39 protein-coding genes and 1 tRNA gene are annotated in these 44,383 nt (G+C 70.4%); 15 read left to right on the plus strand and 25 right to left on the minus strand.

Annotated features, from left to right (window positions below; translation table 11 throughout):
• Window positions 1-211 precede the first annotated feature (211 nt).
• From ABTX78_RS31820 to sp36, 6 genes are all read right to left on the minus strand, one after another.
• Window positions 212-1,096 carry a prohibitin family protein gene (locus ABTX78_RS31820; protein WP_352210251.1) on the minus strand — a complete coding sequence of 295 codons (885 nt, stop codon included), beginning with the start codon at window positions 1,094-1,096 and terminating at the stop codon, window positions 212-214.
• Window positions 1,097-1,286: 190 nt separating this feature from the next.
• Window positions 1,287-2,117: an MBL fold metallo-hydrolase gene (locus ABTX78_RS31825; RefSeq protein ID WP_352210252.1), complete on the minus strand. Its 831-nt coding sequence runs from the start codon at window positions 2,115-2,117 to the stop codon at window positions 1,287-1,289.
• Window positions 2,114-2,977: an NUDIX hydrolase gene (locus ABTX78_RS31830; RefSeq protein WP_352210253.1), complete on the minus strand. Its 864-nt coding sequence runs from the start codon at window positions 2,975-2,977 to the stop codon at window positions 2,114-2,116. The genes ABTX78_RS31825 and ABTX78_RS31830 overlap by 4 nt, the downstream gene beginning before the upstream one ends.
• A 396-nt stretch (window positions 2,978-3,373) precedes the next feature.
• Window positions 3,374-5,782 carry a PQQ-dependent sugar dehydrogenase gene (locus ABTX78_RS31835; RefSeq protein ID WP_352210254.1) on the minus strand — a complete coding sequence of 803 codons (2,409 nt, stop codon included), beginning with the start codon at window positions 5,780-5,782 and terminating at the stop codon, window positions 3,374-3,376.
• A 505-nt stretch (window positions 5,783-6,287) separates the two neighbouring features.
• Window positions 6,288-6,758 (minus strand): RidA family protein, encoded by a 471-nt coding sequence (locus ABTX78_RS31840; RefSeq protein WP_352210255.1) that lies wholly within the window; start codon window positions 6,756-6,758, stop codon window positions 6,288-6,290.
• On the minus strand, window positions 6,755-6,916 hold the full coding sequence (gene sp36 / locus ABTX78_RS31845; protein WP_005314434.1) for a Sp36 family protein: 162 nt from the start codon (window positions 6,914-6,916) through the stop codon (window positions 6,755-6,757). The genes ABTX78_RS31840 and sp36 overlap by 4 nt, the downstream gene beginning before the upstream one ends.
• A gap of 95 nt (window positions 6,917-7,011) precedes the next feature.
• Here sp36 and bagA point away from each other — a divergent pair, with 95 nt between their 5' ends.
• Window positions 7,012-7,974: an ATPase BagA gene (bagA, locus tag ABTX78_RS31850; protein WP_352210256.1), complete on the plus strand. Its 963-nt coding sequence runs from the start codon at window positions 7,012-7,014 to the stop codon at window positions 7,972-7,974.
• Window positions 7,971-9,338, plus strand: a complete 1,368-nt coding sequence (gene bagB, locus ABTX78_RS31855; RefSeq protein ID WP_352210257.1) for an ATPase BagB — start codon at window positions 7,971-7,973, stop codon at window positions 9,336-9,338. Before bagA ends, bagB begins: the two co-directional genes overlap by 4 nt.
• Before the next feature lie 146 nt (window positions 9,339-9,484).
• Here the strand turns inward: bagB and ABTX78_RS31860 are convergent, their stop codons facing one another.
• Window positions 9,485-9,829 (minus strand): WhiB family transcriptional regulator, encoded by a 345-nt coding sequence (locus tag ABTX78_RS31860; protein ID WP_327681873.1) that lies wholly within the window; start codon window positions 9,827-9,829, stop codon window positions 9,485-9,487.
• Between the two features lie 655 nt (window positions 9,830-10,484).
• Here ABTX78_RS31860 and ABTX78_RS31865 point away from each other — a divergent pair.
• Window positions 10,485-12,755, plus strand: a complete 2,271-nt coding sequence (locus tag ABTX78_RS31865; RefSeq protein ID WP_352210258.1) for a transglycosylase domain-containing protein — start codon at window positions 10,485-10,487, stop codon at window positions 12,753-12,755.
• Window positions 12,756-12,898: 143 nt separating this feature from the next.
• Here ABTX78_RS31865 and ABTX78_RS31870 read toward each other — a convergent pair whose 3' ends face one another.
• Window positions 12,899-13,363, minus strand: coding sequence for a GatB/YqeY domain-containing protein (locus ABTX78_RS31870; RefSeq protein WP_352210259.1), 465 nt, complete (start codon window positions 13,361-13,363; stop codon window positions 12,899-12,901).
• A gap of 498 nt (window positions 13,364-13,861) precedes the next feature.
• Here ABTX78_RS31870 and mptB point away from each other — a divergent pair, with 498 nt between their 5' ends.
• The 4 genes from mptB to ABTX78_RS31890 all read left to right on the plus strand — a co-directional run bounded on the left by mptB (window position 13,862) and on the right by ABTX78_RS31890 (window position 17,819).
• Window positions 13,862-15,397: a polyprenol phosphomannose-dependent alpha 1,6 mannosyltransferase MptB gene (mptB, locus tag ABTX78_RS31875; RefSeq protein ID WP_352210260.1), complete on the plus strand. Its 1,536-nt coding sequence runs from the start codon at window positions 13,862-13,864 to the stop codon at window positions 15,395-15,397.
• The gene (locus ABTX78_RS31880; protein ID WP_502994024.1) at window positions 15,394-16,671 is read left to right on the plus strand and encodes a glycosyltransferase 87 family protein; all 1,278 of its coding nucleotides are present in this window, start codon (window positions 15,394-15,396) and stop codon (window positions 16,669-16,671) included. Before mptB ends, ABTX78_RS31880 begins: the two co-directional genes overlap by 4 nt.
• The gene (locus ABTX78_RS31885; protein ID WP_352210261.1) at window positions 16,644-17,585 is read left to right on the plus strand and encodes a metallophosphoesterase; all 942 of its coding nucleotides are present in this window, start codon (window positions 16,644-16,646) and stop codon (window positions 17,583-17,585) included. Before ABTX78_RS31880 ends, ABTX78_RS31885 begins: the two co-directional genes overlap by 28 nt.
• 160 nt (window positions 17,586-17,745) lie before the next feature.
• Window positions 17,746-17,819 (plus strand) — tRNA-Pro (locus ABTX78_RS31890).
• A 128-nt stretch (window positions 17,820-17,947) separates the two neighbouring features.
• Here the strand turns inward: ABTX78_RS31890 and ABTX78_RS31895 are convergent.
• The gene (locus tag ABTX78_RS31895) at window positions 17,948-18,451 is read right to left on the minus strand and encodes a hypothetical protein (RefSeq protein ID WP_352210262.1); all 504 of its coding nucleotides are present in this window, start codon (window positions 18,449-18,451) and stop codon (window positions 17,948-17,950) included.
• A 202-nt stretch (window positions 18,452-18,653) separates the two neighbouring features.
• On the opposite strand from ABTX78_RS31895, the gene ABTX78_RS31900 reads away from it, so the two are divergent.
• Entirely contained in the window at window positions 18,654-20,960 is a 2,307-nt protein-coding gene (locus tag ABTX78_RS31900; protein ID WP_352210263.1) for an LAETG motif-containing sortase-dependent surface protein, read from the plus strand.
• Window positions 20,961-21,335: 375 nt separating this feature from the next.
• Here the strand turns inward: ABTX78_RS31900 and ABTX78_RS31905 are convergent, their stop codons facing one another.
• Together ABTX78_RS31905 and ABTX78_RS31910 are read right to left on the minus strand one after the other, a co-directional pair.
• The gene (locus ABTX78_RS31905) at window positions 21,336-21,767 is read right to left on the minus strand and encodes an SRPBCC family protein (RefSeq protein ID WP_352210264.1); all 432 of its coding nucleotides are present in this window, start codon (window positions 21,765-21,767) and stop codon (window positions 21,336-21,338) included.
• 126 nt (window positions 21,768-21,893) lie between these two features.
• A complete protein-coding gene (locus ABTX78_RS31910; RefSeq protein WP_352210265.1) occupies window positions 21,894-22,256 on the minus strand; it encodes an ArsR/SmtB family transcription factor in 363 nt (120 codons plus the stop codon).
• 145 nt (window positions 22,257-22,401) lie between these two features.
• Between ABTX78_RS31910 and ABTX78_RS31915 the strand changes: the two genes are divergently transcribed.
• Complete coding sequence (locus tag ABTX78_RS31915) at window positions 22,402-22,977, plus strand: TerD family protein (RefSeq protein ID WP_313945043.1); 576 nt, start codon at window positions 22,402-22,404, stop codon at window positions 22,975-22,977.
• A gap of 255 nt (window positions 22,978-23,232) precedes the next feature.
• Here the strand turns inward: ABTX78_RS31915 and ABTX78_RS31920 are convergent, their stop codons facing one another.
• Window positions 23,233-23,904 (minus strand): TetR/AcrR family transcriptional regulator, encoded by a 672-nt coding sequence (locus tag ABTX78_RS31920; RefSeq protein ID WP_352210303.1) that lies wholly within the window; start codon window positions 23,902-23,904, stop codon window positions 23,233-23,235.
• Between the two features lie 184 nt (window positions 23,905-24,088).
• Between ABTX78_RS31920 and ABTX78_RS31925 the strand changes: the two genes are divergently transcribed.
• Window positions 24,089-24,787, plus strand: coding sequence for a 4'-phosphopantetheinyl transferase family protein (locus ABTX78_RS31925; protein ID WP_352210266.1), 699 nt, complete (start codon window positions 24,089-24,091; stop codon window positions 24,785-24,787).
• A gap of 30 nt (window positions 24,788-24,817) precedes the next feature.
• Here the strand turns inward: ABTX78_RS31925 and ABTX78_RS31930 are convergent, their stop codons facing one another.
• A complete protein-coding gene (locus ABTX78_RS31930) occupies window positions 24,818-25,198 on the minus strand; it encodes a nuclear transport factor 2 family protein (protein WP_352210267.1) in 381 nt (126 codons plus the stop codon).
• A gap of 137 nt (window positions 25,199-25,335) precedes the next feature.
• Here ABTX78_RS31930 and ABTX78_RS31935 point away from each other — a divergent pair, with 137 nt between their 5' ends.
• Together ABTX78_RS31935 and ABTX78_RS31940 are read left to right on the plus strand one after the other, a co-directional pair.
• Window positions 25,336-27,162, plus strand: a complete 1,827-nt coding sequence (locus ABTX78_RS31935; protein WP_352210268.1) for a S9 family peptidase — start codon at window positions 25,336-25,338, stop codon at window positions 27,160-27,162.
• A 27-nt stretch (window positions 27,163-27,189) separates the two neighbouring features.
• Window positions 27,190-27,945, plus strand: a complete 756-nt coding sequence (locus tag ABTX78_RS31940; protein WP_352210269.1) for an SURF1 family protein — start codon at window positions 27,190-27,192, stop codon at window positions 27,943-27,945.
• A 499-nt stretch (window positions 27,946-28,444) separates the two neighbouring features.
• Here the strand turns inward: ABTX78_RS31940 and ABTX78_RS31945 are convergent, their stop codons facing one another.
• From ABTX78_RS31945 to ABTX78_RS31975, 7 genes are all read right to left on the minus strand, one after another.
• On the minus strand, window positions 28,445-29,479 hold the full coding sequence (locus tag ABTX78_RS31945) for a hypothetical protein (protein ID WP_352210270.1): 1,035 nt from the start codon (window positions 29,477-29,479) through the stop codon (window positions 28,445-28,447).
• A 71-nt stretch (window positions 29,480-29,550) separates the two neighbouring features.
• Window positions 29,551-30,213, minus strand: coding sequence for a SigE family RNA polymerase sigma factor (locus ABTX78_RS31950; RefSeq protein ID WP_352210271.1), 663 nt, complete (start codon window positions 30,211-30,213; stop codon window positions 29,551-29,553).
• A gap of 366 nt (window positions 30,214-30,579) precedes the next feature.
• Window positions 30,580-31,647, minus strand: coding sequence for an aspartate-semialdehyde dehydrogenase (locus ABTX78_RS31955; protein WP_352210272.1), 1,068 nt, complete (start codon window positions 31,645-31,647; stop codon window positions 30,580-30,582).
• A complete protein-coding gene (locus tag ABTX78_RS31960; RefSeq protein ID WP_352210273.1) occupies window positions 31,644-32,915 on the minus strand; it encodes an aspartate kinase in 1,272 nt (423 codons plus the stop codon). Before ABTX78_RS31960 ends, ABTX78_RS31955 begins: the two co-directional genes overlap by 4 nt.
• Before the next feature lie 257 nt (window positions 32,916-33,172).
• Entirely contained in the window at window positions 33,173-33,832 is a 660-nt protein-coding gene (locus ABTX78_RS31965; RefSeq protein WP_352210274.1) for a DUF5063 domain-containing protein, read from the minus strand.
• Complete coding sequence (gene recR, locus ABTX78_RS31970) at window positions 33,825-34,424, minus strand: recombination mediator RecR (RefSeq protein ID WP_352210275.1); 600 nt, start codon at window positions 34,422-34,424, stop codon at window positions 33,825-33,827. Before recR ends, ABTX78_RS31965 begins: the two co-directional genes overlap by 8 nt.
• Before the next feature lie 54 nt (window positions 34,425-34,478).
• On the minus strand, window positions 34,479-34,814 hold the full coding sequence (locus ABTX78_RS31975; RefSeq protein WP_313948929.1) for a YbaB/EbfC family nucleoid-associated protein: 336 nt from the start codon (window positions 34,812-34,814) through the stop codon (window positions 34,479-34,481).
• 287 nt (window positions 34,815-35,101) lie between these two features.
• On the opposite strand from ABTX78_RS31975, the gene ABTX78_RS31980 reads away from it, so the two are divergent.
• Entirely contained in the window at window positions 35,102-35,839 is a 738-nt protein-coding gene (locus ABTX78_RS31980; protein ID WP_352210276.1) for an SLATT domain-containing protein, read from the plus strand.
• A gap of 389 nt (window positions 35,840-36,228) precedes the next feature.
• Here the strand turns inward: ABTX78_RS31980 and ABTX78_RS31985 are convergent, their stop codons facing one another.
• The 4 genes from ABTX78_RS31985 to ABTX78_RS32000 all read right to left on the minus strand — a co-directional run bounded on the left by ABTX78_RS31985 (window position 36,229) and on the right by ABTX78_RS32000 (window position 41,132).
• The gene (locus tag ABTX78_RS31985) at window positions 36,229-37,158 is read right to left on the minus strand and encodes a class I SAM-dependent methyltransferase (protein WP_352210277.1); all 930 of its coding nucleotides are present in this window, start codon (window positions 37,156-37,158) and stop codon (window positions 36,229-36,231) included.
• Window positions 37,159-37,256: 98 nt separating this feature from the next.
• Window positions 37,257-37,907 (minus strand): putative DNA-mimic protein, encoded by a 651-nt coding sequence (locus ABTX78_RS31990; RefSeq protein ID WP_352210278.1) that lies wholly within the window; start codon window positions 37,905-37,907, stop codon window positions 37,257-37,259.
• A gap of 112 nt (window positions 37,908-38,019) precedes the next feature.
• Complete coding sequence (locus ABTX78_RS31995) at window positions 38,020-40,458, minus strand: dolichyl-phosphate beta-glucosyltransferase (RefSeq protein ID WP_352210279.1); 2,439 nt, start codon at window positions 40,456-40,458, stop codon at window positions 38,020-38,022.
• Window positions 40,455-41,132: a GntR family transcriptional regulator gene (locus ABTX78_RS32000; RefSeq protein WP_352210280.1), complete on the minus strand. Its 678-nt coding sequence runs from the start codon at window positions 41,130-41,132 to the stop codon at window positions 40,455-40,457. Before ABTX78_RS32000 ends, ABTX78_RS31995 begins: the two co-directional genes overlap by 4 nt.
• 146 nt (window positions 41,133-41,278) lie before the next feature.
• On the opposite strand from ABTX78_RS32000, the gene ABTX78_RS32005 reads away from it, so the two are divergent.
• Complete coding sequence (locus tag ABTX78_RS32005) at window positions 41,279-41,764, plus strand: hypothetical protein (RefSeq protein WP_502994025.1); 486 nt, start codon at window positions 41,279-41,281, stop codon at window positions 41,762-41,764.
• 20 nt (window positions 41,765-41,784) lie between these two features.
• On the opposite strand, the gene ABTX78_RS32010 is transcribed toward ABTX78_RS32005, so the two are convergent.
• A complete protein-coding gene (locus ABTX78_RS32010) occupies window positions 41,785-42,855 on the minus strand; it encodes a GlxA family transcriptional regulator (protein ID WP_352210282.1) in 1,071 nt (356 codons plus the stop codon).
• Between the two features lie 99 nt (window positions 42,856-42,954).
• Between ABTX78_RS32010 and ABTX78_RS32015 the strand changes: the two genes are divergently transcribed.
• Window positions 42,955-43,887 (plus strand): NADP-dependent oxidoreductase, encoded by a 933-nt coding sequence (locus ABTX78_RS32015; protein ID WP_352210283.1) that lies wholly within the window; start codon window positions 42,955-42,957, stop codon window positions 43,885-43,887.
• The last annotated feature ends 496 nt before the right edge of the window (window positions 43,888-44,383 follow it).

Genomic DNA, 44,383 nt, shown 5'->3' on the forward strand with positions numbered 1-44,383 from the left:
CCACAAGCGGAAAGATCCACGTTGTCGCAGCCACCCCGGGCCAGACGACAACACGCGGGGGCGGCCCTTCGCGTACGTCGGTCCCGCGCGATCCGGTGCACGGGCCCGCGCTATGCGCTTGGCCGGCTCCGGGCGCACGGGGCGGCGGCCCTGCGGGTGCCGTCGCCCGCCTTCGAACCGGGGCGGACCTGTACGTCCGCTCCCGGCCCCGTCAGTTCTTCGTACCGTCCACGATCAGCGGATTGCCCGTCCCGCCGCCGCACGGCACGGCGTACACCGGGTGCTTGGCCGCCGCGTCCTTGAACGCGTCGATGCACTGGTTCATCAGGACCTTGTCGCTGAGCGAGTTGTTGAGAATCTTGTTGGCCTGGGCGATGCCCTCGGCCTCGATCCTGCGGCGCTCGGCCTCCGCCTTCGCCGTACGGGCCGCCTCGGTGGCCCGCTCGGTGGCCTGTTGCTGCTGGATCTTGCGGTCGATCTGGTCCTGAAGCCGGTCGGAGGGCTTCACATTGCGCAGATTGACCGTGGTGACGTCGATGCCGCGCGGGGCCAGCCGCTCCTTGATCAGGTCGCCGATCTCGGTGTTGATCTGCTCGCGGGCGGAGGTGTAGCCCTCCTCGCTGGTGTGCCGGGCGAAGACGTTGCGGATGATCTCCCGGCTGTCCGGGAAGACCAGCCGCTGCTGGATGGAGTCCTCGCTGCCGGCCAGCCGGTACAGCTCGACGGCCTCGGCCGGGGTCACCGCCCACTTCACGGTGAGTTCCACGTACATCACGCCGCCCTGCGAGGACCGCACCTCGACGACGTCCTTGTCGGAGAGATTGAGGTCGACGGGACGGGTCGAGAAGGTGGTGACGTCGGTGAACGGCGAGGTGATGTTCAGCCCCGATGTCATCGGCGAACCGACCTTGCCGAAGGTGACCGGGACGCCCACCTCGTAGGCGCTGACGACGTGCACACAGCTCGCTGTGCCCGCGAACAGGCCGGCCAGGAGCGCCCCCAGCGCGCCGAGCCTGAGCCCGGTGCGGTCCTGGCTGCGGCCGACGAAGAACAGGACGGCGGCAGCGATGACGAGCAGCACGAAAAGCACGAACACGTCGGTTCCCCCCAGGAAACGAATGTCAGAAGTAGGCGGAGCGTAAGACACAGGTCAACGCCTCCGACGCCTGGGGGCACGTCGGCGGTTTCCGTTCAGGGGCGCGAGTGCCGCGGGCCGCCCGGATCAGGCCGGGGACGCGAGTGCGCAGGGCCACCGGATCAGGCCGGGGACGTGAGTACGCCAGCCGTCAGATCAGGCCGTGTTCGCGCAGGTACTCCAGCTGTGCGCGCACCGACAGCTCGGCCGCCGGCCACAGGGACCGGTCGACGTCCGCGTACACGTGCGCCACCACCTCGGCGGGGGTTCGGTGGCCGTTCTCGACCGCCGTCTCCACCTGGGCGAGCCGGTGGGCGCGGTGGGCCAGATAGAACTCGACGACCCCCTGGGCGTCGTCCAGGACCGGACCGTGGCCCGGCAGAACGGTGTGCACCCCGTCGTCGACGGTCAGGGACCGTAGCCGGCGCAGCGAGTCGAGATAGTCGCCGAGCCGTCCGTCGGGATGGGCCACCACCGTCGTGCCACGCCCGAGGACCGTGTCCCCGGTCAGCACGGCTCGGTCGGCCGGCAGATGGAAGCAGAGCGAGTCCGCGGTGTGCCCGGGAGCGGCGACGACCAGCATCTCCAGGCCGCCGACGCGGATGACGTTCCCCGGCGTCAGCCCCTCGTCGCCGAGCCGCAGGGCCGGGTCGAGCGCCCGGACCTTCGTGCCCGTCAGCTCGGCGAAGCGTCCGGCACCCTCGGCGTGGTCGGGATGGCCGTGGGTGAGGAGGGTCAGCGCGACGCGCTTGCCGGCCTTCTCCGCGGTGTCGACGACATGCCTCAGGTGGGTGTCGTCGAGCGGTCCGGGGTCGATGACGACCGCGAGCTCGGAGTCCGGCTCGGAGACGATCCAGGTGTTCGTGCCGTCGAGCGTCATCGCGGAGGCGTTGGGCGCGAGGACGTTGACGGCCCGTGCGGTGGCGGGTCCGGAGAGCACACCGCCGCGAGGCTGCCCGGGCAGCGCGGCCGCGTCGGTCATCGTGGGCCTCCGGGAGCGATGCGCTTGGTGAACTCGCCGTGGCCGGGCCAGCTCAGCACCAGCTCGCCGTCCACCAGCTCCGCCGTCGCGAGGACGGGCGCCATGTCCTGCTGCCGTGCCGCCGCGAGGGCGTCGGCGGCGCTGCCGCACCGCTCCAGGGCACGCAGGGTCGACACGGTCGGCGGCATCATCAGCAGCTCGCCTCGGTCGTAGCCCGCCGCCGCCTCGGCGGGCCGGATCCAGACCGTGCGGTCCGCCTCCGTCGACGCGTTCCGGGTCCGCTGCCCCTCGGGCAGGGCGGCCACGAAGAACCAGGTGTCGTAGCGGCGCGGCTCGAACTCCGGGGTGATCCAGCGCGCCCACGCGGCCAGGAGATCGGAGCGCAGCACCAGGCCGCGCCGGTCCAGGAAGTCCGCGAAGGACAGCTCACGGTCGACCAGCGCCTGCCGGTCCATCTCCCAGTCGTCGCCCGTGGTGTCGCTGACGACGGTGTCCGGGGTGCGGCCGGCGAGCAGCACGCCCGCCTCCTCGTACGTCTCCCTGACCGCGGCGCACACGACGGCCTGCGCGGAGGCCTCGTCGAGACCGAGCCGGCCGGCCCAGTCCCGCAGCGAGGGACCCGTCCAGCGGACCGGCCGTGAGTCGCGTGCGTCGACGCCGCCACCCGGATAGGCGTACGCGCCGCCGGCGAAGGCCATGGAGACGCGTCGGCGCAGCATGTGCACGGCAGGGCCGTCGTCCCCGTCCCGCAGCAGCATGACGGTCGCGGCCCGTTTCGGCGGCACGACGGTGAGCTCACCGCTCGCGAGCGCGCGAATGCGGTCCGGCCACTCCGGCGGGTACCACTGACCATTGGGCATGGGCGGATGCTATGCGTTCGCGCGCGGATGTTCGAGGGGCGGCCGGTCATCACCGGCCGCCCTCGCCCCCGCCCGCAGGTGTCCGGGTTGTCCAGGTCCCTGCGTTCGAGTTGCCGCGCAACTTCACGTCGCCGTGCTCGCGATCTTGATCGCCGCCTCGATCCGGGCCGCCGACGAGCCGGAGCTGCGTCCCGGCACGGTCGCCGACTCACCGCGTACAGCGTGACGGTGTACGGATGGGTGGAGCGCTGTCCGCGACATCCGCGGACACGACCGCATGGCTTCCGGCCGCGCCCGCGCCCAGGCCGGCGGCGACGGGTCCTGGCCCGCCGTCCCGCCACCGGCCCGGGTGAACCGGGCCAGGAACGGTCGCGTCATCGTGGAACGCGCCGCTGGTCAGCTCGAAGGCACCGGGCTGCGGCGCCCGCCCGAGTACACGATGTCGATCAGCAGAATCCGGTCGTTGTTGCTGGTGCCGTCCTTGTCGGTCGACGTGGTGAGCCAGATGTCGCCGTCGTGGTCGACCTCGACCGTGCGCAGCCGGTTGTAGGTGCTCTGGAAGTACGTCTTCTGCTCGATCAGATTCGACGAGGCATCGATCCGCAGGCGGTAGACGCGCTGTCCGACGGTCGTGGCGACGAAGACGTGGTCGTTGATGATCGTCAGCCCGCTGGGAGAGGCCTGGTTGGTCGGCCATGTCTTCTTGGGGGCGGTGAAGCCGGTGCAACTTCCGCTCGTGCCCTCACAGTCGGGCCAGCCGTAGTTACCGCCCCGCTGGATGAGGTTGACCTCGTCCATGTTGCTGTTGCCGAACTCGGCCTGCCACAGACGGCCCTTGGAGTCGAAGTCCAGGCCCTGCGGATTGCGGTGGCCCATCGACCAGACGGCGTTGCCGAAGGGGTTGTCCGACGGAATGCTGCCGTCCTGGTTGATGCGCAGGATCTTGCCGTTGAGCGAGTTCTTGTCCTGCGCCCGGCTGCTGCTCTGGGCATCGCCCATGGAGGCGTAGAGCTTGCCGTCCGGGCCGAAGCGCAGCCGGCCGCCGTTGTGGAAACGGCTCTCCTCCATGCCGCCGAGCAGCACGGTGTAACCGCTGAGCGCGTTGTTCTCCAGCTTCATGCGCGCGATGCGGTTGCCGTCGGTCGAGGTGTGCAGGAAGTACACGAAGTGGTCGGTCGCGAAGGTCGGGCTGACCTCGACGCCCATCAGGCCACCCTCACCGCCGGTGGTCTGCGAGTTGGGGACCTTGCCGAGCAGGGTCTTCTGGCCCGACTTGGTGAGCCGGTGGACGTTGAAGGTGTTGCGCTCGGTGAAGATGCCCGCGCCGTCCGGCAGGAACGCGAGTCCCCAGGCCACGTCCACGCCCGAGGCGAGGGTGGAGACGGCGCCCGGGTCGGGGACGCCACCGGGCTGGGTGCCGGCGGTGGAGACGGTGATCTCCGGACCGAACGCGGACTTGTTGCCCTTGAGGTCGAAGGCCCTGACCTTGAACCGGTACGCGGTGTTGGCGGCCAGACCGGCGACGGTGGTCGAGGTGGAGTCGGCGGTGCCGGCGAGCGCGCCGTCGCGGTGGATCTCGTACCCGGTGACCTTCACATTGTCCGTGGAGGCGTTCCATGCGAGGTCGACGCTGCTCGCGGTGCGGCCGGTGGAGCGCAGGTTGCCGGGGACGCTGGGCGCCTCGCCGTCCGGCGGGGCGGGCAGTGTCGCGATGGTGACGGCATTGCCGGCGACCGAGACGTTCGCGGCGGCGTCCCGGGCGAAGACTGTCCAGTCGTACGTGGTCTCCGGGTCGAGGCCGTCCACGGTGGCGGCCAGGGTGTTCCCGTCGACCTGCTTCATCAGCTGGCCGTGCTGGTAGATGTCGTAGCCCACGACGCCGACGTTGTCGGTGGAGGCGTTCCAGGCCAGCGAGACGGTGGAGGCCGTGGGCTCCTTGTCCTTGCGCAGATCGCCGGGCGAACTCGGCTTCTCGGTGTCGGCGGGGCCGCTCGCGGTGACGGTGAGCTTGTCCAGGTTGGGCCCGTCGTCGGCGGCGGTGGTGGCACGGACCGTGTTGCTGCCGGCCTTGAGGTTCGCGGTGGCGGTCGCCGTCTTCCAGGTGGTCCAGGCGCCCGTGCCGGGGAAGGCGAGGTTGTCCGCGACGGAGGTGCCGTTGACCGTGACGTCGAGGGGCCGGTCGGTCGCGGTGCCGTTGGCGTAACGGAAGTCGAGCCGGGCGGCCGACGCCTGCGCCGAGTCGACGGTGAACTCGACGTACGCGCCCGTCACGGCCTGGTAGTTGACGAAGCCGGTGCCGGAATGGCCGGCGTGATTGGACTCGACGGCGCCCTGGGAGATCGTCCCGGCCTCCGCCTCGTGGTCAGTGCCCGCGGGGCCGTCGGCCGGTGTGACGTCGATGTAGTCGAGGTTCGGGCCGCCCTCCGGTGCTGTGGCCGTCGCCCGGACGGTGTTGGCGCCCGCCTTCAGGGTCACCGTGGTGGTCACGGCGGACCAGGTGGTCCAGGCGCCGGTGGGCTGGAAGGCGAGGCTGGTGGGGGCGGCGCCGTTGACGGAGATGTCCAGCGGGCGGTTCCCGGTGGTGCCGTTGGCGAAACCGAGGGCCAGGGTGGCGCTCCCGGCGGTGGGGGCGTTCACCGTGAACTCCACGAAGCCGCCGGCGACGTTGGTGTAGTTGACGAAGCCGGTGCCGGAGTGACCGGCGTGGTTGGACTCGGCCAGGCCCTGCGAGATGGTCCCGGACTCGGCCTCGTACCGGACGGGGTCGGCCTCGACGCTCCCTGGCCGCGCCGCGGAGCCGGTCACGGGCTGGGCGGTGCTCGGGGCCGGCAGGGCCACGGTTAACGCTGCTGTGGCCGCGGCCACGAGGACGCCGATCGCGCTGCGCGATCGGCGGCGGGGGGTTGGTGCCACGGATCCTCCCACGTTCAGATCGTTAGGAAACGTTCCTAACCGTGAACAGGGCACACCCGTCGACGCGTTCACGTCAAGAGCGGTGCACGCGTTTACCCCACATGGGTCAGGCCCCGGCCCCCCGACGAACGGCGGGCGCGGGGCCATCTGCGCGCTGTCCGGCGGTTCAGTCCCGGAGGGGGCGCCGGTACGCGTGAAGCGTGCGGGAAGTGGAGGCGTACGGAAACGGGCGGCGTACGGAAACGGGAGGCGCGACGGACGTGGAGCCGGAGCGGGCGGCCTGCGGGAGCGTGAAGGGCCCGGGAGACCTCATCCGGGCCGCAGGCGGCCGGCTCCCGGACCTCGGTCCCCGGCCTCAGCTTCCCGTCCTCGGCTCCCGGACCGCGGCTCCCCGGCCTCAGCTCTGGAGAAGCTCCACCTGGAGCTCGACCTCGACCGGCGCGTCCAGCGGCAGCACCGCGACGCCCACCGCGCTGCGCGCGTGCACGCCCTTGTCGCCGAACACCTCGCCCAGCAGCTCGCTCGCGCCGTTCAGCACGGCGGGCTGGCCGGTGAAGTCCGCGGCGGAGGCCACGAAGCCGACCACCTTCACCACACGGGCGACCCGGTCCAGATCGCCGACGACGGACTTCACGGCCGCCAGGGCGTTCAGGGCGCAGATGCGCGCGAGCTGCTTGGCCTCCTCGGGGGTGACCTCACCGCCCACCTTGCCGGTGACCGGGAGCTTCCCGTCGACCATCGGCAGCTGGCCGGCGGTGTAGACGTACGCACCCGTGATCACGGCCGGCTGGTAGGCGGCCAGCGGCGGCACGACGTCCGGGAGCGTCAGGCCGAGCTCCGCCAGGCGCGCCTCGACGACGCCCGTCATGAACTCTTCTCCCGCTTCAGGTACGCCACGAGCTGCTCGGGGTTGTTCGGTCCGGGAACGACCTGGACGAGCTCCCACCCGTCCTCGCCCCAGGTGTCCAGAATCTGCTTGGTCGCGTGCACGAGAAGGGGCACGGTCGCGTATTCCCACTTGGTCATGGGCCGACTGTAGCCGCACCCGGCCCTCACCCCGTGACGCAGCCCGCACACCGCCTCGTGCGTAGCCCGGGGCCTTACTGGTTAGGCTCGAATACGTGAGCAGGCTCCAGGTCGTCAGCGGCAAGGGCGGTACCGGTAAGACGACGGTCGCCGCCGCCCTCGCGCTCGCCCTCGCGACGGAGGGAAAGCGGACCCTCCTCGTCGAGGTGGAGGGCAGGCAGGGCATCGCGCAACTTTTCGAGACGGAGGCGCTTCCGTACGAGGAACGGAAGATCGCCGTCGCATCCGGCGGTGGGGAGGTGTACGCCCTGGCCATCGACGCCGAGCGCGCCCTCCTCGACTACCTCCAGATGTTCTACAAACTCGGCAGCGCCGGACGCGCCCTCAAAAAGCTCGGCGCGATCGACTTCGCCACCACCATCGCCCCCGGGGTACGGGACGTCCTGCTGACCGGCAAGGCCTGCGAGGCCGTGCGCCGCAGGACGAAGCAGGGTGATTACACCTACGACTACGTGGTGATGGACGCCCCGCCCACCGGACGCATCACCCGCTTCCTCAACGTGAACGACGAGGTGGCGGGCCTCGCGAAGTTCGGCCCGATACACAATCAGGCCCAGGCCGTCATGCGGGTGCTGAAGTCCCCCGAGACGGCGGTCCACCTGGTGACCCTGCTCGAGGAGATGCCGGTCCAGGAGACCGCGGACGGCGTCGCCGAGCTGCGCGCCGCCGAGCTGCCCGTCGGCCGGGTGATCGTGAACATGGTGCGCCCGCACCTCCTCGACGAGGAAGCGGTCCGCCATGCGGCGGACGACCGGCGCGCGGAGATCGCCAGGACCCTCACGGCGGCCGGTGTGAGCGGCGGTACGACACTCGTCGCCCCCCTGCTGGAACAGGCGGCCGACCACGCGCAGCGCGTCGAGCTGGAGCGCGAGCAGCGGTCCCTGCTGGGCGGCCTGGGACTGCCCTCGTACGAACTCCCCCTGCTCAGCGAAGGGGTCGACCTCGCCGGGCTCTACCGACTGTCGAAGGAACTGCGGAAGCAAGGGATCGGCTCATGACCCTGGACGCGTCGGCGCCTCTCGAAGTCGACCCGCTCATCGACGATCCGGCCACCCGCATCATCGTGTGCTGCGGCTCGGGCGGTGTCGGCAAGACGACCACCGCCGCGGCCCTCGGCGTACGCGCGGCGGAGCGTGGCCGGCGGGTCGTCGTCCTCACCATCGACCCGGCGCGCAGGCTCGCCCAGTCCATGGGCATCGACTCCCTGGACAACGTGCCGCGCCGGGTGAAGGGCATCGACGACACCGCCGGCGGCGAACTGCACGCCATGATGCTCGACATGAAGCGGACCTTCGACGAGATCGTCGAGGCGCACGCGGACTCCGAGCGCGCCCGGGCGATCCTGGAGAACCCCTTCTACCAGTCCCTGTCGGCCGGTTTCGCCGGTACGCAGGAGTACATGGCGATGGAGAAGCTGGGCCAGCTGCGTGCCCGCGAGGACTGGGACCTCATCGTCGTCGACACCCCGCCCTCCCGTTCCGCGCTCGACTTCCTGGACGCGCCGAAGCGGCTCGGGTCGTTCCTGGACGGCAAGTTCATCAAGCTGCTGATGGCTCCGGCGAAGATGGGCGGCCGGGCGGGGATGAAGTTCCTCAATGTCGGCATGTCGATGATGACCGGGACGCTGGGCAAGCTGCTGGGGGGTCAGCTGCTGCGCGACGTGCAGACGTTCGTGGCCGCGATGGACACGATGTTCGGGGGTTTCCGCACCCGGGCCGATGCCACCTACCGGCTCCTTCAGGCACCCGGGACCGCCTTCCTCGTGGTGGCGGCACCCGAGCGGGACGCCCTGCGGGAGGCCGCGTACTTCGTGGAGCGGCTGGCCGCGGAGGAGATGCCGCTGGCGGGTCTGGTTCTCAACCGGGTCCACGAGAGCGGCGCCGCCCGGCTGTCGGCCGAGCGGGCGCTTGCCGCCGCAGAAAATCTTGACGAGGGTCGCATTGTGGATCAGACGTCCGGGAAGACTGGTGTTCGTGACGCCACGGGCGCCTCCCCCGAATCCCCGTCCGTGAACCACTCTCCCGAGAATCGCGACCCCGCGGAGCACACCGACCCGACGGAACACGCCGGCGCCCCGGACGGTGCCGACCCCGCAGAACAGTCCGGATCCGCGGACCCCACCGGCTCCACCGGTTCCGACCAGCACACCGCCGATCAGCTGACAGCCGGATTGCTGCGCCTGCACGCCGAACGGATGCAGGTCCTCGCGCGTGAACAGCGAACGCGCGACCGCTTCACAGCACTCCACCCCGAGGTGGCGGTGACGCAGGTCGCCGCCCTGCCCGGCGATGTCCACGACCTCGCAGGGCTGCGGGCCATCGGCGACCGGCTCGCGACCGGAGGTGCCGCCGGAGCTCGGTGAACGGCGGCGGGCGTCCCGCCGCCGCGGTGGCTGTCCCACCTCGGCTGTCTCCGTGGTGGCTGTCCCACCTCGGCACATCCAACAGCGGCTGTCTCACCGCGGTTGTCCCAATGCGGCTGTCCCGCCGCGCGCTTATCCCTCAGCGGTTATCCCGCCGCCGCGTACGTCTCGTACGTCTCGTCGTCGTCGAGGCCCACGGGCAGGATGCCCGCGCTGCGCTCGTACTCGGTGCGAGCGGTCTCGAGCAGTCTGCGCCAGGACGTGACCGTTGGTCGTCGGCGCAGTAGTGCACGCCGCTCCCGTTCGGTCATTCCGCCCCACACGCCGAACTCCACGCGGTTGTCGAGCGCATCGGCCAGGCACTCGGTCCGCACCGGACATCCGGTGCACACCGCCTTGGCCCTGTTCTGCGCTGCCCCTTGTACGAACAGTTCATCCGGATCGGTAGTGCGGCAGGCTGCCTGCGCACTCCAGTCGGTTACCCAGCCCATGCCGGCGCCGTCCTCTCCCGAATCGAGGCTCCCCCACGGCGGCAGCGGCATATTCACCGCTGCCAGTTGAGGACGTTACGGAAGGTGGGCACAGCGCAACACCCCCTTCGGGCCCAATCTTGAATGGCCCGAACGGACTATGCGTACGCGGCAGATCACCCAGGGGAGTGAGCTGGGGGCATACGTGATCATCCCGGGCAAACCGGGGTATTCCAGGGGAGTCACAACGGGCGCCGAATGACGCATGAGGTGGAATCGGACACGGACTATCAGATTCCGGTACTGCGGGATTCTGAGGAGGACTTGATGTGAGACCACACTGTTGTGACAGTTGAGAGCAGCTTAGGCCAAGGCCTGTCCGCGTGTCCGGTGAATGACAACGGAGGCAGCGGAGGTTGCTGTGCCGTCACGTTCCGGGCAGACGCTGCGTTCGCCGCGCGATCGTGGAGCCGGGCAGCGGTGATCCTGGCAGTGATGGAACCTGGCAGCGGTGGAACCCGGCAGTGATGGAGCCGAACCGATCATGCGGTCGACGAGGCCGCACCGGTGCGGCTCGTGCCGGTCCCCCGTAGCGGATGTCACGGTCTGGTACGCGTACGCCCCCGGAAGCCCCTGCTCCTACGGAACACCCGTACCAACGGATTAGGCTGCCCTCATGCCAAAGAAGCGCTCGGGCGGAGGTCTGACCGGGACCCAGCAGGCCGCCAAGTTCCTCGGTGTCAGTGTGCTCGCGGGAGCGGTGCTGGCGGGCATCGCCCTGCCCGCCGCCGGAGCGCTGGGACTTGCGGCCAAGGGAACGGTCAAGGGTTTCGACGAGATCCCCGCCAATCTGAAGACTCCCCCGCTCAGCCAGCGCACCACGATCCTGGACGCGAAGGGCGGCCAGATCGCCACGGTGTACTCGCGTGACCGCACGGTCGTGTCGCTCAAGGACATCTCGCCGTACATGCAGAAGGCGATCGTCGCCATCGAGGACTCGCGCTTCTACGAGCACGGCGCGATCGACCTCAAGGGTGTCCTGCGCGCGCTCAACCGCAACGCCCAGTCCGGCGGGGTCGCCCAGGGCGCTTCGACGCTGACCCAGCAGTACGTGAAGAACGTCTTCGTGGAGGAGGCCGGCGACGACCCCGACAAGGTCGCCCAGGCCACCCAGCAGACGATCGGCCGCAAGATCCAGGAACTGAAGTACGCGATCCAGGTCGAGGAAGAGCTCGGCAAGAAGAAGATCCTGGAGAACTATCTCAACATCACCTTCTTCGGCCAGCAGGCGTACGGCATCGAGGCCGCCTCGCAGCGCTACTTCTCCAAGCAGGCCAAGGACCTGCAGCTGGAGGAGGCGGCGATGCTCGCGGGCATCGTGCAGTCCCCCAGCCGCTACGACCCGGTCAACGACGCGGAAGAGGCGACCAAGCGCCGCAACACCGTGCTCCAGCGCATGGCCGAGGTGCACGACATCTCGCAGAGCGAGGCGGACCGGGCGAAGGCCATCCCGGTCAAGCTCAAGGTCAGCAAGCCGAAGAACGGCTGCATCACCGCCGTCAGCGGCGCCGGCTTCTTCTGTGACTACGTACGCGAGGTCTTCCTGTCCGACCCGGTCTTCGGCAAGACCAAGGAGGCCCGGGCCAAGGTCTGGAACCAGGGCGGCCTCACCATCCGGACGACTCTGGACCCGCGCGCCCAGCAGTCGACGCAGGAGTCGATCAAGGACCACGTCTACCAGACGGACGACGTCGCCACCGCCGTGACGATGGTCCAGCCCGGCACGGGCAAGATCCTCGCGATGGGCCAGTCGCGGCCGTACGGCTTCGACAAGCACGAGACGCAGATCAACTACTCGGTCGACCAGAAGATGGGCGGCTCGAACTTCGGCTTCCCGGTCGGTTCGACCTTCAAGCCGTTCGTGGCGGCCGCGGCCCTGGAGCAGGGCAAGCCGCCGACGCAGTCGTACCCGGCGCCGTTCAAGATGCCGTACCCCGACTCGATCCCCACGTGCACCGACAAGCCGTGGCGTAACCAGGGCTTCAACCTGGAGAACGAGAACGAGTCCGAGGTCGGCCCGTACGCGCTCAAGGAAGCGATGGCGAAGTCGGTCAACACCTACTTCGTGCAGATGATAGGAGACATCGGGCTCTGCCCCGTCGTGGAGATGACCGACAAGCTCGGTGTCGTCCAGGGCAACGGAGCGAAGCTGCCGGTGTCGCCGTCGCCGCTCACCCTGGGCTCGACCGGTATCTCCCCGCTGGTGATGGCGAGCGCGTACGCGACCTTCGCCAACCGTGGCACCTATTGCACGCCGACCGCGATCGAGTCGATCCGCACGGCCGACAACAAGAGCCTGGAGGTGCCCAAGAGCACCTGCGAGAAGGCGATGACCGAGCGGACGGCTGACACGATCAACGAGCTGCTGCGCGGTGTGATCGACTCCGGTACGGGCCAGGAAGCCGGCCTGCAGAGCCGCGACAACGCGGGCAAGACCGGTACGACGGACGAGCGGCGCAACGCCTGGTTCGTCGGCTACACGCCGAACCTCTCCGGAGCCGTCTGGGTCGGCAGCCCGAGCCAGCAGGTGAAGATGGAGAACATCCGCATCGGCGGCACCACGTACGGCAAGGTCTTCGGCGGTCAGGTCCCCGGACCGATCTGGCGGGACGCGATGACGGGTGCGCTGGACGGGCAGGAAGCACCGCCGTTCAACAGAGTGCCGATCCCGGACGCGCCGAAGGCGCCGGAGAAGCCCGGCAAGCCGGACGACAAGCCCGGCGACCAGCGCGGCCAGGGCAACGGCGGCGGCGGGGACGGCGGGAACGGCGGGCAGAATCCCTTCCCCGGTATCTCACTCCCGCCGGACCTGATCGGCGGCGGCAACAACCGCGGTCAGGGGAACGGCGGGAGCAACGGGAACGGCGGCGGAGGCAACTTCCCGTAGACGTCGCTCGCATCACTGCTCCATGGCTCCATGGCTCCATGGCTCCATGGCTCCATGGCTCCATGGCTCCATGGCTCCATGGCTCCATGGGAGAGGGGCCCGGCGCATGCGCCGGGCCCCTCTTCCATTTCACCTGCGATGCCTCAGCCCGCGAGCAGCTGCTTCACCACGGCGGCGACCCGGCCGCCCTCGGCGCGGCCCGCCACCTTCGGGTTCACGATCTTCATGACGGCACCCATCGCCCGCGGCCCCTCGGCACCGGCGGCCTTCGCCTCGTCGACGGCCTGCGTCACGATCTGCGCGAGCTCGTCGTCGCTCAGCTGCTTCGGCAGGTAGGCGTCGAGAAGAACGCCCTCGGCCTTCTCCCGCTCGGCCTGCTCGGCACGGCCACCCTGCGCGAAGGCGTCGGCGGCCTCGCGGCGCTTCTTCGCCTCCTTGGCGATCACCTTCTGCACCTCGTCGTCGGAGAGTTCACGGGCCGTCTTGCCCGAGACCTCCTCCTTGGTGATGGCGGAGAGGGTCAGCCGGAGAGTGGAGGAGCGCAGTTCGTCGCGCGCCCGGATCGCCGCGGTGAGGTCTTCCTGCAGCTTGGACTTGAGCGTGGTCATACGGACAAGTGTGGCAGGTGCCACGAAGTCCGCGCCCGCGCATTTCCCGGACCCTCGTCAGCAACACTCCGACAGCTTTTCGCCAAGTCCGCGTTCATACAGCAACTCCCCGCGCTGATCGGCGTGGTGGTCGGTGCGCTGGGTTCGTATGTGCCATCACGCGCGGGGCATCAGGCTCCCTTACGCCGCGAGCAGGACGCCCGCCGGGAGTAGCGGGCCACGGTTTCCGGGTTCGCTGTCGTACGGGTGTGGTGTCGTACGGGTTTGCCGCCGTACGGGTTGCCGGGCTTCAGGTTTGCCGCCGTACGGGGTTGTCGTCGTACGGGTTTGCCGTCGTCGTGACGGTCGCCCTACTGAGTTCACCCGGCCGATGTCTTGGCGGGCCGCCGTACCCGGACGCCGTACCCCCGTTCGCCGTCATACGGCCGACACACTGCGGCCGCTCCGCGGCGAGGACACCGTCGCTTCTCGGACACCGCCCGTTGGCACTCTGATCGAATGCCGCTCGTCCCCGCCCCCCTCGACACCCGCCGCTGCCAACTCCTCGGACTGGTCGGCTCGGCGGCGCTCGCCGCGGGGGGTGTGACCGCCGGCGCGCTGCCCGTACGCGACGTCCTCGCGCCGGAGTCGGGCCGCGCCGCGATCGGGCTCGTCGGGGCGTACTTCGGGCTCGTCCTGCTGGTCGCCGCCTGGGCGATGCTGGGGCGGGCGGTGCGCGGGCCCCAGCCGCCCGACCGCCGGACCCTGCTGCTCACTCTCGGCCTGTGGGCCGCACCGCTCCTGCTCACACCGCCGCTGTTCAGCCGTGACGTCTACAGCTACCTCGCCCAGGGCGCGATGGTCGACGCCCAGATAGACGTGTACACCCACGGGCCCTCCCGGCTCGGCGGTCCGCTGAACGACGAGGTGGCGCCGCTGTGGCAGCACACCCCGACTCCGTACGGGCCGCTGTTCCTCGCCTGCGCGACGGTGATCAACGACCTCTCGCACACCGAGGTGTCCGCCGGCGTGATCGGTATGCGCCTCGTGGCGCTGCTGGGGGTCGCGGGGATGGTCTTCTGTCTGCCGGTACTGGCCCGCCACTGCGGCGCCGACCCCGCCACAGCGATCTGGCTCGGCGCGCTCAACCCGCTCGTCCTCCTCCACCTCGTCGGCGGCGCGCACAACGACGCGATCATGCTCGGGCTGCTGGGCGCCGGCCTCGTGGCCGCCCTGGGCAGATGGCCCGTACTCGCGGTCGTCCTGGTCACGCTGGCCGCCCTGGTCAAAGCGCCCGCAGCGATGGGGCTGCTCGCCGTCGCGCTCCTGTGGGCGAGACAGCTCGGCAGCAGTGCGCCACCGGCTCGTGCGTCACGGATTCGTCTGCCATCGGTACGTCTACCGTCGGTGCGCCTGGAATCGGTACGTCTGCCGTCGGTTCTCACGCCCCCGGTCCGTGCGCCACGGCTCACCGCCACGCTCGCCGTGCTCGGGATCAGCGCCGCCACCACGGCCGCGACAACCGCCGTCACCGGCACCGGTTACGGATGGATCGGCGCGCTCGACACCCCGGTCTCCCCGCAGAACTGGTCGATCACCTCCTCGCTGGGGCGAGTGACCGGCGCCCTGCTGGAGAGCGCGGGCAGCGGACTCGCGCAATTCGCCACTCCTGCATGGCACTTGGCGGGTCTCGCCGCCACGGCTCTCGCGATACTGCTCGCCTGGCACCGCCACCATCTGCGCCGACCGGTCTACGCCCTCGGCCTCAGCCTGACCGCCGTGGCCGTGCTCGGACCGGCGATCCGGCCCTGGTACGTGCTGTGGGGGCTGTTCCTGATAGCCGCGGCCGGCCCCGGCCGGTCCGTACGCCGGGCGGTAGCCGCCGCGAGCGCGGTCCTCGCCCTGGCCGTACTGCCCAACGGGTTCGCACCCCAGGGCCCGCAGGTGGCGCTCGCGACCTTCGGCGGCGTGCTCGCGGTGCTGACGCTGTGGTGCGCCCACCGCGTCGCGCAGCGCACCGCCTCCCGTACCGACGCCCTGGGGAGCACCGCATGACACTCGTCCAGCAGAGAACCAGCGGCATCAAGTGGCCCACGAGCACCCGCGGCCGGGTGTTGCTGGTGGCCGGTCTGGCAACGGCCGTGGCGCTGTTCCTCGCCACCGTGCCGCTGCACCGCGACTGGTTCGACCTCGGCGTCTACTACGGCACGGTCGAACACTGGAGAGACAGCGGCAGTATCTACGACTACCTGGTGCCGGGGACGCACTACGGCTTCACCTATCCCCCGTTCGCCGCCGTGTGCATGCTCCCGATGACCCTGGTCGCCTGGCCCGGCGCGGTCGCGCTCAGCGTGCTCGGCAACATCGCGGCCGGGCTCGTCGTCCTGTACTGGTGCGCCGGCGCGCTCGTACGCCGCCAGGGCTGGAGCGGCTGGTACACCTTCGCCGTCGCGTTCTGCCTGTTCGCCCTGCTGGAACCGGTCCGCGACACCTTCAGCTTCGGCCAGGTCAATCTGCTGCTGCTGGCGCTCGTGCTCACGGATGCCTGGCTGCTCTCGACGGGCCGCGCCCGCTACGCGGGTCTCGGCATCGGGCTGGCCGCCGCGATCAAACTCACCCCCGCCGTCTTCATCGGCTACCTCCTCATCACCCGCCGCTGGCGCGCGGCCGCCACCGCGACCGGCGTCGCCGCCGCCGCCACGCTCCTCGCCCTGTGGATCGCACCCGACGCCTCGCGTGTGTACTGGACCGAGGCGATGTGGAACACCGACCGCGTCGGCTCGCTCGCGTACGTCTCCAACCAGTCCTGGCAGGGCGTTCTCGCCCGGCTCTCGGCACCGGACGACCCCAGCCGCGCGGTGTGGGCGATCGGTGTCGTGGTGATCCTCGCGGTCTGGGCCCGCCGGTCCACCCGCGCGGCCGCCGCCGGGAACGAACTCGCCGGTTTCGCCCTGACCGGCCTCACCGCCTGCCTGATCAGCCCGGTGACCTGGGTGCACCATCTGGTGTGGGTGTTCCCGGCCCTCGCCGTACTGGTCACCGCGGGCCTCGATCACGACCGGGACAACCCGCGGCGTCGCCGACTGCTGCGCCGGGCCGCCGTGATCTACGTGGTGCTGTGCAGCAGCGTCGTCTGGCTGTGGAGCTGGGACGCCACCGGCATAGACGGGTTCATCGGCAGCAACACGTACGTCTGGATATCGCTGGGCCTGCTGCTGACGCTGCCGGTGCGGGGAGTGACGGCCGAGGTACCCACCGCCCACCCGTCTCTGCGACCGGCAGGATCTGCCACCATGGGCAGATGCGCGCACGATACGGGATCCCCCTGAAAATCACGGCAGGAATCGCGGCGGTCGGTGCGGCCGGCATCGCCTACGCGGCGGGCTTCGAGGCCCGGTCCTTCCGTCTCCGACGACTCACGGTCCCCGTCCTGCCGAAGGGCATGCGGCCCCTGCGCGTCCTTCAGGTCTCCGACATCCACATGGTGAGCGGCCAGCACAAGAAGCGCGCCTGGCTCCAGTCGCTGGCGGGCCTCCGTCCGGACTTCGTCGTCAACACGGGCGACAACCTCTCGGACCCCCAGGGCGTCCCGGAGGTCCTGGACGCGCTCGGCCCGCTGATGGACTTCCCGGGCGTCTACGTCTTCGGCTCCAACGACTACTACGGCCCCACCCTCCGCAACCCGGTCCGCTACCTCTTCGAGAAGGCCCAGGGCCGGCACGGCCTCAACGGCAACCCGCCGGCGGTCGGCGTGGTGCACAACCCGTGGGAGGACCTGCGGGACGCGTTCGACACGGCGGGGTGGGTGGGTCTGAGCAACAGCCGCGGCCGCCTCAAGCTGGAGGGCTTCGAGCTGGCGTTCACCGGCCTGGACGACCCGCACATCAAGCGCGACCGCTACGAGAGGGTCGCGGGCGGCCCGGAGAAGGACGCGGACCTCTCCCTGGCGATCGTGCACGCCCCGTACCTGCGCACCCTGGACGCGTTCACGGCGGACGGCTACCCCCTGATCCTGGCGGGCCACACGCACGGCGGCCAGGTGTGCATCCCCTTCTACGGCGCTCTGGTCACGAACTGCGACCTGGACACGGACCGCGTGAAGGGCCTGTCCACCCACGAATCGTCGGGCAACACCTCTTTCCTCCACGTCTCGGCGGGCTGCGGCGCGAGCCGCTACACCCCGGTGCGCTTCGCATGCCCGCCGGAGGCGACGCTGCTGACGCTGGTGGAGCGGGAGGACTAGCCGCCGAGCACCCGAGGGCGGCCCTGGCCGGCCGGCCTCCGCCCTGCGGCCGGGCCCGTGTGGCGGGCCCGGTCACGTGGGCGGAGGCCGGGAAAACCGGATTTCGTCTGGGAGCGCGGGTGGGCTAAAGTAATCGATGTCGCCGCGACGCCGGTGACATCGGGGTGTAGCGCAGCTTGGCAGCGCGCTTCGTTCGGGACGAAGAGGTCGTGGGTTCAAATCCCGCCACCCCGACAGTTAAACACCAGGTCAGGGCCTGATCCATTCAATGGATCAGGCCCTGACGGCTTTCTGGATTGCCCAGCGAGACTCGGGCTGACCGACCGGCCCTCTTTCAGGGCGGGTGGAGGCGACCCCGACCACTATTGCTGCGGTGTGTGGATGTCCAAGTCGGCGACCAGACTCCCGCCACCACCGTCGAGGATTCCGCACAGGCGGTTGACCGGCGTGTACAGGGGTCTTGCGTCGGATTCGATGCCGTCTTCGTCCTCGAAGTCGAAGAGCCGGTCGAACGGCACGGTGACGAACGGCCACACGGCCGGGTCCGCGCCCGCCGAGTCGGGGTGGAACTGCCACTGGGTGCCGCACGTGCGGTTGTGGACCTCACCCACGTACCAGGAAGCCGTCTGGAGGAAGTCGCTGCCGCGTTCGTCCCATGCCTGGTCGCTGCTGGTGTAGCGGGAGCGAACCAGGGCCTCGATGCGCTCCAGCGAGGCGGGGGTGAAGTCCCAGTCCCCGTCGTACCGCTGGGCCCATGCGGGGAACTCCTGCTGCTGGATCCGAAGCCAGGCGTCCAGGACGGGATTGCCGGCGCGTATGCGGTCCAGCTCGGCCAGCTCCTGGTATTCCTCGTCGGTCATCTCCATACCGGCCGACCCTACCCGGCACCCGTGACAGGGCAGCGGCGGCTCGTACGACACGTCCTCAATTGGCTTGCGTGCAAGCGGAGTTCTGGTACTAGGCTGCCGCACTGACGGTGTCATGTCACGGGGGCTCACACCGCTCACACACATGTCCCCAAGCCCCCGCAGGTGAGGGACAAAGCACGTGAAATTCATACGTTTACGCGTGAGGGCACGCCTGGCGTCCGCCGTCGCGGTCGCCGCAGCGGCAACTCTCACGTTCACCGGCCTTCCGGGCCTGACCTCCAGCGCAGATGCCGCACCGGGGAAGCCACCGAACCCGGGCATGCTCTGCCGCGACTACTTCAAACTCGCGGAAGACCTCGTTGCCATCGTCGAGATGCCCGATGGCGATGCGTCGCGAGCGAAGTCCCAGTGGGACACGTACGACTACGAAAATCCGGGCAAGCAGTGGGACGGCCTCAAGGCGCCGTCCGAGGCGGACTACAAGCGCCTGGAGCTGGAGGCCAAGGAGCCTCCGAAGTCCCGGCCGGTCGACCGGGTCTGGTGGAAGTGGATCCGGGCCAGCAAGAAGAACCCGAACGCGTACGGGGACTTCACCTACTGGCGCGACATCATCCTGATCAAGAATGCCGGGAACGACCCGCGCGGCAAGGCCTTCGAGAAGAAGATCATCAAGGAGCACGGTCTCGTCGGTGACGACTGGATCTGCCAGAAGGAGTTCGACTACACCGACCCCGACACCGGCAAGACTCACCGGCGTCAGGCGGACGCGTGGAACAAGAGGACCGGACAGGCTCTGGAGATCAAGTCCAACGGGCATCCGGATCCGAAGCAGAAGCCGGGTGACATCGCCTGGTCGAAGCAGAGGGAATCCCCGGTCAAGTCGCTGAAGTACGTCTTCGCCGAGCCGCAGGAGAAGTCCGCCAAGGACCACCTGAACGAGCTGAGGAAGAACGCTCCGGGCAAGGTCACCGAGTACAACTACCGCTCTCGTAAAGTTGAGTTGGCCCCGGGCGGCGGCGTACGGGACACGTCGACCACCATGCAGCCCCCGGGATCCAAGGGGGTGACCGGCGGCGGCGCACAGGATCTGATCCGTGAGTCGCGGCCGACCCCGAAGGACATGAAGGAGTTCCTGGACCGCAAGAACGCGGCCGACCCCAATCGGCTCCAGCCCAAGGGGCCCGGTGGGGTGGACTTCACCACCCTGGACCTGCGGTACATCGGCAAGCCGGTCAAGGGCAAGGGCGTCGACTACAGCTTCTCCGCCAAGGAGGTCGCCGAGGACACCGCCGGCTGGGGAGGCAAGGAGAAGGCACAGCTCATCAACGACGCGTTCTTCACCTGGCTCGCCCTGAGCCCGGAGAAGTTCTGGGTCAACCTCAACCCGGACCAGCCCGACAAGATCATGGACAGCGCGTTCGGGAAGACCGACGCCGGACGAGTCCTGCTGGAAGCCGACCTGGAGCTGAAGAGGGACTTCGCTGATGCGATGAACCCGAAGAAGCGTCCGGAGGCCGACCAGTACTGGAAGTCGCTGCCCCGCAACGCCGAGGGCGTCCCTTGCTGGTTCCAGGTCCGCAACTGGATCGAGCCGGGCACCGCGGTCGTCCGGGAGGAAAACGGTGGGATCCACATCCTGGACACGCCGCTGAAGGTCAAGGCCCAGTACCTGAAGATCGACAACATGCCGGGCGACCCGTACCTGTGCGAGTTCAACGAGGCCGAGAAGAAGGCCACCGAGGACCGCATGAACCGGCTGATCATGCCCGAGGTCGAAAGGCGCGTGAACAATGACCCGCGCTACGCCGATCTGCGCCGCACCTACACGGCGCGTGTAGCGGCGGAGTTCATCCGCCAGCAGGATGCCAAGGCGCCCACCGACTACCGCAAGGTCATCAACAGCAACGACGTCTCCTCGTGGCCGCTGCGCGGCGAGAACAAGGACTGGACGCGGGAGAGCGTGTACCAGGCCTACCTGAAGTCGCTGCGTGAGGGCGAACAGGAGTGGGAGCACGACGCAGGCGGCGGCCCGTACACCATGAGCGTGGGCGGCGTCGACTTCTCCAAGCAGCCCAAGCAGAACATGACCAAGGTCCGCTTCGAGGCCGAGCACCGTTACCTTCCTCGCGAGACGAAGTCATCGGTGCGCACGCTGGCGGACAATGCCAAGGACGGTGACGCGAACCTTCTGCTCCTGGGCGGCAACACCGTCTCCTCGGACATCTCCGGCGGTGACGACACTCCGGGGCCGAAGCCGACTCCGACGCCGACCGAGCCGGGTGATCCGGGCAAGCCGGGTGACCCGACGGACAAGCCCACCAGCCCCGCCACCCCGCCGGCCACCGGCAACAACGGCGGCACGGGCGGGAAGGACCCGCAAGGCGACCTCGCCGACACGGGCTCCAGCACGCCGGTCGGACTGATCGCGGGAATCGCCGCGGCGCTCGCGGCCGTCGGTGGCGGCCTGGTGTGGTGGAAGCGCCGCCGCACCACCGGCCAGGAGTAGCAGGAGCAGTTGGCCACGGCGCACGCATGACTTCGGCCCCGCACCCCAGGACTGGGTGCGGGGCCGAAGCGGTCCACCCGCACCCGTGCTGGACGATCCGCACCCGTCACCACGTCAGTCCAACGCCGGCTTCCGCACCTCCGCCCACGGTGCGCCGTCCTCCGTCAGGCCCGGCGGCGCGATGGAGATGCCGGCAGCGCGGCTGCACGCGTGCGGCCCGCGGTGGACCTACCGAGTTCGCGAGGAAGTTGACTATGTGTTCGGCGTGTCAACTGCGCGGACTCCGGTGCGCTGTTCCGGGTTGATCAGGCCGTCGTCGCCCGGTGGGGTACGTGATCCTCCGGCGCGTGGCCCCGCACTGCCATGGCCGTCGTGTCACACCCCCGACTCGCAGCGCGCCTTCAGGCTGCGCAGCTCCGTCTCCATGTAACGGCGCGTCAGCGATGCCGTGAACAGACCGACCAGTCCGGCCAGAGGACCTCGCTGATCGAGGGCGAGTGTCACCTCGACGGGCGCGCCGTGAGTAGCAGGGACGCTCAGTGCGTGGCCGGCCTTGGTGGTGACGCCAGGGACATGGGACACCCAGGTGAACGATGCGTGCCGGTGCATTCGGGTGACCTCCCAGTCCGCGACCCTCAGCTGGGGCTGTTTGATGCGCACCTTGCTGCCGACCGCGAACTCGCCCCGGTCCAGACGGTGCAGGGTGGTCACCGTCGGCGTCCAGTCCGGCCAGCGTTCGACGTCCGTCATCACCGACCAGATCCGGTCGGGGGTGGCGTTGATCGGCAAGGACGTCGAATACTTCACGGCCGAGCCATACCCAGGCCGGACCGCGAGCACGCCGACACGTCGGTGTGTGTCAGGTGTTCGCCGTTGACCGCCAACCGCCCAGCTGACCGATCTTTGTCGGGCGCGTGGCGCGGTACGACTCGGTTATCCGTTGTTTCTCTGTCCGGCAGCCAGACCGCTTCCGCGGCGCTCACGCCTGCCGCGCGCCGGCTCGGTGCCGAGCGCGTCCAGTCGCTGTCCCCAGAAGCCACGGAACCGGTCCAGCCACTCGTCCACCTCACACAGCGGCCCGGCGTCGACGCTGTAGAGCCGTCGGGCGCCCTCGGCCCGTACGGAGGCGAAGCCCGCTTCCCTCAGCACCCGCAAATGCTGCGAGACGGCGGGCTGGGAAATCATGAACTCCTTCTGGATTACCGCGCCGACCGTGCCCGACGGCTGCTCCCCCTCGGCCAGGAGCTCCAGGATCCGGCGCCGTACGGGGTCCCCCAGAACATCGAATGCGTGCACGTCATCCGCCTTGCAGCCGTCGCTTATATAAGTCAAAGCTTATGCGAAGTTTGGGGAACCGACACCCCTGGTCGCTCGTTGCCCTCGTGGGCAAAGGAATCGTCAAGAGAGGCGCGGCCCGCGCCGGATTGCGCAGGGGATTTCCATGGGTGTCAGCCTGTCCAAGGGCGGCAATGTCTCGCTCAGCAAGGAGGCCCCGGGCCTGTCTGCGGTAGTCGTGGGCCTCGGCTGGGACGTACGCAGCACGACCGGCACGGACTTCGACCTGGACGCCAGCGCGCTGCTGGTGGACGCCAACGGCAAGGTGCTCACCGACTCGCACTTCGTCTTCTTCAACAACCTGAAGAGCCCGGACGGCTCCGTCGAGCACACCGGTGACAACCTCACCGGCGAGGGCGAGGGCGACGACGAGCAGATCAAGGTCAACCTGGCCGGCGTGCCCGCCGAGGTCGACAAGATCGTGTTCCCGGTCTCGATCCACGAGGGCGAGAGCCGCCAGCAGTCCTTCGGCCAGGTGCGTAACGCGTTCATCCGCGTGATCAACCAGGCCGGCGGCGCCGAGCTCGCGCGCTATGACCTGAGCGAGGACGCCTCGACCGAGACCGCGATGGTCTTCGGCGAGCTGTACCGCAACGGCGCGGAGTGGAAGTTCCGCGCGGTCGGTCAGGGCTACGCCTCCGGCCTGCGCGGCATCGCGCAGGACTTCGGCGTCAACATCTGAGCCTGAGCCGAACAGCGCCGCGGCTCCGCGGCAACTGCACGAGCCGAGGGCCCGATTCCCCACGCGGGGGTCGGGCCCTCGTCGTATGCCCGAGTGCCGCTTGTCGTACCTCCCAGGGGCTTTCGTGGTACGCCCGAGGGCTTTCGTCGCACGGCGGCGGTCCTCGTCGCCCGTCCCATCCCCGCGGTACGGCAGCGGCCCTCGTCCCATGTCCCCGGGGCTCCTCGCCCCCATGGCCCAGGTCCTCGTCGTACGTCAGGGGGCCTCGGGGCCGTCCACGACATACGACCCCGCGCGAGCGGCCGCTTCTGCCGCGGTCGCGGCCCGGTCAGCCGCGGTCTCGTCGAGAGGGTCGCCACTGGCGAGCAGGCGGTAGTACAGCGGGGCGGACACGGCGCGGATCACTTCACGCGCGTCGGTGCCCGCCGGGAGTTCACCGCGCGCCACGGCCGCCTCGACGCAGGGCGCCCACTCCTCGATGCGGGTGGCGTAGAAGCGGTTCAGGGCCTGCGTCGTGCGGTCGTCGCAGGTGGCGGCGGCGATCACCGCCTTGAACAGGGCGCCCTGGCGGGGATCGGTGAGGGTTTCCACGACGAGGCGGGCATTGGCGCGGAGGTCGTCGGAGAGGTTTCCCGTGTCCGTCCGGGACACGGACTGCTCGGCCATGTCCTCCAGCAGGTCGGCGACCAGCCCGGTGACCGTGGACCAGCGGCGGTAGACGGTCGTCTTGCCGACGTTCGCCCGCCGGGCCACATCGGCGAGGTCGAGACCGTGGAATCCGTGCTCGACGAGGGCGTCGCCCGCCGCCTCCAGAACAGCGGTCCGGACGCGGGCGGTGCGGCCACCCGGACGAATGGTCCCCGGGGTCCCGGCCGCCTCCACCAACGCGATGCCGGCACCCTCCGACGGCGCGCTCTCGGTTGCCATGTCGGTCGCCTTCTCGGTCGTCATCCCGGGCTCTCCTTCGTCTCGCCGGGCTGACCCGGTGAACTGCGGTGATCGGCCGCTGCGAAGAGCTGCGCGTTCACCCACCCCATCCTAACGGCACCAAAGGTCCGTTAGTTTGGGACGATCGCTTGGCTACGCTTACTGGCCTGAGGAAGGGGACTTCATGTCGACGGGGATACCGACCGACCGCGAACCGGTGGCACCGCCCCCCGGCGTGGAACTGCTGTGGTCCGGCAGGGTCGCCGACCACACCGAGGACGCACTCGCCCATCGCCACCTCCTCGACGCCGAGGAGTCCAAGCGGCTCGACGGCTTCTTCCGGCCGGCCGACCGGGACGCCTACGCCGTCGCCCATGTGGCCCTGCGCCGGATCCTCGGTGAACGCCTCGGGCTCGCGCCCGAAGAGGTCGCGATGGACCGCGAGCCGTGTGCCCACTGCGGCGGCCCCCACGGACGGCCCGTCGTCCCCGGCGGCGAGGTGCACTTCTCGCTCTCGCACACCAGCGGCATGGTGCTGCTCGCCCTCGCGTCCGCGCCGGTCGGGGTCGACGTCGAGATCGTCCCGAACGCCGGCACGATCACCGATGTCGCGGCGCAACTGCACCCGCGGGAGCGTGCGGAGCTGGCGGCCCTTCCCGCGGGTGAACGGGCTTTCGGCTTCACGCGCTGCTGGACCCGCAAGGAAGCCGTGCTGAAAGCGGCCGGAGTCGGTCTCAGCGAGGACGTGTCCGTCACCTATGTGGGGGCAGGGCCCCGACCCGCCGAGCTGACCGACTGGCTGCTCGCGGACCTGCCGGTCGACACCGGCTATGCGGCGGCGGTCGCGGTACGGGCAGACGGGCCGGACGTCCGACTGCCCTGAGCCACGGGCCGTGTGGCGCTTGGGCGCCGTTCAGTAGCGCTCGACCAGGTGCTCGCGGCCCGGCGGGGGCTCGTACGCCTCCGGCCAGAACTCGGTGATCCTCGTGATCCTGCCGTCGTCGTCGCCCGTGAAGAACGTGACGGCGTCCATCCCCTCCCGGCCCACCACGGCGTGCACCCAGGTCGCCACATGATTGCTCCCGGCGTCGGCGACCAGGCGGTGGACGCTGATGTGCCAGGTGTCCGGGTACTCGCGGTTGAACCGGACGTACGCGTCCTTGCCCCGTATCCGCTCACGGGTCTGCGGCAGCTCATAGACGACGTCGTCGCTGAGGGTGGTCGCGAATGCCGACCAGTCCCGGGCCTCCGCGGCCGACCAGTAGGTCTCGACTGTCCTGCGCAGTTCGGTCATACGGGGAGTGTGCACCGGGGTACTGACAATCGACCCGAGTCCTCGAACGGGTGGCCGGGGTGTCCACATACGCCGAGTTGTCCACAGGCTGGGGAGGACGTCGACGGTTTGTGGAGGGTGCGGCGCAGAATGGGGTCATGACTGAGATCACTGACTCGATGCCCGACTGGGAGAAGCGCTTCCGTGCGCCGCGCGTCTCCCTGCCCGACTGGGCCGAGGACGCGCCCCACCACGCACTCTTCGTGTCGAACGCCACCGGGACGTACGAGCTGTACACCTGGGACCGCTCGACCGGCGAGCAGCGGCAGGCGACGGACCGGCCGAACGGCACGACGGACGGAGTGCTGTCGCCCGACGGTGCGTCGCTCTGGTGGTTCTCGGACACCGACGGGGACGAGTTCGGCATATGGATGCGGCAGCCCTTCGCCGGCGGGGACGACGAGCCCGCGGCGCCGGGACTCGCGCCCTCCTATCCGGCGGGGCTGGCGATCGGCCGTCACGGCGCCTCGGTGGTCGGCCGGTCGACCGACGAGGACGGCACGACGATCCATGTCGTCCGGGAGGGTGCCCTGCCGGTGGAGATCTACCGGCACCGGGAGTCGGCCGGGGTCGGGGACCTGTCCCACGACGGGACGCTCGTCGCGATCGAGCACACCGAGCACGGGGACGCGATGCATTCGGCGCTGCGCGTCGTCCGCATAGACGGCAGCCCGGTCGCCGAGCTGGACGACACCGAGGGAGGCACGAAGGAGCTCGGACTCGAAGTCCTCGGCTTCGCCCCGGTGGACGGGGACACCCGGCTGCTCGTGGGGCATCAGCGGCGGGGCCGCTGGGAGCCGATGATCTGGGACGTGGCATCGGGCGAGGAGACCGATCTCGCGATGGACCTGCCGGGCGATGTGAACGCCGAGTGGTACCCGGACGGCTCAGGGCTGCTGGTCGCGCACAGTTTCGAGGCCCGCGGCGAGCTGTGGCGCTACGACCTCGCGACACGCGAGCTGGTACGGATCGAGACCCCGCCGGGCTCGGTCTCCGGCGCGACGGCCCGCCCGGACGGCGAGGCGGAGTACCTGTGGTCGTCCGCCGCGCAGCCGCCGCAGGTGCGCTCCACCGCCGGCGGCGTCGTGCTCGACCCTCCGGGTATGACGGCGCCCGAGTCGGTGCCGGTGGAGGACGCGTGGGTGGAAGGCCCCGGTGGCCGTATCCACGCGCTGGTGCAGCGCCCCGTCGGCACCACGGGCCCTGTGCCGACCGTGTTCGAGATCCACGGCGGCCCGACCTGGCACGACAGCGATGCCTTCGCGGCCGGTCCCGCCGCATGGATCGACCACGGCTACGCGGTCGTGCGGGTCAACTACCGCGGCTCGACGGGATACGGGCGGGCGTGGACCGACGCGCTCAAGCACCGGGTCGGGCTGATCGAGCTGGAGGACATCGCGGCGGTCCGCGAATGGGCCGTGACCTCCGGGCTCGCCGACCCCGCCAAACTGATCCTGGCGGGCGGCTCCTGGGGCGGATATCTCACGCTGCTCGGCCTCGGCACCCAGCCCGAGGCCTGGGCGGTCGGGCTGGCGGCGGTGCCGGTCGCGGACTACGTCACGGCCTACCACGACGAGATGGAGGCGCTGAAGGCGATGGACCGCACCCTCCTGGGCGGTACGCCGGAGGAGGTGCCCGAGCGGTTCGAGGCGTCGTCCCCCCTGACGTACGTGGACGCGGTCCGGGCTCCGGTCTACATCTCGGCGGGCGTCAACGATCCGCGCTGCCCCATCCGTCAGGTGGAGAACTACGTGGACAGGCTGGCGGCACGCGGCGCGGTTCACGAGGTGTACCGGTACGACGCCGGACACGGATCGCTCGTGGTGGAGGAGCGGATCAAGCAGGTCGGCCTGGAGATCGCTTTCGCCGCGGCGCATCTGGGAGACGCAACCGCGCCTCTCGGAGAGGGGGTCGCGACGGAGTAGCCGCGAAGGGTTCCGTACCGTGGGGGCGTGTACCGGTTCCTGCTGACACCCCGCTGGTGGGGCATCAACGTCTTCGTCGTGCTGGCGATCCCTTTCTGCATCTTCATGGGGTCCTGGCAGCTCGGGAAGTTCGAGGACCGGGTCGACACCCATCAGGAGGCCGAAAGCAGGCCCGCCCCCGGTGAACAGGTGGCAGCTCCGCTCGAGCAGCTGCTGCCCGTGGACCAGGAGACGTCGGGGCGGCCCGCCACCGCCACCGGGGTCTACGGCAGGCAGTTCCTGGTGCCCGACCGGGAGTTGGACGGCCGGAACGGCTCGTACGTGCTGACGCTGCTCAAGACCGACGGCGGCCGGACGCTGCCTGTCGTCCGGGGCTGGCTGGCCAGCGGCAAGCCGGCCCCGGCGGCCCCGGGCGGGCAGGTGACGGTGATCGGTGCGCTCCAGGCGTCCGAGACGTCGGGCACGGACGGGGTTCACACGGCCGGCGGGCTGCCGAGCGGGCAGCTGGGGATGATCAGTGCGGCCTCACTGGTCAACCTCGTACCGGATGACGTGTACGACGGCTGGGTCACCATGACCACGGCGGACAGCGGCCTCGTGCCGGTGCCTGCGTCGGTGCCGGAGGGCAGCGGGCTGGACCTGAAGGCGTTCCAGAACCTGGGTTACACCGGGGAGTGGTTCGTGTTCGCGGCCTTCGTGGTGTTCATGTGGTTCCGGCTGCTGCGCCGCGAGGCGGAGGCCGCGAGGGACCGCGCACTGGGCCTGGAGCCCGAACCGGTCTGAGCCGGGCCGCACGGTTCGGGCGCGCCGAGCCCCAGCCGGTCTGACCCGCGCCGAGCCCCAGACGAGCCGAGCGGGGCCCTTCAAGCCGCGCCTTGCCCAGCCACGCCGAGCGGTCCGAGCCGGGCCGTGCCGAGCGGTCCGACCACCGCCGAGCCCCAGCCGACCCGAGCCACGCCGAGCGGTTCGAGCCGAGCCACGCCCCAACCGGTCCGAGCGAACCGACCCCGGCCCGCGCCGCGCCGAGACCCACCCGGGCCGGCCCCAGGCCGACCCCAGCCCGCCCGAGCCGCCGCCCCAGGAACCGGGTCGGCAAACTCCCCGCCCCCGACGCGGACATGCCTGTGGGCCCGCTCCCCTGACCGGAACAGGCCCACAGAGTCCATCCGCGGCCGCTCGCCACTCGCGCCCCCGCCCGTCGCGGCGCCGAGCCACGGCCCGGCACGCCACAGCCACAGCCACAGCCACAGCCACAGCCACAGCCACAGCCCGGCATACAGTCCTACGACGCGTTCAGCAGGCCCGTCCGGTAGATGGTGCCCGCGCAGGCGTTCGGGACCGTCACGCCCGCTCCCGGGGCGCCCGCCTCGGGGACGTGGGTCACCTCGACGCTGCCGTCGGAGACACCGTCCTCGACGAGGAGCTGTGTCTGGGCGTTCTCCGCGGACGCGCCCGTACCCGTGGTCGTCGCCCCGGAGCCGCCGTCCGTGGGCGTGGGCTCGGGGGAGCCGGGGGTGGGGCAGGTCTCGCTCGGGACCCAGGCGAACTTCACCTCGTACGCGGCGGAGGGCGCGAGCAGCAGCTCCGGTGCCTCCTGCGAGGGGGCGGGTAGACCGGTCGCCGCGTCGCCCGTGGTGTGGGTCTGGACCTGGATCTTGTCCTGTACGGCCGCGCCCATGGCCTGATAGCCGACGTTGCCCTGGCCGTTGATCATGCACTCGGTGGTGGAGACGTTCGCGACGCGGAAGGTGCCGTAGACCTTGCCGTCGGCGTCCGGGGGGCTCGCGGTCGAGGTGCCGCCGAGCTGGGCGGCGTCGCAGAGGGGGAGGTCCGAGGCGTTGACGCCCGGCGGGACCGCCGTGTCACCCGTGCCGCCGTCCCCGGTGCCCGTGCCGGGCCGGGGCCCGACCGCGGGGCTGGAGCCGGGCGCGCTGGTCGGCGTGCCGTCCGGTCCGCCGGTGGGATGGTCCGTGCCCTTCTCGCCGCCGACATCACCCGTCTCGGCACCCGTACCGCCCTGCGCCTGCTCGCCGTGTCCGGCGTTGACGGGGTTCGCGCTCTCACTGGTGCCCGAGCTCGCGACATGCACGAAGGTGGGGACCGCCGTGCCCATCAGCACTGCCGCGGCGGCCACACCGACGAGGGCCTGCCGCTTGCGCGCACGGCGGGCGGGGACCGCTTTGCGCAGATGGTCGAGGGTTCCCTCGGAAGGCTCGAGGTCCTGCACTGCGCCCTGCATCAGCCGGCGCAGGGCCTGTTCGTCGCCGCCCAGCGCCTCTTCGAGGCCGCCGAGCTCGTTTTCCGGCCCGTTGCTCACAATTCCGTTTCCAGTCCGGTCGTCAAACGGCCCGTCCGGCCCATGCCGCTCAAACCTGTTCCTGTGCCCGCTCATGCCGTCGCCTCCATGGCGACGCGCAGTGCGGCGATGCCGCGCGAGCCGTACGCCTTCACCGACCCGAGGGATATGCCCAGCGTCTCGGCGACCTGGGCTTCCGTCATGTCGGCGAAGTACCGCAGCACGAGCACCTCGCGCTGGCGGCGCTGGAGTCCGCGCATCGCTTTGATCAGCGCGTCGCGCTCCAGCTGGTCGTACGCCCCTTCCTCGGCGCTCGCCATGTCGGGCATCGGCTTGGAGAGCAGCTTGAGTCCGAGGATGCGGCGGCGCAGCGCGGAGCGGGAGAGGTTGACGACCGTCTGCCGCAGATAGGCGAGGGTCTTCTCCGGCTCACGCACACGGTTGCGCGCCGAGTGGACACGGATGAACGCTTCCTGCACGACGTCCTCGCAGGAGGCCGTGTCGTCCAGGAGCAGCGCGGCGAGACCCAGCAGCGACCGGTAGTGGGCGCGGTAGGTCTCGGTGAGGTGATCGACGGTCGTACCCGCAGCCATGGCCTCGTCAGCGCTCTCGCGCTGGGGCGTGACGCGGCCGGCTCGTGGCGCGGGCATGGGGGCGATCACCGGCATGCCGCCGGACGGGCGGGGTCTGCGGAGCGGGCGCACTGTTGCGCCGCGAACCGGGACCACCCCTGCGATGTCGAGTACCTCTGCCACGCCTGTTGGACACGCTTCCCCCCGTCAGGGTTGTACGCGTACGCCACCGCTTTTGACAGTGATCGATTTGCCCTCATGCGTACTCGCTCTTCCCCATTGCCCCGTTTTTTCGCGGTACCGAACAGGGGCGACCGCAAAGACGCTTCCCGCCCTGCTGCCGGTTGCAGATGGCGGGAAGCGAATAGTCGAACATTCACACACCCGAGGACAAGCGGTACAGACCTTCGACTTGATCACAGGGCGTTCACAGATCCTACAAAGACCCGGGCGGCCTCGCGCCGGATTACCGGGGAACCAGGCAGCCCCGGAACCCGGTAACCCGAACCAAGTGACCGGACCCGGGGAGCCACGTGATCCGGAACCCGGTTACCCGGAACCCGGCGAAGCGAGTTCGGCGGCCACGGCTTCGGCGATCTGCGCGGAGTTCAGCGCGGCGCCCTTGCGGAGGTTGTCGGCGCAGAGGAAGAGGTCCAGCGCGCAGGGGTCGTCCATCGCCCGGCGCACCCGGCCCACCCACGTGGGGTCCGTCCCGACCACATCGGCCGGAGTGGGAAAGTCCGCGGCCTCGGGATCGTCGTAGAGCACGACCGCCGGCGAGGTGGCCAGGATGTCGTGCGCCCGCTCCACCGTCACCTCGCTCTCGAAGCGCGCGTGCACCGCCAGGGAGTGTGCGGTGACCACGGGCACGCGGACGAACGTCGCCGACACCCGCAGGGACGGCAGGCCGAGGATCTTCCGCGTCTCGGACCGCAGCCCGAGCTCCTCGGACGACCAGCCGCCGTCCTCCACGCTCCCGGACCACGGCACGACATTGAGCGCGAGCGGCGCCGCGAACGGTCCGAGTTCGTCGCCGACGGCCCGGCGGACGTCGCCCGGGCCCGTGCCCAGCTCCGTACCGGCGACCAGCGACATCTGCGTACGCAGCGCGGCCACGGCGTCCCGGCCGGCGCCGCTGACGGCCTGGTAGGAGGAGACCACCAGTTCGTCGAGCCCGAACTCGGCGTGCAGCGCACCGATGGCCGGAATCATCGCCAGCGTGGTGTCGTGCGGGCTCGCCACGATGCCCCGCGGGCGCACCCGCAGCGCATGGGGGTTGACCTCCGGGACGACCAGCGGGACCTCGGCGTCCGCCCGGAAGGCGGCGGAGCTGTCCACGACCACCGCGCCCTTGGCGGCGGCGATCGGCGCCCACTGTGCGGAGACCTCCGCGGGCACCAGGAAGAGCGCGACGTCGATGCCCTCCAGGGCCTCTTCGCTCAGCGCGACGACCTCGGTCTCCTCCCCGCGCACGGCCAGCTTGCGGCCGGCGGAGCGCGGGGAGGCGACCAGTCGTACGTCACCCCAGACGTCCTCGTGCTGCGAGACGATCTGGAGCATCACCGCGCCGACTGCTCCGGTCGCTCCGACGACCGCGAGTGCCGGCTTGCGGATCATCGTCCGGTGCCCCCGTAGACGACCGCCTCGTCGGAGTCGGAGTCGAGGCCGAAGGCGGTGTGCACCGCGCGGACGGCTTCGTTCACGTCATCGGCGCGCGTGACGACCGAGATGCGGATCTCGGAGGTCGAGATCAGCTCGATGTTCACACCCGCGTCGGAGAGCGCCTCGAAGAAGGAGGCCGTGACACCGGGGTTGGTCTTCATCCCGGCGCCGACCAGTGAGATCTTGCCGATCTGGTCGTCGTAGCGCAGGGACTCGAAGCCGATCGCGCTCTTCGCCTTCTCCAGGGCGTCGATGGCCTTGGCGCCATCGGTCTTGGGGAGGGTGAAGGAGATGTCGGTCAGGGCGGTGGTGGCCGCCGAGACGTTCTGCACGACCATGTCGATGTTGATCTCGGAGTCGGCGATCGTGCGGAAGATGGCCGCGGCCTCGCCCGGCTTGTCCGGCACTCCGACGACCGTGACCTTGGCCTCGGAGACGTCGTGGGCGACTCCGGAGATGATGGCGTGCTCCACCTGCTGGTCTCCCTGCGGCTCGTTGCTGACCCAGGTCCCGCGCAGTCCGGAGAAGGACGAGCGGACGTGGATCGGAATGTTGTATCGGCGTGCGTACTCGACGCAGCGGTGCAGCAGCACCTTGGAGCCGGAGGCGGCGAGCTCCAGCATGTCCTCGGAGGCGATCCAGTCGATCTTCCGGGCCTTCTTCACCACACGCGGGTCGGCGGTGAAGACGCCGTCCACGTCGGTGTAGATCTCGCACACCTCGGCGTCCAGCGCCGCGGCGAGGGCCACGGCGGTGGTGTCGGAACCGCCACGGCCGAGGGTGGTGATGTCCTTCTTGTCCTGGGACACGCCCTGGAAGCCGGCGACGATGGCGATGTTGCCCTCGTCGAGCGCCGTACGGATCCGGCCCGGCGTCACATCGATGATGCGCGCCTTGTTGTGCACCGAGTCGGTGATGACGCCGGCCTGGCTGCCGGTGAACGACTGGGCCTCGTGGCCCAGGTTTTTGATCGCCATGGCCAGCAGGGCCATCGAGATCCGCTCTCCTGCGGTCAGCAGCATGTCGAATTCGCGTCCGGCAGGGATCGGGGATACCTGCTCGGCGAGATCGATCAGCTCGTCCGTCGTGTCGCCCATCGCGGATACCACGACGACCACCTGGTGGCCGTTCTTCTTGGCATCCACGATTCGCTTGGCGACGCGCTTGATGCCTTCGGCATCGGCAACGGAGGAACCTCCGTACTTCTGCACGACAAGGCCCACGTGCGCTCCTCGCTCGGTTTCTCCACCACAGCCAATTACTGCGGTCGGCTCAGTTTAACGAGCGGCCGCACTCCGACCCGGGGCAATCACATCGTGAGATGTCCCGCTCACTGTGTGATCACCACGAGGGGGCTGCGGCCGCTCGGATCGACTCCTGCCCGACCGGACGCGGGGTACGCGAGATGTGGGGCGGCTCACACGTACCGCCCCCGCGCTCCCACGACCAGGTACTCAGGGCTCGGTGCGCGCCCGGCGCGTCAGGTGACGGTGCGCAGTCCCAGCGGGCCGGCGATCTCCTCGGCCATGACCTTCCCGGCCTCCTCGGCCAGAGCGTCGTCGGCGAGGTCCTCGTCCGTGTCCAGACCGTCCAGCGCGTCCAGCGGCTGGTCCAGGCGGACGTGGGAGACCAGCGACTGGAGGGCGCGCAGGGTCGCGGACGCGGTCGGCCCCCAGTTGGAGAAGTAGGAGAACTGCCACCACCACAGCGCCTCGCTGGTCCGCCCGGCGCGGTAGTGCGCGAGGCCGTGGCGCAGATCGGTGACGACATCCGCGAGGTTGTCGGAGATCCGGTACGCGACCGGTGCCTTGCGCGGCTCGTACGGGTCGAAGACCTCGGAGAAGACGTCCACCGGGTCGAGCAGCACGGCGAAGCGCTCGCGCAGATCGTCCATGTCCAGGTCGGGACCGGTGTCCGGCTCGTAGCGCTCGTCCGGGACGATGTCCTCGTGCGCACCCAACCGCCCGCCGGTCAGCAGGAGTTGGGAGACCTCCAGCAGCAGGAAGGGCACAGCGCTGTCCGGCTCGTCGCCCTTGGCGACTTCGGTGGTGGCGACGATGAACGACTCGATCGAGTCGGCGATCTGGACCGCGAAGTCGTCCGGGTCCTGGCTCGTTGCGTGCAGTGCGGCGTCAGACATCGAGAAGTCGTCTCCCCTCGAAGGCACGCCCCAGCGTGACCTCGTCGGCGTATTCCAAGTCTCCCCCCACGGGCAGACCGCTGGCCAGCCGGGTGACCTTGAGGCCCATCGGCTTGATCATGCGCGCCAGATACGTGGCGGTGGCCTCGCCCTCCAGATTGGGATCCGTGGCCAGGATCAGCTCGGTGATCGTGCCGTCCGCCAGGCGGGTCAGCAGCTCACGGATCCGCAGGTCGTCGGGACCGACGCCCTCGATGGGGCTGATGGCCCCGCCGAGTACGTGATAGCGGCCCCGGAATTCCCGGGTCCGCTCGATCGCGACGACATCCTTCGGCTCCTCCACCACGCAGATGACCGACTGGTCACGGCGCGGGTCGCGGCAGATGTTGCACTGCTCCTGCTGTGCGACGTTGCCGCACACCGCACAGAAGCGGACCTTGTCCTTCACCTCGAGCAGCGCGTGCGCGAGGCGGCGGACATCGGTCGGTTCTGCCTGAAGGATGTGGAAGGCGATCCGCTGCGCGCTCTTGGGACCGACGCCGGGCAGCCTGCCCAGTTCGTCGATGAGGTCCTGAACCACGCCTTCGTACAACGGACGCCTTCCTTCTTCTGTGGCTCTACGTACGGTAGTTGGTGTGCCCCGGCCTTAGAAGCCCAGTCCCGGCATGCCGCCGAGACCCTGCGTGAGCGGGCCGAGCTTCTCCTGCTGGAGCTGCTGCGCGTTCTCGTTGGCCGCCTGGACGGCGGCGACGACGAGGTCGGCCAGGGTCTCGGTGTCCTCGGGATCGACGGCCTTCGGGTCGATCACCAGACCCCGCAGCTCGCCGGAGCCGGTGACGGTGGCCTTCACCAGCCCACCGCCCGCCTGGCCCTCGACCTCGGTCTGCGCCAGCTCTTCCTGCGCCTGTGCGAGGTCTTGCTGCATCTTCTGGGCCTGCTGAAGGAGCTGCTGCATATTGGGCTGGCCACCACCGGGAATCACGGTCACTCCAGGCACTTCGACGACGGTTGTTCGGTAAGCCGAGCCTACGTGGTCACCGGGCGGCGCGCCGCACCCTGTCCTGACAACTCTTTCGAGTGACCAGGGCGTGGCACCCCTAGCTGATCAAGGACCTCGTAGGGGCGGAAATACCAGGAATTACGGCACACAGCCCACCATTCGGCGGTAGGAAGAGCATGCGCATCGGCGCATCACCGTGCACCGGATGCACGTACGCACCGTCCGTCACGCAGTGTCACGCCGCCATCACGTCGTAGAGGAGTGCCCCGGTGAGCCAGCCGGAGATGCAGCCCGGGGGGCCGGCCCGGGAGGAACGCGGCGAGGTACCGCGCGGTGACCTGACCGGCCGGGCGTTTCCGCTCGGCGACTGGGGAGAGCCCGCGGAACGGCTCGACGAGCTGTACCGCTGGGCGGAAATGGGCGCGCTGCGCACGGCGGAGTGGTATCTCCACGACCGGGTCCGCAAAAGGCTCGCGGGACGGCTGCTGCGGATCGGTACGGCGGCGGGGGTCATCGCCGGGGCGGCGCTGCCGCTCCTCGACCTCACGGGTGCGCTGCCGGGGGCGGCCGGGTGGGGCTATGTGCTGCTGTTGCTGGGCGCGGCGTGTCTGGGCTGCGACCGGTACTTCGGGGTGACCTCCGGCTGGATGCGCGATGTGGCGACCGCGCAGGCGGTGCAACGCAGGCTTCAGGCACTTCAGTTCGACTGGGCCTCGGAGTGTGTACGGGAAGTGCTCGGCCCCGCGGAGGGCACGGCCGCTGAGGCGGCGGACCGGTGCCTGGGGGTGCTGCGGCGATTCTCCGAGGACGTGACGGAGCTGGTGCGGGGCGAGACGGCGGACTGGATGGTGGAGTTCCGGGGTGCGCCGGGGCCGCTGGTGCAGTCGGTGGGGGTGCCGGGTGGCGGCGGGATGGGCGCGGGGCGGGAGGCGGGTGGGGGGCGGATGCCGTTGCCGCCGACGCGGCCGAACATGCCGCGGCAGCGGCCCCCGGAGGCGCCGCGCTGACGCCTGGGGGTTGACCCCAGGACCCCACCTGGCCGGGCTTGCGGGCCCGCGCCGTGTGCGGCTGCACCGCCTGCGGGGTGTCCTCAATCGCCGGTCCATTGCCACTGACCCGCGCCTCAATCGCCGGCGGGGCTGACGTTCCGGCCCAGGCCAGCTCGCCCGAACCAGGGCTTGAAGTGCAGCCCCGCAGCTCGCCCAACCTCAGGGCTTGAAGTGCAGCCCCCGCCCAGCTCGTGCTGTTGACCCGACCCCGCGCCCAAATCGCCGGCTGGGCTTGAAGTGCGCCGCCTTGTTCGGCCGTGGGCTTGAAAGTGTGGCCACTTCAAGCCGGTCCGGCGATTGAGGACACCACCACAGGCCGTGCAGCCGCAGCCGCGCCGGAGGCGAAGCTACGGACGCTTCGACGTCAGCGCCCTCGTCACCACCGGTGGCAGCAGATCCTTCGCCAGGCGGCGGGTTCGCGACGGGCGAGGGCGCGTCGGGAGCGGTGGGGCCGTCACCGGGGCCGGCGGCGGGGGCGGGAGCGGCTCGTGGCGGGACTTCGGGTGGGGCGGCGGCGTCGCCTTGTTGCCCTTGATGCGGATCAGCGGGCGGCCCGCCACCTCCTCCACCCCGTGCCACAGGTCCGTCCGGTCCGCCAGGAAGTCCAGGAGCGCTGCCGTCAGCGGTGCCGGGTCGCCCCAGGTGCCGTACAACTTCGTTCCCGTGATGACGACCGGCTTCAGGCCCGAGGTCGCCACCGCGCCCCACACCGCCGCCGAGACCCCGGGGCAGTGCTCCGCCCGGAAGTCGTCGAAGGACACGATGCCCTCGGGCTGCAGCAGTTCCTTCGCCGCCGCGATGTCCCCGTGGACGTGCTCGTACAGGTGCGACGCGTCGACGTGGACGAAGCGGCAACTGCCGGGACGTACCTGCGAGGTGATCACCGAGGTCGGCGCCTGCACCATGCGCGGCAGCTCGTCGTGGAAGGACAGGTAGTTCGCCTCGAAGGCGCGTCGGGTGAGGGTCGCGTACGACCGGTTCATCTCCGCGCTGTTGGGGTCGTCCGGCGCCGGTGAGTCCCACAGGTCGCAGACCGTGTACTCCTCACCGTCGCGCAGATAGCTCGCGGTGAAGATCGCGCTCTTGCCGAGGTACGCGCCGAGCTCCAGCAGATCCCCCCGGCCCTCCGGGTCCGTATCGCGCTGATGGCCGAGGAACCAGTCGAAGAGCAGCTGGTCCACCGGCCAGAACCAGCCCTTGACGTCCGCGAAACTCGTCGGCCGGGGGAGAGCTTCGTCCGCGTTCTCCCCCGTCACCGGGGTGCTCGTCTGTGACATGCACCGGTCCTACCGGCCGGAGGTGTCGCGCAGCTTACGGCCGCGCGTTCAGGACGTGTGCTGCGGATGTGCGTCGGTGGATGTGCCCCCGTCGGGACTCAGCTGAAAATGATCATCGAGCCCTGCCCCAGGCTCCGCGTCGCCGCCGCGTGCAGACCCAGCCACACGTGCCGCTCCCGGGCGAAGGGACTCTCGTCGTACGGAATGGGGCCCGCCGGCTCCTCCAGGGACGTCGGGCGGTCCGGTGGCTGCGGCGCGGCCGGCGGGTTCGCCGCGTCGATGCCGATCGCGGGCGCGACGAATTCCAGTTCCCGCAACAGCCCCTGGGTGGAGCCGAGGGGACCGCCGCCCGCGAGCAGTTCCTCGTTGAACAGCGGGGCCGCGAAGTCCACCGGGACGTACGCCCCGGCGTGGTCGTAGTGCCACACCAGGTGCGACTGCTGGGCCGTCGACTCGAACATCTCCAGCAACTGCTCGTAGTCGCCGCCCAGTTCGTCGACCGGGGTGACCGCGAGCCCGCACAGCTGGAGCAGGTAGGCGCGCCGCAGGAAGTGCAGCGCGTCGTAGTCGAAGCCGGCGACCGGGGCGACATCGCCCGACAGGCCCGGCATGTAGGCGAAGACGGGCACTGTCGGCAGACCGGAGTCGGTCAGCGCCTTGTCGTACGACGCGATCTCTTCGGCGAAGGGGTTGTCGGGGCTGTGGCACAGCACATCGACGAGGGGGACCAGCCACAGGTCACAGGCCAAGGGAAGGCTCGCTCTCCAGCAGGATCGGGCACGGTCGGCGCGGCAGTCGTGCGATGGTCGGGACAGAGTAGTGCCACGGACACGTTCGGCGAAGAGGGCCGGTCACCTGCCGTCACCGCTCCCCTGCGCCTGTGTCCCTGGACGTTCCCACATCCCATACCCATACGCCGCCCACTCGCCTGCCCGGCTTTCCGAGCAGTTTCTCCACCGTCGCATGGAGTGCCTCGGCGTTGTACTGCGGCTGGAGCACCACCACGCCCGCCCGCCACGCCTCCAGGTCCGCGCGGGCCTGGGCCTGCCAGTTGGGGCCGATCACCGGGACCTGCCCGGAGTTGCGGACCTCGCCGAAGAGGTTGGAGGTGTGCCGGGGCGTGGCGCCGTAGATGCCGATACGGTCCGGTCCCCAGGGGCCGTTGAAGTAGCCGCCCGCGACCGGGAAGTCCAGCGTGGTGGCCGACTGCCAGTGCAGGGCCTCCGCGCCGGCGGGGGACGGCAGCGGCACGGTGACCATGGATTCACCCTCGGAGAGGTACGCGCGGTACATCCCCCGTGTGATGAACTCCGGCACGTCCTGCCGCTCGCGCACCGGGTACGGCGTCGGCAGCACCGGCAGCAGCGCCGCTGCCACCGCCGCGAGACCCACGACCTGATTGACCCGATCCTTCGTGACGGCCAGCCGGTCGACGGCGAGGGCGAGAAGGATGCCGAGCACCGGCGCGCAGATCATCGCGAACCGCGACTCGATGACCGACTCGAAGAGCGGCTGGTGGGCGAGCGCCCGCCAGGGGCCGGTCAGCACGATGTCGGTGTACGGGATGCGGAACTGCACGCCGAGCGAGAGGAAGGCCGCCGCGAACGCCGTGAACGCCAGCGCCTTCACCGCCGCGTGCCGCCACAGCCGCACCACGATCGCCGTCGTGAGCGCGACGAGCGGCCAGCCGAAGAAGGCGTTCTGCTCGGTGCGGTTCATGGCGAACCCGTCCGCGCGCTCGTCCGTGCCCATCAGCGAGCGTCCCGCGAACTCCAGGAAGGCGCGCGGTCCGTTGGCGGTGTTGTCGCCGTGCAGCACGTTCGTGTAGCTCTGCGGTCCGAAGAACTGCCAGCCCAGCGGGAACGCGACCAGCGGCAGGCAGACCGCGAGCGCGACCGTGATCCCGCGCAGCAGCGGCCGCCAGGCCGTCCGGGCCACGTCGCGCCGCACGAGCGCGTACGCGAGGGCGAAGAACAGCATGCCCATCGCCGCGAGCAGCAGAGGTTCCTCGCCGAGGAAGATCTGGTACGCGGCGAAGAGGCCGAGGAGCACGCCGTCGCGCACGACCGCGCGGCCCTCGCACAGCCGCAGGGCCCGGTCCACGATCACCGGGATCATGAACAGCACCAGGAAGTTGGGGTGCGCGTTGCCGTGCGAGATCATCGGCGGCGCGAAGGCGGCGAGGGCCGCTCCGACGGCCGCGGCCCACCGGTTGTCGACGAGCCGGCGGGCGATCAGCCAGTACCAGGACGTGGCGGTCGCGGCGAGGCCGAGGGTGAGCACGAGCGCCCAGGTGACGGTGGGCCCGAGCAGCAGGGTCACCGGGGTGAGCGGGACGGAGAGCCCGAGCATCACGGTGTTCGCCATCAGGTTCACGCCGTCGGGATGGTTCTGGAGGGTCGTGAACAGCGGATTGCGCAGATGGATCACGTTGTCGGCGGTGACGGCGAAGAACCACTCCCACTGGTTCTGGTCCTGTCCCGCGTCGTCGAGGTAGCCGTGGCCGAGGTCGGCCCACAGGTCCTTGTAGAGAAAGAGTGCCGCGAAGAGGAAGAGGCCGACGACCAGGAGGTCGGTCCGCCGCACCGCACGGGCCCGCAGATGGACGAGTTCCAGCAGGACCTTGCCGTAGTCCAGCGGTCTGACCTTGGAGCCCTCCTGGTGCGACCAGCGCACCGGGACCTCCGTGACCGGCCAGCCCTCGCGCCGGAAGTGGCGCAGTATCTCGACGTCGATGCCCCATCCGTCGAGCCGTGAGTCGGCGAAGGCGGCGCGTGCCTTGTCGCCGTCGAAGAGCTTGAATCCGCACTGGGTGTCGTGGATCCCGGGAACGGCGACCGTGCGTATGAGCCGGTTGCCCATCCGGCCGAGCCACTCGCGGCTCCGCCGCTGGTGGACCTCGATCGTGGAGTCGGGGTGTGCGCGCGAGCCGATCGCCGCCGCGCTGTCCTCGGCGGCGAGCTGCTTGTCGAGACGGTCCAGCTCCTCGATGGGCGTCGCGAGGTCCGCGTCGGTGACCAGTACCCGCCGGCCGTACGAGGCGAGCACGCCCTGCCGCAGGGCGTTGCCCTTGCCGCGGTTGTCCTCGCCGGCGATCACATGGATCCGCGGCTCGTCGGCTGCGGCCTCCCGGGCGATCTTGGCGGTGCTGTCGGTGGACCCGTCGTCGACGACGATCAGCTCCCAGTCCCCCCAGCGGCCGGGCTCCGCACGCAGGTGGGTGCAGATCGCCTCCAGGGTGGGCCGCAGTCTGCTCTCCTCGTTGTACGCCGGGACGACGACACTCAGGTCCACGCTCACTGCTCCAGCCGATCCGCCCAGGCGAGCGCATGGTCGTTGTATCCGTCGACGATGGTGCGGGCGGCCGCCAGGTCACCCGCGGTGAGGGCGTCGATGAGGTCCTCGTGCCGGTTCCACAGCCAGTCCCGCAGCTCGGGGTCCGCCCGCAGGAACGGGACGGCGAACACCCAGGCCTGGACGCGCAGCCGGTGCAGGAACTCGGAGATGTAGTGGTTGGCGACGACGGCGCCGAGCTCGTTCCAGAAGCGCAGGTCGTAGCCGATGAGGATGTCGAGGTCCCCGCCGCGTGCGGCGCGTGCGGCCTCCTCGGCACGGCGGCGCACCGACACCAGCGCCTTGCCGGGCACGGTGCTGCGGCCCTGGCGCTCCGCCTGGCGGAAGATGCCGTCGATGACCAGCGAGCGGGCGTCCACCATGCGGCGGTAGTCGTCGACCGTGAACCGGTGCACCCGGAAGCCGCGGTGCTGGTCCGAGTCGAGCAGGCCCTGGGCGGACAGATCGACGAGGGCCTCGCGCACCGGTGTGGCCGAGACGCCGTACTGGTCGGCGATCTGCTTGACGGTGAACTCCTGACCTGGCTTCAGCCGTCCCGCCAGCACCTCGTCACGCAGCGCGTCCGCGATCTGTTGCCGCAGGGTGCTGCGGGTGACAGCGGTACTGCCGGTGCCGCGCATCGATGGCTTCTCCTTCGCCGGGGGTCCCGGACACGATAGGCCAGTGCCGACGAACCGGGTGAGGCACGGGTGAATGACCTGCGACGGGACCAAGCGTCCAGAGCGGCCCGGGCGCGCGGGTCCGGCAGGATCCGAACGGCGGACTCATGAGGGAGACGGAACATGCCCACAGGGAGGCGGACGTGACCGACGTCTTCGAGGCGGCCACGGGAGACGGCCCGGCGGAACTGCTCGCGGACCGGGACCGGCCCTCGCAGGTGCGGACGGCGTACCAGGGCCTGCTGCAGATACGCAGCCTGACGGGTGCGGCGCCGGCGGAGTGGGAGCTGCGCCGGACGGTCCGCGCGGTGGCCCTGGCGCTGGAGGCGGGCGGCCTGTCGCCGTCGGCGACGGACGCGGCGGGTGCGCGCACCGCGACGGGGTACCGGGTGCGCGAGGCCGACCGGGCGGGCGCGGTGTGCGTGGACTGGCTGGGGCCGCCGGGCAGCGGTGCCGCCCAGGAGGAGGAGCAGCGGCTGTCGGAGTGCGCGCGGGTGCTGACGTCGGCGGGCTGGGAGGCCCTGCTCTACAAGGGGCCGCGCAACCGCAGGTTCCTGGAGGTGGAGCCACCGATGGCACCGCCCGGCCGGTGACGCGGCGGATCCGGCACGGGCTACGGCGCGGTCGGTGACGGCGGCAGCGCGGGGGCGAGGGGCGCGGTGGGGTGCGCGGTGGCGAGTGCGGTGACGGGCGCGGTCGCGTGCGCGGTGGGGGGTGTGGCCGCCGCGCGGAACGTCTGGCGGTACGTCATCGGTGACACCCCGGTCGCCGCGGCCATGTGCTGCCGCAGCGACGCCGCCGTCCCGAACCCCGCCTCCCCCGCGACCCGGTCGACCGGCCAGTCCGTCGTCTCCAGCAGCCGCCGCGCGTGCTCGACCCGCTGCTGCGTCAGCCACTGCCCCGGGGTCATGCCCACCTCGTCGCGGAATCGGCGCGAGAAGGTCCGCACGCTCATCCGCGCGTGGGCCGCGAGCTCCGCCAGGGTCAGCTGTCGTTGCAGCCGTTCCAGCGCCCACGCCCGCGTCGCGGAGGTCGTCGCCTCCGCGGGCTCCGGCACGGGGCGTTCGATGAACTGCGCCTGACCGCCCTCCCGCCACGGCGGTACGACGCACAGCCGCGCGACCCGGTTCGCGGCCTCGCTGCCGTGATCACGACGTACGAGATGCAGACAAAGGTCGACGCCCGCGGCGACCCCCGCCGCGGTGAGGACGTCCCCGTCGTCGACGAACAGGACACCGGGGTCGACCCGCACGCGCGGGAACAGCCGCTGGAAGCGCGCGGCTTCGTTCCAGTGTGTCGTCGCCGGGCGGCCGTCGAGCAGTCCGGCGGCCGCGAGGACGTACGAAGCGGTGCAGATCGACACGATCCGGGCCCCGGGCCGTAGCAACGCGAGGGCATCGGCGAGCGACTCCGGCAGCCATTCGCGGTCCGTGTCCGGGCCGCACGCAAAGGGCGGGATCACCAGGGTGTCCGCGGTCGCGAGGGCGTCGGCGGAATGCTCGACGGTGACGGAGAAGTCCGCGGCGGTACGGATCGGATCACCGTCCGGACTACAGGTGATCACCTCGTACAGGCTCTCGCCCGCCGCTCCGGTGGCCGTGCCGAAGATCCGGACGGGGATGCTCATCTCGAAGGGGTAGACGCCTTCGAGGGCGAGGACGACGACACGATGCGGGATCGGCATGGCCAGATCCTTTCACACCCTGGCCATCCGGCCACTCGATCTCGCGGTGCGGGCGGCGGAGGGTGGTGGCAACCACCCACGCGGCAAAGGAGTTTCCCCATGCGCGCCATCGGCCAGGACACCCTCGGCGGACCGGACGTCCTGAAGATCGTCGAGACCGCCCGCCCGGCACCCGGACCCGCCGAGGTGCTGGTGCGGGTCCATGCGGCGGGCGTCAACCCGACGGACCACTGGCATCGCGCCACCGGCGGCCTGCTCGCCGACGGACCGGTGCCGCTGGGCTGGGACGTGTCCGGGGTGGTGGAGGAGACCGGCCTGGGCGTGACGATGTACCGGCCGGGCGACGAGGTCTTCGGGATGCCGCGCCTGCCGCAACCGGCGGGTGCGTACGCGGAGTTCATGACCTCACCCGCCCGCCACCTGGCCCGCAAGCCGGCCGCGCTCAGTCACGTGCAGGCGGCGGCGCTGCCGGTCGCGGGGCTGACGGCGTGGCAGTCGCTGGTCGACACGGCGGACGTCCGGCCGGGGCAGCGGGTGCTCGTGCACGCGGCGGCGGGCGGGGTCGGGCATCTCGCGGTGCAGATCGCGAAGGCGCGCGGGGCGTTCGTGATCGGGACGGCGAGCACGGCGAAGCAGGACTTCGTCCGCGGGCTGGGTGCGGACGAGGTGGTCGACTACACCACGACCGACTTCGTGCGGGCGGTGCGGGACGTGGACGTCGTCCTCGACACGGTCGGCGGCGAGTACGGCCCCCGGTCGCTGGAGGTCCTGCGCCCCGGTGGCCTGCTGGTGTCCCTCGCGTCACCGGCGGAGACATATCTGTCGGCGGTAGCGGAACGGCGGGGCCTGCGGGCGGGATTCACGATCGTGGAGCCGGACCACCTCGGCCTGAGGGAACTGACGGCGCTGACCGAGTCGGGCCGCCTGCGAGTGGAGATCGCGGCGGTGCTGGCTCTGGAGGACGCGGGGAAGGCGCATGAGCTGGGGGAAGGGGGAGGGATGCGGGGCAAGGTGGTTCTGCACGTGCGGTAACCGGGCGTTGTGCGGCTGCGCGGGTGCGGTGAGCTTGTCCTCCACCGCCGGACGGGCTCACCCTGTGCGGCCGGGACGCGCTGTGTCCCTGACGCCGGACGGGCTCACCCTGTGCGGCATGCCTCGCAACACCCAGCCCTGCGGGGCACCCCGAACGGCTCGACCGAACGAACAGGCCACAAAACCGTGCCCCCACGGGCTCAACCGTCCAACAGGCCGCAAAACCAGCCCCGCCGGCGATTGAGGCGCGAGGCCCGGGACGGAGCCCCGAGAACGGCCCACGGCCGTGTCCTCAAACGCCGGACGGGCTGAAATACCCACCCACATACCAGGGCACCCCGAACGGCTCGACCGAACGAACAGGCCACAAAACCCGTACCCCCACGGGCTCAACCGTCCAACAGGCCGCAAAACCAGCCCCGCCGGCGATTGAGGCGCGGGGCCCGGGACGGAGCCCCGAACGGCCCACGGCCGTGGGGGGGGGGGCGGGCGGGGC

Source organism: Streptomyces sp. NPDC096193, assembly GCF_040302905.1.
In the GTDB taxonomy this organism is placed as follows: domain Bacteria; phylum Actinomycetota; class Actinomycetes; order Streptomycetales; family Streptomycetaceae; genus Streptomyces.

Coding starts and splice junctions, on each gene's coding strand:
- ABTX78_RS31825 (WP_352210252.1), bottom strand. CDS start 2,117: ATGACCGACGCGGCCGCGCTGCCCGGGCAGCCTCGCGGCGGTGTGCTC.
- ABTX78_RS31830 (WP_352210253.1), bottom strand. CDS start 2,977: ATGCCCAATGGTCAGTGGTACCCGCCGGAGTGGCCGGACCGCATTCGC.
- ABTX78_RS31840 (WP_352210255.1), bottom strand. CDS start 6,758: ATGACGGGCGTCGTCGAGGCGCGCCTGGCGGAGCTCGGCCTGACGCTC.
- sp36 (WP_005314434.1), bottom strand. CDS start 6,916: ATGACCAAGTGGGAATACGCGACCGTGCCCCTTCTCGTGCACGCGACC.
- bagB (WP_352210257.1), top strand. CDS start 7,971: ATGACCCTGGACGCGTCGGCGCCTCTCGAAGTCGACCCGCTCATCGAC.
- ABTX78_RS31860 (WP_327681873.1), bottom strand. CDS start 9,829: ATGGGCTGGGTAACCGACTGGAGTGCGCAGGCAGCCTGCCGCACTACC.
- ABTX78_RS31865 (WP_352210258.1), top strand. CDS start 10,485: ATGCCAAAGAAGCGCTCGGGCGGAGGTCTGACCGGGACCCAGCAGGCC.
- ABTX78_RS31870 (WP_352210259.1), bottom strand. CDS start 13,363: ATGACCACGCTCAAGTCCAAGCTGCAGGAAGACCTCACCGCGGCGATC.
- mptB (WP_352210260.1), top strand. CDS start 13,862: ATGCCGCTCGTCCCCGCCCCCCTCGACACCCGCCGCTGCCAACTCCTC.
- ABTX78_RS31880 (WP_502994024.1), top strand. CDS start 15,394: ATGACACTCGTCCAGCAGAGAACCAGCGGCATCAAGTGGCCCACGAGC.
- ABTX78_RS31885 (WP_352210261.1), top strand. CDS start 16,644: ATGCGCGCACGATACGGGATCCCCCTGAAAATCACGGCAGGAATCGCG.
- ABTX78_RS31895 (WP_352210262.1), bottom strand. CDS start 18,451: ATGGAGATGACCGACGAGGAATACCAGGAGCTGGCCGAGCTGGACCGC.
- ABTX78_RS31915 (WP_313945043.1), top strand. CDS start 22,402: ATGGGTGTCAGCCTGTCCAAGGGCGGCAATGTCTCGCTCAGCAAGGAG.
- ABTX78_RS31920 (WP_352210303.1), bottom strand. CDS start 23,904: ATGGCAACCGAGAGCGCGCCGTCGGAGGGTGCCGGCATCGCGTTGGTG.
- ABTX78_RS31925 (WP_352210266.1), top strand. CDS start 24,089: ATGTCGACGGGGATACCGACCGACCGCGAACCGGTGGCACCGCCCCCC.
- ABTX78_RS31930 (WP_352210267.1), bottom strand. CDS start 25,198: ATGACCGAACTGCGCAGGACAGTCGAGACCTACTGGTCGGCCGCGGAG.
- ABTX78_RS31935 (WP_352210268.1), top strand. CDS start 25,336: ATGACTGAGATCACTGACTCGATGCCCGACTGGGAGAAGCGCTTCCGT.
- ABTX78_RS31955 (WP_352210272.1), bottom strand. CDS start 31,647: ATGATCCGCAAGCCGGCACTCGCGGTCGTCGGAGCGACCGGAGCAGTC.
- ABTX78_RS31965 (WP_352210274.1), bottom strand. CDS start 33,832: ATGTCTGACGCCGCACTGCACGCAACGAGCCAGGACCCGGACGACTTC.
- ABTX78_RS31985 (WP_352210277.1), bottom strand. CDS start 37,158: ATGTCACAGACGAGCACCCCGGTGACGGGGGAGAACGCGGACGAAGCT.
- ABTX78_RS32000 (WP_352210280.1), bottom strand. CDS start 41,132: ATGCGCGGCACCGGCAGTACCGCTGTCACCCGCAGCACCCTGCGGCAA.
- ABTX78_RS32005 (WP_502994025.1), top strand. CDS start 41,279: ATGAGGGAGACGGAACATGCCCACAGGGAGGCGGACGTGACCGACGTC.
- ABTX78_RS32010 (WP_352210282.1), bottom strand. CDS start 42,855: ATGCCGATCCCGCATCGTGTCGTCGTCCTCGCCCTCGAAGGCGTCTAC.
- ABTX78_RS32015 (WP_352210283.1), top strand. CDS start 42,955: ATGCGCGCCATCGGCCAGGACACCCTCGGCGGACCGGACGTCCTGAAG.